General features: G+C 64.0%; 60 protein-coding genes and 6 pseudogenes (1 of these 66 running past the window's edge). 33 read left to right on the forward strand and 33 right to left on the reverse strand.

What is annotated here, in order from left to right:
• Positions 1–69: 69 nt before the first annotated feature.
• Complete coding sequence (locus ADT71_RS28205) at positions 70–426, forward strand: group II truncated hemoglobin (protein WP_054442262.1); 357 nt, start codon at positions 70–72, stop codon at positions 424–426.
• A 56-nt stretch (positions 427–482) separates the two neighbouring features.
• On the opposite strand, the gene ADT71_RS28210 is transcribed toward ADT71_RS28205, so the two are convergent.
• The 5 genes from ADT71_RS28210 to ADT71_RS28230 form a co-directional block, all read right to left on the reverse strand.
• The gene (locus ADT71_RS28210; RefSeq protein WP_054442035.1) at positions 483–764 is read right to left on the reverse strand and encodes a DUF167 domain-containing protein; all 282 of its coding nucleotides are present in this window, start codon (positions 762–764) and stop codon (positions 483–485) included.
• 5 nt (positions 765–769) lie between these two features.
• Entirely contained in the window at positions 770–1,327 is a 558-nt protein-coding gene (locus tag ADT71_RS28215) for a gamma carbonic anhydrase family protein (RefSeq protein WP_054442036.1), read from the reverse strand.
• 25 nt (positions 1,328–1,352) lie between these two features.
• Positions 1,353–1,928, reverse strand: a complete 576-nt coding sequence (locus tag ADT71_RS28220) for a GNAT family N-acetyltransferase (RefSeq protein WP_054442037.1) — start codon at positions 1,926–1,928, stop codon at positions 1,353–1,355.
• Positions 1,929–1,932: 4 nt separating this feature from the next.
• Entirely contained in the window at positions 1,933–2,928 is a 996-nt protein-coding gene (hemB, locus tag ADT71_RS28225; protein WP_054442038.1) for a porphobilinogen synthase, read from the reverse strand.
• A gap of 88 nt (positions 2,929–3,016) precedes the next feature.
• The gene (locus tag ADT71_RS28230; RefSeq protein ID WP_231636288.1) at positions 3,017–4,615 is read right to left on the reverse strand and encodes a M23 family metallopeptidase; all 1,599 of its coding nucleotides are present in this window, start codon (positions 4,613–4,615) and stop codon (positions 3,017–3,019) included.
• A 209-nt stretch (positions 4,616–4,824) separates the two neighbouring features.
• On the opposite strand from ADT71_RS28230, the gene ADT71_RS28235 reads away from it, so the two are divergent.
• The 5 genes from ADT71_RS28235 (at position 4,825) to ADT71_RS28255 (ending at position 9,462) form a co-directional block, all read left to right on the forward strand.
• Positions 4,825–7,434 carry a helicase-related protein gene (locus ADT71_RS28235; RefSeq protein ID WP_054442040.1) on the forward strand — a complete coding sequence of 870 codons (2,610 nt, stop codon included), beginning with the start codon at positions 4,825–4,827 and terminating at the stop codon, positions 7,432–7,434.
• A gap of 21 nt (positions 7,435–7,455) precedes the next feature.
• The gene (locus tag ADT71_RS28240; RefSeq protein WP_054442041.1) at positions 7,456–7,752 is read left to right on the forward strand and encodes an RNA-binding S4 domain-containing protein; all 297 of its coding nucleotides are present in this window, start codon (positions 7,456–7,458) and stop codon (positions 7,750–7,752) included.
• A 15-nt stretch (positions 7,753–7,767) separates the two neighbouring features.
• Positions 7,768–8,106, forward strand: a complete 339-nt coding sequence (gene fdxA, locus ADT71_RS28245) for a ferredoxin FdxA (protein ID WP_054442042.1) — start codon at positions 7,768–7,770, stop codon at positions 8,104–8,106.
• A 343-nt stretch (positions 8,107–8,449) separates the two neighbouring features.
• Positions 8,450–8,983 (forward strand): CarD family transcriptional regulator, encoded by a 534-nt coding sequence (locus ADT71_RS28250; RefSeq protein WP_054442043.1) that lies wholly within the window; start codon positions 8,450–8,452, stop codon positions 8,981–8,983.
• Between the two features lie 152 nt (positions 8,984–9,135).
• Positions 9,136–9,462: a DUF6726 family protein gene (locus ADT71_RS28255; protein WP_054442044.1), complete on the forward strand. Its 327-nt coding sequence runs from the start codon at positions 9,136–9,138 to the stop codon at positions 9,460–9,462.
• Positions 9,463–9,468: 6 nt separating this feature from the next.
• On the opposite strand, the gene ADT71_RS28260 is transcribed toward ADT71_RS28255, so the two are convergent.
• The gene (locus tag ADT71_RS28260; protein WP_054442045.1) at positions 9,469–10,416 is read right to left on the reverse strand and encodes an L-threonylcarbamoyladenylate synthase; all 948 of its coding nucleotides are present in this window, start codon (positions 10,414–10,416) and stop codon (positions 9,469–9,471) included.
• Positions 10,417–10,480: 64 nt separating this feature from the next.
• Here ADT71_RS28260 and ADT71_RS28265 point away from each other — a divergent pair.
• Positions 10,481–12,228: pseudogene (locus ADT71_RS28265) on the forward strand (acyl-CoA dehydrogenase).
• Entirely contained in the window at positions 12,225–13,052 is an 828-nt protein-coding gene (locus tag ADT71_RS28270; RefSeq protein WP_054442046.1) for a DUF815 domain-containing protein, read from the forward strand. The pseudogene ADT71_RS28265 and the gene ADT71_RS28270 overlap by 4 nt, the downstream one beginning before the upstream one ends.
• A gap of 98 nt (positions 13,053–13,150) precedes the next feature.
• Here the strand turns inward: ADT71_RS28270 and ADT71_RS36125 are convergent.
• Positions 13,151–14,637, reverse strand: a pseudogene (locus ADT71_RS36125) (sorbosone dehydrogenase family protein).
• Positions 14,638–14,698: 61 nt separating this feature from the next.
• On the opposite strand from ADT71_RS36125, the gene ADT71_RS28280 reads away from it, so the two are divergent.
• Positions 14,699–15,181 carry a GAF domain-containing protein gene (locus ADT71_RS28280; protein WP_054442047.1) on the forward strand — a complete coding sequence of 161 codons (483 nt, stop codon included), beginning with the start codon at positions 14,699–14,701 and terminating at the stop codon, positions 15,179–15,181.
• Positions 15,182–15,304: 123 nt separating this feature from the next.
• Positions 15,305–15,967 (forward strand): glycine zipper 2TM domain-containing protein, encoded by a 663-nt coding sequence (locus ADT71_RS28285; protein ID WP_054442048.1) that lies wholly within the window; start codon positions 15,305–15,307, stop codon positions 15,965–15,967.
• A gap of 70 nt (positions 15,968–16,037) precedes the next feature.
• Here the strand turns inward: ADT71_RS28285 and ADT71_RS28290 are convergent, their stop codons facing one another.
• The 6 genes from ADT71_RS28290 to ADT71_RS28315 all read right to left on the reverse strand — a co-directional run bounded on the left by ADT71_RS28290 (position 16,038) and on the right by ADT71_RS28315 (position 21,935).
• The gene (locus ADT71_RS28290; RefSeq protein WP_054442049.1) at positions 16,038–17,021 is read right to left on the reverse strand and encodes a ParB/RepB/Spo0J family partition protein; all 984 of its coding nucleotides are present in this window, start codon (positions 17,019–17,021) and stop codon (positions 16,038–16,040) included.
• Entirely contained in the window at positions 17,018–17,794 is a 777-nt protein-coding gene (locus ADT71_RS28295; RefSeq protein ID WP_054442050.1) for a ParA family protein, read from the reverse strand. The genes ADT71_RS28290 and ADT71_RS28295 overlap by 4 nt, the downstream gene beginning before the upstream one ends.
• Positions 17,791–18,429: a 16S rRNA (guanine(527)-N(7))-methyltransferase RsmG gene (rsmG, locus tag ADT71_RS28300; RefSeq protein WP_054442051.1), complete on the reverse strand. Its 639-nt coding sequence runs from the start codon at positions 18,427–18,429 to the stop codon at positions 17,791–17,793. Before rsmG ends, ADT71_RS28295 begins: the two co-directional genes overlap by 4 nt.
• Positions 18,426–20,273 (reverse strand): tRNA uridine-5-carboxymethylaminomethyl(34) synthesis enzyme MnmG, encoded by a 1,848-nt coding sequence (gene mnmG / locus ADT71_RS28305; protein ID WP_054442052.1) that lies wholly within the window; start codon positions 20,271–20,273, stop codon positions 18,426–18,428. The genes rsmG and mnmG overlap by 4 nt, the downstream gene beginning before the upstream one ends.
• Positions 20,274–20,341: 68 nt before the next feature.
• Positions 20,342–21,619, reverse strand: a complete 1,278-nt coding sequence (gene mnmE, locus ADT71_RS28310) for a tRNA uridine-5-carboxymethylaminomethyl(34) synthesis GTPase MnmE (protein WP_054442053.1) — start codon at positions 21,617–21,619, stop codon at positions 20,342–20,344.
• Positions 21,620–21,674: 55 nt separating this feature from the next.
• On the reverse strand, positions 21,675–21,935 hold the full coding sequence (locus ADT71_RS28315) for a DUF6489 family protein (protein WP_054442054.1): 261 nt from the start codon (positions 21,933–21,935) through the stop codon (positions 21,675–21,677).
• A 137-nt stretch (positions 21,936–22,072) separates the two neighbouring features.
• On the opposite strand from ADT71_RS28315, the gene ADT71_RS28320 reads away from it, so the two are divergent.
• Genes ADT71_RS28320 through ADT71_RS28330 form a run of 3 tightly spaced genes read left to right on the forward strand, consistent with a single transcriptional unit; the run spans position 22,073 to position 25,353 of the window.
• Positions 22,073–22,768 carry a dienelactone hydrolase family protein gene (locus ADT71_RS28320; RefSeq protein ID WP_054442055.1) on the forward strand — a complete coding sequence of 232 codons (696 nt, stop codon included), beginning with the start codon at positions 22,073–22,075 and terminating at the stop codon, positions 22,766–22,768.
• A 4-nt stretch (positions 22,769–22,772) separates the two neighbouring features.
• Positions 22,773–24,359 carry an FMN-binding glutamate synthase family protein gene (locus ADT71_RS28325; protein ID WP_054442056.1) on the forward strand — a complete coding sequence of 529 codons (1,587 nt, stop codon included), beginning with the start codon at positions 22,773–22,775 and terminating at the stop codon, positions 24,357–24,359.
• A gap of 25 nt (positions 24,360–24,384) precedes the next feature.
• A complete protein-coding gene (locus ADT71_RS28330; RefSeq protein WP_197283155.1) occupies positions 24,385–25,353 on the forward strand; it encodes a quinone oxidoreductase in 969 nt (322 codons plus the stop codon).
• 87 nt (positions 25,354–25,440) lie between these two features.
• Here ADT71_RS28330 and ADT71_RS28335 read toward each other — a convergent pair whose 3' ends face one another.
• From ADT71_RS28335 to hemE, 4 genes are all read right to left on the reverse strand, one after another.
• A complete protein-coding gene (locus ADT71_RS28335) occupies positions 25,441–26,118 on the reverse strand; it encodes a TerC family protein (protein WP_132468695.1) in 678 nt (225 codons plus the stop codon).
• Positions 26,119–26,169: 51 nt separating this feature from the next.
• On the reverse strand, positions 26,170–27,426 hold the full coding sequence (gene rho, locus ADT71_RS28340) for a transcription termination factor Rho (RefSeq protein WP_054442058.1): 1,257 nt from the start codon (positions 27,424–27,426) through the stop codon (positions 26,170–26,172).
• A gap of 237 nt (positions 27,427–27,663) precedes the next feature.
• Positions 27,664–28,089: a CopD family protein gene (locus tag ADT71_RS28345; RefSeq protein ID WP_369818361.1), complete on the reverse strand. Its 426-nt coding sequence runs from the start codon at positions 28,087–28,089 to the stop codon at positions 27,664–27,666.
• 128 nt (positions 28,090–28,217) lie between these two features.
• Positions 28,218–29,243, reverse strand: coding sequence for a uroporphyrinogen decarboxylase (gene hemE / locus ADT71_RS28350; RefSeq protein ID WP_054442060.1), 1,026 nt, complete (start codon positions 29,241–29,243; stop codon positions 28,218–28,220).
• A gap of 357 nt (positions 29,244–29,600) precedes the next feature.
• Here hemE and ADT71_RS28355 point away from each other — a divergent pair, with 357 nt between their 5' ends.
• From ADT71_RS28355 to ADT71_RS28400, 10 genes and pseudogenes are all read left to right on the forward strand, one after another.
• Positions 29,601–30,446: a pyruvate, water dikinase regulatory protein gene (locus ADT71_RS28355; protein ID WP_054442061.1), complete on the forward strand. Its 846-nt coding sequence runs from the start codon at positions 29,601–29,603 to the stop codon at positions 30,444–30,446.
• Positions 30,447–30,479: 33 nt separating this feature from the next.
• Positions 30,480–31,063: pseudogene (locus ADT71_RS28360) on the forward strand (Maf family protein).
• Complete coding sequence (locus tag ADT71_RS28365; RefSeq protein WP_054442062.1) at positions 31,060–31,917, forward strand: shikimate dehydrogenase; 858 nt, start codon at positions 31,060–31,062, stop codon at positions 31,915–31,917. The pseudogene ADT71_RS28360 and the gene ADT71_RS28365 overlap by 4 nt, the downstream one beginning before the upstream one ends.
• Positions 31,914–32,507, forward strand: coding sequence for a dephospho-CoA kinase (gene coaE / locus ADT71_RS28370; RefSeq protein WP_054442063.1), 594 nt, complete (start codon positions 31,914–31,916; stop codon positions 32,505–32,507). The genes ADT71_RS28365 and coaE overlap by 4 nt, the downstream gene beginning before the upstream one ends.
• 50 nt (positions 32,508–32,557) lie before the next feature.
• On the forward strand, positions 32,558–33,241 hold the full coding sequence (gene dnaQ / locus ADT71_RS28375; RefSeq protein ID WP_054442064.1) for a DNA polymerase III subunit epsilon: 684 nt from the start codon (positions 32,558–32,560) through the stop codon (positions 33,239–33,241).
• A 25-nt stretch (positions 33,242–33,266) separates the two neighbouring features.
• Complete coding sequence (gene hpf / locus ADT71_RS28380) at positions 33,267–33,836, forward strand: ribosome hibernation-promoting factor, HPF/YfiA family (RefSeq protein WP_054442065.1); 570 nt, start codon at positions 33,267–33,269, stop codon at positions 33,834–33,836.
• Between the two features lie 128 nt (positions 33,837–33,964).
• Positions 33,965–34,426, forward strand: coding sequence for a PTS sugar transporter subunit IIA (locus ADT71_RS28385; RefSeq protein WP_054442066.1), 462 nt, complete (start codon positions 33,965–33,967; stop codon positions 34,424–34,426).
• Complete coding sequence (locus ADT71_RS28390) at positions 34,416–34,901, forward strand: PaaI family thioesterase (protein WP_054442067.1); 486 nt, start codon at positions 34,416–34,418, stop codon at positions 34,899–34,901. Before ADT71_RS28385 ends, ADT71_RS28390 begins: the two co-directional genes overlap by 11 nt.
• Before the next feature lie 3 nt (positions 34,902–34,904).
• On the forward strand, positions 34,905–35,237 hold the full coding sequence (locus ADT71_RS28395; protein WP_054442068.1) for a DUF1491 family protein: 333 nt from the start codon (positions 34,905–34,907) through the stop codon (positions 35,235–35,237).
• Between the two features lie 285 nt (positions 35,238–35,522).
• Positions 35,523–36,086: a cell wall hydrolase gene (locus ADT71_RS28400; protein WP_369818362.1), complete on the forward strand. Its 564-nt coding sequence runs from the start codon at positions 35,523–35,525 to the stop codon at positions 36,084–36,086.
• 122 nt (positions 36,087–36,208) lie between these two features.
• On the opposite strand, the gene xth is transcribed toward ADT71_RS28400, so the two are convergent.
• The 3 genes and pseudogenes from xth to ADT71_RS28415 form a co-directional block, all read right to left on the reverse strand.
• Positions 36,209–36,985, reverse strand: a complete 777-nt coding sequence (gene xth / locus ADT71_RS28405; RefSeq protein ID WP_185998345.1) for an exodeoxyribonuclease III — start codon at positions 36,983–36,985, stop codon at positions 36,209–36,211.
• The gene (gene erpA, locus ADT71_RS28410) at positions 36,982–37,314 is read right to left on the reverse strand and encodes an iron-sulfur cluster insertion protein ErpA (RefSeq protein ID WP_054442071.1); all 333 of its coding nucleotides are present in this window, start codon (positions 37,312–37,314) and stop codon (positions 36,982–36,984) included. The genes xth and erpA overlap by 4 nt, the downstream gene beginning before the upstream one ends.
• 82 nt (positions 37,315–37,396) lie before the next feature.
• A pseudogene (locus tag ADT71_RS28415) lies at positions 37,397–37,821 on the reverse strand (CBS domain-containing protein).
• A 183-nt stretch (positions 37,822–38,004) separates the two neighbouring features.
• Here ADT71_RS28415 and ADT71_RS28420 point away from each other — a divergent pair.
• A complete protein-coding gene (locus tag ADT71_RS28420; RefSeq protein WP_054442264.1) occupies positions 38,005–38,298 on the forward strand; it encodes a hypothetical protein in 294 nt (97 codons plus the stop codon).
• Between the two features lie 9 nt (positions 38,299–38,307).
• Here ADT71_RS28420 and ADT71_RS28425 read toward each other — a convergent pair whose 3' ends face one another.
• The 5 genes and pseudogenes from ADT71_RS28425 to ADT71_RS28445 all read right to left on the reverse strand — a co-directional run bounded on the left by ADT71_RS28425 (position 38,308) and on the right by ADT71_RS28445 (position 41,730).
• Complete coding sequence (locus ADT71_RS28425) at positions 38,308–38,682, reverse strand: ferredoxin (protein WP_132468626.1); 375 nt, start codon at positions 38,680–38,682, stop codon at positions 38,308–38,310.
• Positions 38,621–39,109 carry a thioesterase family protein gene (locus ADT71_RS28430; protein WP_082370616.1) on the reverse strand — a complete coding sequence of 163 codons (489 nt, stop codon included), beginning with the start codon at positions 39,107–39,109 and terminating at the stop codon, positions 38,621–38,623. Before ADT71_RS28430 ends, ADT71_RS28425 begins: the two co-directional genes overlap by 62 nt.
• A 46-nt stretch (positions 39,110–39,155) precedes the next feature.
• Complete coding sequence (locus ADT71_RS28435; RefSeq protein ID WP_054442073.1) at positions 39,156–39,608, reverse strand: DUF2497 domain-containing protein; 453 nt, start codon at positions 39,606–39,608, stop codon at positions 39,156–39,158.
• Positions 39,609–39,680: 72 nt separating this feature from the next.
• Positions 39,681–41,134: pseudogene (locus ADT71_RS28440) on the reverse strand (TolC family outer membrane protein).
• A 2-nt stretch (positions 41,135–41,136) separates the two neighbouring features.
• The gene (locus ADT71_RS28445) at positions 41,137–41,730 is read right to left on the reverse strand and encodes a protein-L-isoaspartate O-methyltransferase (RefSeq protein ID WP_054442074.1); all 594 of its coding nucleotides are present in this window, start codon (positions 41,728–41,730) and stop codon (positions 41,137–41,139) included.
• A 286-nt stretch (positions 41,731–42,016) separates the two neighbouring features.
• Between ADT71_RS28445 and ADT71_RS28450 the strand changes: the two genes are divergently transcribed.
• The 3 genes from ADT71_RS28450 to ADT71_RS28460 all read left to right on the forward strand — a co-directional run bounded on the left by ADT71_RS28450 (position 42,017) and on the right by ADT71_RS28460 (position 45,707).
• Complete coding sequence (locus tag ADT71_RS28450; protein WP_054442075.1) at positions 42,017–43,540, forward strand: fumarate hydratase; 1,524 nt, start codon at positions 42,017–42,019, stop codon at positions 43,538–43,540.
• A 126-nt stretch (positions 43,541–43,666) separates the two neighbouring features.
• Complete coding sequence (locus ADT71_RS28455) at positions 43,667–44,959, forward strand: sensor histidine kinase (protein WP_054442076.1); 1,293 nt, start codon at positions 43,667–43,669, stop codon at positions 44,957–44,959.
• Positions 44,952–45,707 carry a LytTR family DNA-binding domain-containing protein gene (locus ADT71_RS28460; RefSeq protein ID WP_054442077.1) on the forward strand — a complete coding sequence of 252 codons (756 nt, stop codon included), beginning with the start codon at positions 44,952–44,954 and terminating at the stop codon, positions 45,705–45,707. The genes ADT71_RS28455 and ADT71_RS28460 overlap by 8 nt, the downstream gene beginning before the upstream one ends.
• Before the next feature lie 60 nt (positions 45,708–45,767).
• Here ADT71_RS28460 and ADT71_RS28465 read toward each other — a convergent pair whose 3' ends face one another.
• Entirely contained in the window at positions 45,768–46,097 is a 330-nt protein-coding gene (locus ADT71_RS28465; protein ID WP_165913177.1) for a UrcA family protein, read from the reverse strand.
• A 154-nt stretch (positions 46,098–46,251) separates the two neighbouring features.
• On the opposite strand from ADT71_RS28465, the gene ADT71_RS28470 reads away from it, so the two are divergent.
• The 3 genes from ADT71_RS28470 to ADT71_RS28480 are packed head-to-tail and all read left to right on the forward strand — an operon-like array spanning position 46,252 to position 48,422.
• Positions 46,252–46,647, forward strand: a complete 396-nt coding sequence (locus tag ADT71_RS28470) for a hypothetical protein (RefSeq protein ID WP_347812920.1) — start codon at positions 46,252–46,254, stop codon at positions 46,645–46,647.
• A gap of 37 nt (positions 46,648–46,684) precedes the next feature.
• Entirely contained in the window at positions 46,685–47,554 is an 870-nt protein-coding gene (locus tag ADT71_RS28475; RefSeq protein WP_054442080.1) for a diacylglycerol kinase family protein, read from the forward strand.
• The gene (locus tag ADT71_RS28480; protein WP_054442081.1) at positions 47,544–48,422 is read left to right on the forward strand and encodes a metallophosphoesterase; all 879 of its coding nucleotides are present in this window, start codon (positions 47,544–47,546) and stop codon (positions 48,420–48,422) included. The genes ADT71_RS28475 and ADT71_RS28480 overlap by 11 nt, the downstream gene beginning before the upstream one ends.
• Before the next feature lie 115 nt (positions 48,423–48,537).
• Here ADT71_RS28480 and ADT71_RS36130 read toward each other — a convergent pair.
• The 7 genes and pseudogenes from ADT71_RS36130 to ADT71_RS28515 all read right to left on the reverse strand — a co-directional run bounded on the left by ADT71_RS36130 (position 48,538) and on the right by ADT71_RS28515 (position 53,038).
• Positions 48,538–49,250, reverse strand: a pseudogene (locus ADT71_RS36130) (GIN domain-containing protein).
• 26 nt (positions 49,251–49,276) lie between these two features.
• Complete coding sequence (locus tag ADT71_RS28490; RefSeq protein WP_054442082.1) at positions 49,277–49,843, reverse strand: DUF1700 domain-containing protein; 567 nt, start codon at positions 49,841–49,843, stop codon at positions 49,277–49,279.
• Positions 49,833–50,192, reverse strand: coding sequence for a PadR family transcriptional regulator (locus ADT71_RS28495; RefSeq protein WP_054442083.1), 360 nt, complete (start codon positions 50,190–50,192; stop codon positions 49,833–49,835). Before ADT71_RS28495 ends, ADT71_RS28490 begins: the two co-directional genes overlap by 11 nt.
• A gap of 276 nt (positions 50,193–50,468) precedes the next feature.
• Positions 50,469–50,990 carry a 30S ribosomal protein S9 gene (gene rpsI, locus ADT71_RS28500; protein ID WP_054442084.1) on the reverse strand — a complete coding sequence of 174 codons (522 nt, stop codon included), beginning with the start codon at positions 50,988–50,990 and terminating at the stop codon, positions 50,469–50,471.
• Complete coding sequence (gene rplM, locus ADT71_RS28505) at positions 50,990–51,469, reverse strand: 50S ribosomal protein L13 (protein WP_054442085.1); 480 nt, start codon at positions 51,467–51,469, stop codon at positions 50,990–50,992. The genes rpsI and rplM overlap by 1 nt, the downstream gene beginning before the upstream one ends.
• A gap of 145 nt (positions 51,470–51,614) precedes the next feature.
• Positions 51,615–51,953 (reverse strand): divalent-cation tolerance protein CutA, encoded by a 339-nt coding sequence (gene cutA, locus ADT71_RS28510; protein ID WP_054442086.1) that lies wholly within the window; start codon positions 51,951–51,953, stop codon positions 51,615–51,617.
• Positions 51,950–53,038: a COX15/CtaA family protein gene (locus ADT71_RS28515; RefSeq protein ID WP_054442087.1), complete on the reverse strand. Its 1,089-nt coding sequence runs from the start codon at positions 53,036–53,038 to the stop codon at positions 51,950–51,952. The genes cutA and ADT71_RS28515 overlap by 4 nt, the downstream gene beginning before the upstream one ends.
• 112 nt (positions 53,039–53,150) lie before the next feature.
• Between ADT71_RS28515 and ADT71_RS28520 the strand changes: the two genes are divergently transcribed.
• The 3 genes in view from ADT71_RS28520 to ADT71_RS28530 are tightly spaced (at most 60 nt apart) and all read left to right on the forward strand, a layout consistent with a single transcriptional unit that may run on beyond the window.
• Complete coding sequence (locus tag ADT71_RS28520; protein WP_054442088.1) at positions 53,151–53,522, forward strand: MerC domain-containing protein; 372 nt, start codon at positions 53,151–53,153, stop codon at positions 53,520–53,522.
• Between the two features lie 60 nt (positions 53,523–53,582).
• Positions 53,583–53,795 (forward strand): sulfur carrier protein ThiS, encoded by a 213-nt coding sequence (gene thiS / locus ADT71_RS28525; RefSeq protein ID WP_054442089.1) that lies wholly within the window; start codon positions 53,583–53,585, stop codon positions 53,793–53,795.
• A 50-nt stretch (positions 53,796–53,845) separates the two neighbouring features.
• Positions 53,846–54,305 carry the 5' portion of a bifunctional sulfur carrier protein/thiazole synthase protein gene (locus ADT71_RS28530; RefSeq protein ID WP_054442090.1) on the forward strand. It continues 338 nt past the right edge of the window, so only the first 460 of its 798 coding nucleotides appear in the window; its start codon is at positions 53,846–53,848; its stop codon lies beyond the right edge, outside the window.

Below are 54,305 nucleotides of genomic sequence, written 5' to 3' on the forward strand. Positions count from 1 at the left end.
GCTCTCCTTTCCGCGCCCGGAGTTTTGCCCGTGACGACCCAGACCGAAGCCCCCGCTACCCCGCACGACATGATCGGCGGCGCGCCTGTTTTCGACGCGATTGCCAATCGTTTCTACGACCTGATGGAGCAGGACCCGGCCTATGCCGAACTTCGAGCGATGCATGCCGAAGACCTCGAACCGATGCGCCGCTCACTGCCCCGTTTCCTCGCCGGTTGGGCGGGCGGCCCGCGTGACTGGTTCGAGGCCAATCCCGGCAAATGCATGATGAGCCTGCACAAGGACTTTCCCATCGATCGCATGACGGCCGAACAATGGGCGGAAGCGATGGCCCGCGCCATTGCCGAGGTCGCACCCGAACCTGCGAACATCGCGCAGGCCATGACCGATGTGCTGACCCGGATGGCCCGGGGAATGGCGCGATAGACTGCCCGGCTTTGCCGCGCGTTACCGCGATCGGCAGGACCGCCGCCCTGCCTCCGTCAACGTTCCACGTGGAACTGCTTCTCGCGCGAAGTTGCGCCGCGCAACAATTCCAGCCGTGACGGCGCGAGATCCAGGGCAGCGGCCAGCAGTGCGCGCACCGCCTCGTTAGCCTTGCCGTCTTCCGGCTTGGCCCGCACTTTCACCAGAACGCGGCCGTCGACGATCTCCAGCGTTTCCACTTTCGCGCCGGGCGTGACGCGCACGGCCAGCCTTTGTTCGGAATCGATCAGGGCGCGCACGGCCTCTGCCGGCGGCAACATGGCCTTCGGCTTGGCCATCAGCCTTACAGACCCAGCGCCTCGGCATGAAGGCGGCCATTCACGACATAGCCTTTCACACCGGCCTGATTGGCCGCGATGGCATCGTCATCGAGGTCGCGCAGATACTTCGCCGGTCGCCCCATCCAGAGCTGTCTTGCACCGATGCGCTTACCGGTAAGCTGCGCACCGGCCGCCAGCATGCCATCGGATTCGATATGGCTGCCGTCCATCACGATCGCGCCGAGGCCGACGAAGGCGCGGTCTTCCAGCGTCGAACCGTGAATCATCGCCATGTGCCCGATCAGCACGTCTTCCCCGATGAGCGTCGCATAGCCTTCCGGCCGGGTGGGCTTGGGGCTGTCGCAATGAATCACGGTGCCGTCCTGCACATTCGTCCGCGCGCCGATCACGACGCGATTGACGTCGGCGCGGATCACGCAGTTGTACCAGATGCTGACGTCCGGCCCGATCTCGACATCGCCGATGATACGGCAGCCGGGGGCGATGAACGCGCTCGAATGAATCCGCGGCGCCTTGCCGTGGATGGCGGCCACGGTGATATCGGTTCGGTTTTGAATCATCCTGCCCTCTTCCCGCCGCGCCGGTTCAGCGCGGCTGCGCGGCCCATTCCTCGCGCGTGATCGAATAAACGATGGTGTGCCGCAGCGGTGGCTCGAAGCGCAAGTCGTCGTAATCGAGTTCCTGGCGCCTACGCATGCCCAGGCGGCGCATGAGCCCCCAGCTCGGCTCGTTCTCGATCACGGTGATGGCGAAGATTTCCTCCGCGCCGAACTGCCCGAAGCCGGCATCGAGCGAGGCGGCGGCGGCTTCCTTCGCATAGCCCTTGCCGTGCGAGTCACTGCGCAGCCGCCAGCCGATCTCGAACGCGCCGAGGAACGAAGCCCCCGGCGCGTCGATCTTCTTGAGACCGCAAAAGCCGAGCATCTCCCCGGACAGGTCACCGCCATCGGCCTTCCGCTCGGCGATCCAGAACGTGTGCCCCCAGCTTTCATGGAAGCCGAGCATCCGGGCTTCAGAAGCCGCCAGCCGCTCCGCATCCATCACCCCGCCCAGCCAGCGCATGACCTGCGGGGTATTGGTGACTTCGGCGAAGCGCGCGATGTCGCCCGGTTGCCAGTTTCGCAGCACCAGACGGTCCGTCTCCAGTCGGAACGCCGTCATGACGTCACTTCTGCAGGAGGCGTGCGGCGTGGACGGCGTGATATGTCAGCACGCCCGAAGCACCCGCCCGCTTGAAGGCCAGAAGGGTTTCCAGCACCATCGCATCGCGGTCCGCCGCGCCGGCCGCTACCGCCGCCTCGATCATCGCGTACTCGCCCGAAACCTGATAGGCGAAAACGGGAACCTCGAAGGTTTCCTTCACCCGGCGCAGAATATCGAGATAGGGCAGGCCCGGCTTGACCATGACGCTGTCGGCGCCTTCATCGAGATCCATCTCGACCTCGCGCAGCGCTTCCTCGGCATTGGCCGGGTCTATCTGATAGGTCTTCTTGTCACCCTTGAGCAGGCCGCGCGTGTTCACCGCGTCGCGGAACGGACCGTAGAACGCCGAGGCATATTTCGCGGCGTAGCTCATGATCTGGACGTTGACGAAGCCCTCGTCCTCCAGTGCATCGCGAATGGCGCCGATGCGGCCGTCCATCATGTCGGAGGGGGCGATGATGTCGGCCCCTGCCCGCGCCTGATTCAGCGACTGGCCGACCAGCACTTCGACCGTCTCGTCATTGAGCACGTAGCCGTCGTCGTCCACGAGCCCGTCCTGCCCGTGGGTGGTATAGGGATCGAGCGCGACATCGGTCAGCAGGCCGATCCGGTCGCCAAGTTCATCGCGGATGGCGCGCAGCGCGCGGCACATGAGGTTGTCGGGGTTGAGCGCTTCGGCGCCGTTATCGCTGCGCCGGTCGGGCTGGGTGTCGGGGAACAGCGCAAGGCAGGGAATGCCGAGATCCGCCGCTTCTTTGGCACGCTGGACCATCAGGTCCACCGACCAGCGCGACACGCCCGGCAGCGAGGCGATGGGCTGTTCGACGCCCGAACCCTCGGTCACGAAGACTGGCCAGATCAGGTCGGCAGGGGTCAGCACCGTCTCACGGTGCATGGCGCGGCTCCAGGCCGTGGCGCGCGCGCGGCGCAGGCGGGTATGGGGATATGCTCCGGTCATGACAGGGTGATTGCCGGAAAAGCGCAGGCGGTTCAATGAGACGGACTGTCCAAGGCATCAACCCAGGTTGTGCGAAACGGCAGCGCCCTTATTCGGCCGGTTTGGGGGCCAGCCGGTCGATCTCGCGCTGCGCTTCGGTCGGGCCGTCGGCAGGGGCGGCGATATCGCCAAGCGCCTCGCCGGGCTGGACGCCGAGCAGCGCGTTCATTCGCGCCTTGAAGGCATCCTTCTCCTTGCCGTCGATCTGCGGTCGCGAAATGAAACGCAGACCCGACGGATTGATCGTCTGCCCCCCGCGATAGGCTTCGAAGTGAAGATGCGGCCCGGTGGAAAGGCCCGTCGAGCCGACATAGCCGATCACCTGCCCGGCCTTGACCCGCGCGCCTCGGGCCACGGCGATACGGCTCATGTGGCCATAGCCGGTATCGAGGCCGCCTCCGTGGCTCAGGCGCACATAATTGCCGTGCCCGCCATGCCGTCCCGCAAAGTTCACCACGCCGTCGGCCACGGCATAGATCGGCGAGCCATAGGCCGCGCCATAGTCGATCCCGGCGTGCATGCGAACGTAGCCGAGAATCGGATGACGGCGCTTGCCGTAAGGCGAGGTCATGTGCCCGGCGACCGGCATTCCTCCCGGCGCCCCTCGTGCCTGGGTAAGCGCGGATGCGGCGAACATTTCGCCGTCCTTGCCCCAGCGCAGCAATTGCACGCGCGGTTTCCCGCCGTGATCGAGCCCGGCATAGAGCAGTTCTCCCACCTCGCGCTCGCCCTTGGCGGAGCGCTTGTAGGCAACGACGATGTCGAACTGGTCCTGCGCGGCGATGTCGCTTTCCAGGCTCAGATACTTGTCGATGGCGCGCAGGTAGGACTGGATCGCCCCCACCGGCGCGCCTGCATTGCGGGCGGAACGGTAAAGGCTTGAACCCACCGTGCCGCGAATGCGCAGCGGCGTCTCGTCCACGCGGATCGGATGGCGCACCAGCGCAAGGTTGCCGCCGGGGCCGCGCTCCACCGAAACATCGAGATCGAAGCGGGCGCGGAAATCCATCGAGTCCATCGCCCGAGGAGCGTTCGGTGCCGGGCGGCGGCCCATGGTAATGTCGAAACGCGTGCCGGAGGAAAGATCGCCCAACGGCACCGCCTGACTCACGAGCCCCGCAATCTGCGAGACGTCCGTCGCCCCCACGCCAACCCGCTCCAGCATGCGGGCGAAACTGTCCCCCTGCGCCAGCGTCGAGACGATCTGGATCGAGGGACGCTCCGGCACCCCGGCCAGCGGACGCACCAGCGGGCTCGCACCCATGTGGCGGCCGCTGTCGGCACCCAGCGCCAGCGGTGAAATGGTCTGGCTGCGAAACTCGTCGCGGCTGCGATCGGCGATCGGCATCGCGGTGGCCGCTTCCACCGCGGCGAAATCGGGCCACATGGCAATGGCCGCGGCACTGAGGCCCAGCAGCGTGGCAAGCCCCCGGAACCAGCGGCGACTGCCGATGTCGCAGGCCAGGTCCGGCGCGATCTCGGCATCATGGCACCAGCGTTCGATACCCTGCTTCCAGCGGGTCAGGATCGGTGGTTTTCCGGGAATCGAAACGCCGGATGCCGGCGCATGATCGTGCAGCACCTGGTCGTGCGAGAGCGCCGCGACATGCGCCGCGACATCGCCACCCTGATCCTGTGCCCTGAACAAATTGCCACTTCCCGCGTTCACGCCCGAACTTGCGGCGCGTGCTGCAAACGACCTGTCGGCCCCGGCCTGATCCCGCGAACCGGCGGCTCATGGGGCGGCCTTCTGCCCCCTCAAGGTTAATCTCCAGCTAACACTGTGGATTTCCACCCCGGTTTTCGATGAGCCGAGACTTGCGGGGGGCTGGAGGCAGTGCCACATTCGGCCTCGCAATGGTTCACGGCCGGCATGTCTCGTCGCGAAACGACGCCCCCAGCGGGGTGAAGGCCGTGCTCGGTCCCACGAATACCGGCAAGACCCACCTCGCCATAGAGCGTCTCTGCGCCCATTCCAGCGGAGCCATCGGCTTCCCGCTCAGATTGCTTGCGCGTGAGGTCTACGACCGGGTCTGCAAGATCAAGGGCGAGCGGAACGTCGCCCTGATCACCGGCGAGGAACGCATCGAACCCAAGGATGCGCGCTACCTGCTCTGCACGGTGGAAGCGATGCCGGTGACGGAGCGCAGCCTCGCCTTCGTGGCCATCGACGAAGCCCAGCTCGGCGCCGACCGCGAGCGCGGCCATGTCTTCACCGACCGCCTGCTTCACGCGCGCGGCCGGGAGGAGACCATGATTCTCGGTTCCTCCACGCTTGAACCGATGGTCAAAGCGCTGGTGCCCGGTGTCGAGGTGATAACCCGGCCGCGTTTCTCAACGCTTTCCCATGCGGGGGCCAGAAAGCTCTCCCGCATCCCGCCGCGCAGCGCCATCGTCGCCTTCTCGGCAGAGCAGGTCTACGCGATTGCGGAAATGCTGCGGCGCTTCCGTGGCGGCGCCGCGGTCGTCATGGGCGCGCTGAGCCCCCAGACGCGCAATGCCCAGGTCGAGCTGTACCAGTCCGGCGAGGTCGATTATCTCGTCGCCACCGACGCTATCGGCATGGGGCTCAACCTCGATGTCGAACATGTCGCCTTTGCCGGACTCTCTAAGTTCGACGGCCAGCGCCACCGGCGGCTCACCACTTCGGAAATGGCCCAGATCGCCGGACGCGCGGGCCGCCACCAGAAGGACGGCACCTTCGGCACGCTCACCGGCTCCGGCGGGCATGATTCGGAATTCGAACCGGACGAAGTCTACGCGATCGAAGAGCACCGCTTCCCTCCGTTGACCAAGCTGTTCTGGCGCGAGCCGGACCCCCGGTTCGACAGCGTGGCAACCCTGATCGCCGACCTCGAAACGCCGCCCCACCGCGATGGGCTCGTCCTCGCGCCCGAAGCGATTGACCTCGCCGTGCTCAAGCGCCTTGCCGACGAAAATCAGGTTGCAGACAGTGTGCGCGGTCACGCCATGGTGCGCCGCTTCTGGGAAGTCTGCCGCCTGCCCGATTTTCGCCAGCAGGGCGTGGAAACCCATTCCCGATTCGTTGCGCGGCTCTGGCAGGACCTGCGCCACGGCGAACTCGGGGCTGACTATATGGCCCAGCAGATCGCCCGGCTCGACATTACCGGCGGCGACATCGACACCCTGCAGGGCCGCATCGCCGCGATCCGCTCCTGGGCCTATATCGCCCAGCGCCCGGACTGGGTTCTCGCCCGTGAGGAAATGGCCGCCCGCGCCCGTGCGGTAGAGGCTCGCCTTTCCGATGCCCTCCATGGCAAACTTACCGAACGATTCATCAACCGCAGGACCGCTGTGCTCATGAAGAAACTCGGCCCCGATGCCGGACTGCTTTCAGTCCGCCTCGAAGACGAGGAAGTCCTGGTCGAAGGCGAGCACATCGGCTCGCTGCACGGCTTTGCCTTCCAGGTCGATCCCGCCGCCCGCCTTTCCGATCGCAAGCTGCTGCTCGCGGCCGCCGAACGGCACCTGCCGGCCCTGCTCCAGTCCCGCGCCGCCGCACTTACCGCCGCGATTCACGAGGGCGTGGCTCCGCTCACCCTCGAAAACGGCAAACTGAGCTGGGAAGGCGAAAAGATCGCCACGCTTTCGGCGGGCCGTTCGCTGCTAGCCCCCCTGCTGGTTCCCGACCGCGTGCTCGACACGATCCCCGCCCCCGCCCGCAAGGAACTGGTGGCCGCGCTGGAAGCCTGGCTGGAAGCGGCACTCGAACCGCTCGCCCCCTTGCGAAAGCTGGATGAGGCAAGCCGGGCCGAGGATGCCGGGCCGGAACTGCGCGCGCTGCTCATCACATTGGTCGATCGCGGCGGCATGATTCCCCGCGAGGGATCAGGCGTAGACCGGGTCGACAAGGCGCGGCGCACGATGCTGGCAAAGCTCGGCGTGCGCGTCGGCGCGCTGGACCTGTTCGTTCCCGCCATGCTGCGCCCCGGACCGATCGCGCTATGGCGCCAGCTCGCAGGGGTCGCCGGAATCAGCCGTGCCGGGAATCCGCCCGATCCGGCAATGCCGCCCGCCATGGATTCGGCGAAGCGTCACAACACTCCGGGATACCGGGACCTCGGCAAGCAACTCGTACGCCTCGACATGGCCGAGAAACTGCTGCGCGAGGCACACGAGGCACGGAGCGGCGCGAGCGGCAACGCCAACAACAACAACAACAACAACGGCAACAGGGGCCCTTCCCGTTCGTTCTCCCTGGATCCGGCACGTGCGGTGTCGATGGGCCTGACGACCGCCAGTTACGCCCGCCTGCTGCGGATCGGCGGATTTCAGGCGCTGGTGCCGCGTCCGCTGGCGGAAGGCGCTTATGGCCCGCCGGCACCGGTGCGCTGGCGCTGGCGTCCGCCGCGGCGTGAAGCCGAGGAAATCCGGCCGGCGCCCCAGCGCAGCGATGGCGCCTTTGCGGCACTTGGCGAGCTTCTTGGTGCGGGCCGGGGCCGATAGCGATAGGGAGGCAGGGCAAGAATGAGGATCGACAAGCTTCTCTGGTTCCTGCGCCTCACCAAAACGCGCCCCCTTGCCCAGGCGATGGCGGAAGACGGCCATATCCGGCTCAACGGCCGCCGCGTCGAACGGGCCCATCAGAAGGTCGGGCCGGGCGATGTGCTCACCGTTCCGACAGCTGGAGGCGTCCGGGTGATAGAAATCCTTTCCCTTCCGGAGCGCCGCGGCCCTGCCCCCGAGGTGCAAGCCTGCTACAGAGTGCTTGACGCGGGGGCCGATGTTCCCATAGCAGCGGCCAACCGAAACGAGGCCTTCTAAGAGGAATACGCAGCCATGACCTATGTCGTCACCGACAATTGCATCCGGTGCAAGTACATGGATTGCGTCGAAGTCTGTCCGGTGGACTGCTTCTACGAAGGCGAGAACATGCTGGTCATCAATCCCAGCGAATGCATCGACTGCGGCGTCTGCGAGCCTGAGTGCCCCGCCGAAGCGATCCTGCCCGATACCGAGAGCGGGCTTGAGCAGTGGCTCGAACTGAACGCCAAGTATTCGGCGGAATGGCCCAACCTCACCACCAAGAAGGACGCGCCGGAAGACGCGGACGAAATGCGCGGCGAGGAAGGAAAGCTCGAAAAATATTTCTCGCCCGAGCCCGGCGAAGGCGACTGATCTTCGACACGGAACCTTGCGCCAGGGAACCGGTTTCCCTAGCGTATTAGGCACTTGGCGGGCCCTCCTGACCCGCATCGGCACACCCTGGGGCGGGCAACGGCTAACCGTTAGCTCGCCTCTGGTAATTTTATCACATCGATGCTATATAATACCCCAACTGCCCGGGCCTTCTGCCCGTTTGGCAGGCATTTTCATTGCGAGGCAGGGTTCGAAAAGCAAACGGCTGGGAGAGTAATCTGACCGGGCGGCGAAGGCGCTTTTGCGTTTTCACAGTCGCATCCACCCGGGTTTCTCTCACCGTAGGTATGGCAACGAACCTCTGCAGGTGAAAGGACGATACATGGCAACCAGGGCCGATGCCTTCGATGTTGGAGATTACGTCGTTTATCCCAAGCACGGCGTAGGCCGTGTGATCGAGTTGCAGAAGCAGGAAATTGCCGGGATGCAGCTCGACCTCTACGTGCTGCGTTTCGAAAAAGAGCGCATGACCCTGCGCGTTCCTGTGAACAAGGTCGAATCGATCGGCATGCGCAAGCTGTCGTCGGACAAGACCCTGCGCGAAGCTCTCGACACGCTCAAGGGCAAGCCCAAGGTAAAGCGTACCATGTGGTCGCGCCGCGCCCAGGAGTATGAAGCCAAGATCAACTCGGGCGATCTCGTTTCGATCGCCGAAGTGACCCGCGACCTGTTCCGTGCCGACGATCAGCCGGAACAGAGCTATTCCGAACGTCAGATCTTCGAAGCGGCTTCGTCGCGTCTGGCCCGCGAACTCGCGGCCATGGAAAAGACCGATGAACCGGCAGCTCTGAAGAAGATCCTCGCGATCCTCAACGAGTATGCGCCGAAGTACTACGAGAGCGCTGAAGCAGTCTGAACAGACGCAGGGCTACTCGCACGCAAAGGGGCCGCTTCCTTCCCGGAAGCGGCCCCTTTCGTTTGCGCTTTGTAGGCATGACGGCCCGCCCGCAATGATGGAGATATCGATGTTCATTGCCGCGACAGTCTTGTCATGAGAGCCTGTCCGCGATGAACCCACGCGCCCTGCCCTTTTTGGCTCCCGCCGCCGCCCTCCTGCTATCGGGTTGCCTCAGCACTGCAGGCAAGATCGTGACTGCCCCCGTCCGCGTTGCAGGCTCGGCGGTCGACGCCGTGACAACGAGCCAGTCGGAAGCGGATGAGAAACGCGGCCGCCGGATGCGGGAGCAGGAGGAGAAGCTGGGGAAGATGCAGCGGCAGTACCAGAAGCACTTGCGCCAGTGCGATCGGGGAGACCGCCAGGCCTGCAACAAGGCCCGCGATGACTATGCCGAAATGCAGTACCTCATGCCTGGCGCGGTACAGCAGAGGCGCTGAGCCCGATCAGGCGGCTGCCCGGCTCAACCTGTCATTGATTGCTGCCCCGACACCCTCACCGGGAATCGGCGCCACCGCGATCCGGGGCTGATCCGCCGCCGCACCTTCATGGAGGAGCGCATAGAGCCGCGAAGCCGCTTCGATGAGGTCTCCCGAAGGCGACAGACTTACATCGCCCGCCACGTTGCCGAAGCCGATATGGAATTCGTCCTGCTCCGCCATATCGGCATTCAGCCTGACCGGCTTGCCCGGGGCATAGTGGCTCGCGAGCTGTCCCGGAGCCTCGATGGCCTGTGACGTCACGGCGTCGCTATCGACACCCAGAATCTCACGGATATGCGCTTCGGGAATCGGTCCCGGCCGAAGCACTTGCCAACGTCCCTCTTCACGCAGCGCCACGATCGTGGATTCCACGCCCGCTTCGCAAGCACCGCCATCGACAACCGCGTCGACATTCCCGCCTAGCGAGGCCACCACATGCTCCGCACATGTCGGACTCACCCCACCGCTCCGGTTCGCCGACGGGCCGGCAAGCGCCTGGCCCGATTCCGCAATCACCGCCCGCATCACCGGGTGGGCCGGACAGCGCAAGGCAACGGTCGGCAAGCCCGCGGTGACTGCGGCCGCAACCGGCGCGCCTTCACGCAGCGGCAGTACCATGGTCAGCGCACCCGGCCAGAACGCCCGCGCCAGGCGCAGTGCCCGCTCGTCGAAATCCGCAAGCGCCTGCGCCGATGCAAGGTCGGCGATGTGCACGATCAGGGGATTGAAGCTGGGACGGCCCTTGGCGCGGTAAATCGCTGCCACCGATTCATCCCGGTCCGCGCGCGCGGTGAGCCCGTAGACAGTCTCCGTCGGCACTGCCACCAGCCTGCCTTCGCGCAGCAGATGCGCGGCACGCTCTACACCAGCTTGATCTGCCGCCAGCAGTTCGGGTCCGAGGTTGCGCTCCATAGTTCGCCGCTATAGCGCACGACCCGGAAAGCCAAGAAAAACCGCGCAGAGGATGATTGACCAGATGACCTACACGCCCCCCAGCACCGACCAGATCCTGGCGCTGCGCGTCAATGCCGGAATGGAGGAGCTTGCCGCCGCCGAACGCTTCGCCGATGCCAGCCCCGACGTCGTGCAGGCCGTGGTGGAAGGCGCCGGCGTCTTCGCGGCAGGCGAATGGGCTCCGCTCAACCGCAAGGGCGATACGGAGGGCGCTCGGATCGTCGAAGGCAAGGTCGTGCTGCCTGAAGGCTTCGCGCAGGCCTATCGCGATTTCGTGGATGCTGGCTGGAATGCGGTTTCGGCGCCCGAAGAGTTCGGCGGACAGGGCCTCCCCCTCTCGCTTGCGGTTGCAGCGCTGGAATGCCTCGGTAGCGCCAACATGGGCTTCTCGCTGCTGCCGATGCTCACGGTAGGCGCGATCGAAGCGCTGATTCACCATGGCAGCGAAGAGCAGCAGCGGCTCTATCTGCCGCGCGTCGTCAGCGGCGAGTGGTCGGGCACGATGAATCTCACGGAACCGCAGGCGGGTTCCGATGTCGGTGCACTGCGCACCACCGCCACGCCGATCGACGATGGCCCCCATGCCGGGAAGTACCGCATCGTCGGCCAGAAGATCTTCATCACCTGGGGCGAACACGAACTGGCCGAGAACATCGTCCATCTCGTTCTTGCCCGCACCCCCGGCGCCCCGGCCGGCTCGCGCGGAATATCGCTGTTCATCGTCCCGAAGTTCCACGTGGAACATGACGGCGCTCTTGGCGCCCGCAACGATCTCAAGGTCGTGAGTCTCGAACACAAGCTGGGCATCCATGCATCGCCCACTTGCGTCATGAGCTATGGCGACAATGGCGAATGCATCGGCGAACTCATCGGTGCGGAGAACGAAGGCCTGCGCTGCATGTTCACGATGATGAACAACGCCCGTATCAATGTCGGCGCGCAAGGCGTCCAGATCGCCGAACGCGCCATGCAGCAGGCCATGGCCTATGCCGGTGAACGGGTGCAGTCCGCCCGCGCCGGTTCGGCAGACAAGACCCCGGTTCCCATTGCCGAGCACCCCGACGTGCGCCGGATGCTCCTGCGCATGCGCGCGCTCACCGAAGGCGGCCGCGCCCTGCTCTATTACGCAACCGGCCAGCTCGACAAGGCAAGCCTCGGCAGTGATCAAGCGCGCTGCGTGCCGAATTGCTGGTGCCGCTGGTGAAGGCATGGTGCACCGATATGGGGGTCGAAGTGGCCGGGATCGGCATACAGGTCCATGGCGGCATGGGCTTCATCGAGGAGACCGGCGCCGCCCAGCATTACCGCGATGCCCGCATCGCCCCGATCTATGAAGGTACCAACGGCATTCAGGCCGCCGATCTGGTTACCCGCAAGCTCGGCATGGAGCGCGGCGGTGTGTTCTTCGCGCTGATGGACGATATCAACGCCTATGCCACGGAGCACGGCGTGCTGGCACTGCAGGAACTCGCCGAGTCTTGCCGTCAGACTGCCGAACACCTGATCGATCCCGGCAGCCTGGACGATCGACTCGCCGCCAGCGTCCCTTTCCTCAACGCCTGCGCCATTGCCGTTGCAGGATGGCAGCTTCGCCGACAGGCCGATGCCCTCCCCTCCGCAGACGTACCCCTTGCTTTCGCAAAGCGGAAAAAGGTGGTCGCCCGGTACTTTATCGAGCATCTGGTGCCCGAAGCCATGGGTGACCTCGCCCAGGCCCAGAAGGGTGCGAGCCTTCTCTACGAACTGACGAGCGAAGAATTGACAGCATGACCGACCAGATCGAAGTTCTCAGCCGCATCGCCCAGGCCCTCGAACGACTGGCGCCGCCCCCTGCCGCGCCAGTGGATTGGCTCGCCCATCCCGCCTACGTCTGGACCGGCGCCGAAGCTCGCGGCGTGGCCGAACTTCTCGCGCCGCCGCTGGACCTGCTGCGCGGCATCGATTCCCAGAAAGAACGCGTGGTCGGCAATGTCGAGCGTCTGGCCGCCGGCTATGCCGCTCACGACATGTTGCTCTGGGGCTCGCGCGGGATGGGCAAGTCCGCTGTGATGCGCGCGTCGATCCGGGCGGCCCAGGCCGCTCATCCGGGCCGCATCGCGCTGGTGCAAGTGGCCCAGGAAGCCCTTCACGGCGTGACCACCCTCTTCGCCCTGCTTGGCAAGGTGGATCGCCAGTTCCTCGTCTTCATCGACGATCTCGGATTCGAGGAGAACGACGGCGCCGGACCGCGCCTGCTGCGTTCGTGGCTGGAGGGCGGCGTCGAGGCTCGGCCGAACAACGTGCGCCTTGCCGTTACGGCCAACCGCCGGGCCATCGTCTCCCGCTCGATGTCCGAGCAGGACGATCCGATCAACACCCGCGACGTGGTGGACGACCGGCTTGCCCTTGCCGATCGGTTCGGACTCTCCATCGGCTTCCACAATTGCGACCAGCCTTCCTACCTCGCGATCATCGAAGGCTATACCCGCCAGTTCGGCCTGGCCTTCGACGAGCATGACGCGCTGGAATGGTCGCGCCGCCGGGGCGCTCGTTCGGGCCGCGTGGCCTGGCAGTATGTTACGGAAGTGGCCGGCCGTGCCGGAAAGGTGATCTGACGGAGCGCTTCGCCGAAGCGCCCGCTTTCTCCTCTATTCATTCTTGCAAAAAGGGGGCCTTTCGGCCCCCTTTTCTTGTTCGCGATCTCGAGGCCCGGTCAGGGCAGCAGCTTGTCGGGCTCCTTCTTGAACCCCGCTTCCAGCCCGCCGACGGCGCCCGGAACCGTGGGGTCCTTGATTTCCTCCAACGGCTTGAGGTGCTCGGTCTCCACAAGCTTGATCGCTTCGGAGGGCTTTGCACCGGGCGACTGCACGCGCCAGATCGTGCCTGCCGTATCGTCGCTCACGAGCAGGCTTCCGGTCTTGTCCCATGCCAGCCAGGTCGGGCGACCATGCGTATGCGAATCGTCCTTGAGGAAGCCGGTAAGCACCGGAACCGGCTTCACGTCCTGCGGATTGCCGTTGGCGTCGAACGGCACGAAGACCACGTCGTAGCCCACGGCAGGGCGGCGATTCCAGGAACCGTGGCGAGCGATGAAGGCCCCGTTCGCGAACCTGGTGCCCATGAGGTTGCCGCCATTGGCAAAGACCATGCCGAGCACGCTGGCATGAGCGCCCATCGCATATTCGGGCTTGCGGGTATATTCGAGCATGTAGGTCTGCATCGGCCACTGGACACGCTCATCGAACGTCGTCTTCCAGTAGACCCAGGGCCAACCATACTGCGCGCCCACCGGGACATTGGTGAAATAGTCAGGCACGAGATCCGGGCCGAGCATGTCGCGCTCCTGCACCGTGGCCCACATCTCTCCCGTCGAAGGGTTCCAGCCCAGTCCATTGGGATTGCGCATCCCGGCCGCGAACTGGCGCCGACGGCCGGTATCGATATCGATCTCCCAGATTGCGGCGCGCCCGGTTTCGGCTTCCATCCCGTCATCGGCGATATTGGTTGCGGAACCGACGGTGACATAGAGCTGCTTGCCGTCCTGGCTCAGAAGCAGGTTGCGCATCCAGTGGTTGCCGCCTGCAGGCAGGTCCATCAGCTTGCGAAGGGGCTTTCCGTCGAGCCTGGTGGCGCCGGGCTGGAAGGCGAATTCAAGAACCTGGTCGTGATTGGCGATGTAGAGCCGGCCGTTCTGATAGGCCATCCCGGAAGGCGAATGCATGTCCTGGCTGCGGAAGTCGAAGCGCTGCTCCGCCTTCCCGTCGCCATCGGCATCGCGCAGCAGGACGATCTTGTCAGGCGAAGCCTCACCGGCGCGACCTTGTTGAACATCCAGCCCATCACCATGCCGGTCAACCCCTTGGGCTTGTTGCCGGCAGGCGCATTGGTTTCCGTGACCAGCACGTCGCCATTGGGCAGAGTCAGCATGGTGCGGGGGTGATCGAGCCCTTCGGCGAAGCGTGCCACGGCCAGGCCCTGCCCTGCCTTGGGTGCCTCATTGGCAGCCCAGCCCACGGTTTCGACCAGCTTCACGCTGGGAATCCATTGCGGATCAGGCTCTACCAGCTTGGGGTCCTTGCCCACCGTGTCACTGAACGGCAGGTCGGACGTGTTGGAGTACTGGGCCCAGGCGATCACCCCGACAATGGCGAGGATGACGACAACGAGGGCTAGGGCGACTTTCGTGAGGATCGAGCGCATGAAGCTGAAATAAGCCGGTGGCGCCTAGGCGGCAACAAGGACTTGGAGTAACGGATGCGTCATGTACGACTTTGCTCCCCGGGGCGACCAGCCCAAGCCCGAACTCTACGCCGATCTCGCCGCCGCCGCCCGCGCGCTTGTCGAAGGCGAGCCTGACGGCATCGCCAACATGGCGAACCTCGCCGCGCTGATCTGGCAGTTTGTGCCCGATCTCAATTGGGCCGGATTCTATCGCAACCTGCAGGACGAACTGGTTCTTGGGCCTTTCGTGGGCAAGCCCGCCTGCATTCGCATTCCGTTTGGCCAAGGCGTCTGCGGCGCAGCTGCCGCAAGCGGCGAGACTCAGGTCGTGCCGGACGTCCACGCCTTCCCCGGCCACATCGCCTGTGACGCCGACAGCCGCTCCGAACTCGTGGTGCCGGTGATCCGCGAAGGACGCGTGATAGCGGTTATCGATCTGGACAGCCCGACCGCCGGCCGCTTCGATGAAGCCGATGCGGCGGGGATGCAGACACTCGCCGGGATCGTCGCCAACGCCATCTGATCATTGCCCTGCCCCGAAACGGGACAGGGAAGACCGATACTTGGTTTTTCGCGCATCGCGATGCTAAATTTTGCGTTAACGAATGGACTTTGATCCTCCGTCGTTCGCGAAAGGGTGCATCCGATGCGTAACACTTTCTGCGCCGCCACCATCGCGGCGCTCAGCCTGCTTGCCTCGCCCGTCTCCGCGCGCGATGCATCCCAGGATCTTCCCCGCTATGTCCCGGTGCCCGCACCTTATGGCAGCGCGCAAGCGCAGCCGGGCTTCGACCCGGCGGCACGGGACGCCTGGCTCGCGGATTGCCGCCAGCGCGTGGGATCGCGCGATTCGGGTGTTGGCGGCGCAATGATTGGCGGCGCCATCGGCGGATTGGCCGGTAATCGCATCGCCGGACGGGGCAATCGCGCTGTGGGAACGATCGCCGGAGCCGCAGTGGGGGCCGTGGCCGGTGCCGCGATCGACAAGTCGGAAGATCGTGGCCGTGCCCGCGACGAATGCGAAGCCTATCTCGACGATTATTACGCGCGCTATACACAGAGCGCGGGCACCTATGGCGGCTACGGTGCCGGCTATGCCTATCCCGCGAATGCACCCTCCTATGGCTACGCCGCGCAGGGATGCTGCATGATCCAACCGGTCGCGATGGTTCCCGTCGCGCAGCCGCAATGCACCGAAACCGTTGAATACGTCTACGAGGACGTCCCCGTGCGTCCTGCCCGTCGCACGATCCCTCGCCGCGCCAAAGCAGTGCCTGACAAGCGGGTGAAGATCACGCCGACGAGTTAAGAGAAAGGCGCTGTGCGGGCCTACCCCGCACAGCGCCTTGATACGTTCATGCCTGAAGCGGCAGCGTCGCTCAGATAGCGCCGCCGGTGAGGCGCTGGCAGATGAGATCGAGCTGATCCAGCGTGGCGTAACGAATCGTCACCGTGCCGGACTTCGGATCGGCATCGGCATTGATCTTCACCGGCAGCCCCAGGAACTCCTCAAGATGCCCCTGAACAGCTGCGATATCCGCGTCGTCATGTGAACTGCGCGCGGCGCGTGCACGACGCGGCGCAACATCTCCGCGTGCCTTCTTCCGAACCAGCTTCTCGATCTCGCGCACGGACATCTGCTTGGCGATGGCCGATTCGGCGATTTCCTCTGCATCGTCGCAGCCGATCAGCGCGCGGGCATGGCCCATCGACAGGTTGCCCTTCTCGACCATCGAGATGACACCGTCCGGCAACGCAAGCAGGCGCTGGAAGTTCGCAACGTGGCTGCGGCTCTTGTCGACCATGCGGGCGATCTCGGCCTGAGTCATACCCTCGAATTCGGCAAGGCGATTGTACGCCCGCGCTTCTTCGATGGGATTGAGATCCTCTCGCTGAAGGTTCTCGATCAGGGCCAGGGCCATGACCTCGCGCTCGGTCAGTTCGCGGACGAGCGCCGGAATCTCGTGAAGCTGCGCCTTCTGGGCGGCACGCCAGCGGCGTTCGCCTGCGACGAGCTGGTACCGGCCGTTGTCCATCGGACGCACGATGATGGGCTGGATAACCCCGCGATGCGCGATCGATGCGGCCAGTTCTTCCAGCGCCTCTTCGTCGAAGATGCGGCGCGGCTGATCGGGGTGCGGCGTGATGTCGGCAATGGCCAGCACGGCAAGGTCCCCTGCCCGTGGCAACGGCGGCCGGCCATCGGCGCTCGGAGAGCCAAGCGGCTCTTCACGGCGCGTTTCACCCAGGAGCGCACCGAGACCGCGTCCCAACCCCTTGGGCTTCTGCTTTGGAGCGGCTGCGGCAGCCACCGGATTCTGGGCGGGGGGTACGCTGATGCGCACGATGGAATCGTCGTTCATGCCGCTTTCCTCTTTTCGGGCAGTCGGGTGATAAGTTCGCGCGCCAGGGCCATGTAGGCTCGGCTACCGGCACAGGCATGATCGTAGATCAATGCCGGAACACCGTGGCTGGGCGCTTCGGAAAGGCGCACGTTACGCGGGATGGTGGTTTCGAAGACAAGCTGCCCAAGGCACGAGCGCACATCCTCCGAAACCTGATCTGTCAGGCGGTTACGGCGATCGAACATGGTCAGCGCAATGCCGATAATACCCAGATCCGGGTTGAAACGCTGCTGAACCCGCTCCACCGTCTGGAGAAGCTGACTGAGCCCTTCAAGAGCAAAGAACTCGCACTGGAGCGGTACCAGCAGGGTATCGGCTGCGGTAAGCGCGTTGAGAGTGAGCAGGCCCAGCGACGGCGGGCAATCGATCAGACAGACATCGTAGCCAAGGTCGCCTCGCAAGGCGTTCCGCAGGCGATTGGCACGGTCGTCCGCGTTCACCAGTTCGACTTCGGCGCCAGAGAGATCGACCGTGGCTGCCAGAAGATCGAGGCCCGGAATCTTGGTCGGCATCACGCAATCCGCCACCCGCACCCGGTCAACCAGAACGTCATAGGAAGTTCGGTCGCGCTCGGAAGCCGATACACCAATCCCGGTAGAGGCATTGCCCTGCGGATCGAGGTCGATCAGCAGGGTATTCCAACCGGTTGCAGCCAGCGCGGTCGCGACGTTGATCGCGGTCGTGGTCTTCCCGACTCCGCCCTTCTGGTTGGCGATGGCGATACGGATCACTTGGTCATACCCTTCCTGTCAGCCAGGGTGCCGACAATGATGCCTGCCTGCGGGTCCGTCAGGGACTGTTCCACGTGGAACATGTGCCGCCACTTGCGAAGGTCGTCCAATTCTTGCTTTGCCGACCGCCCCTTCGGCAACAGCCAAACAGTGTCGCTTGTGGAAAAACGAGCGGATAATGTCAGAAGCTTTTCCAATGGCGCAAATGCGCGTGCGGAAATGACGCCCACGGGAACGGATTCGACAAGTTCGAGTCGCTGGCCGACTACACGTGCCTTTTCCAGCCCCATCGCGATTCGAGCCCGGTCGAGCCATTCGATTCGCCGATTGCGCGATTCAACCATGACCACTTCGCATTCGGGCCGAAGTGCCGCGATTACCAGTCCGGGGAAGCCTGCACCGGTGCCAAGATCCAGCCAAGGCGATGTTCCACGTGGAACATGTGGCAGCAACTGGGCACTGTCCACGATATGGCGCAGCCAGACCTGATCGAGGCTGGCAGCCGATACGAGGTTCTGCTGGCGGTTCTCCTCCACCAGCATTGCGACCAGCGTTTCCAGACGCACCCATGCATCGTCATCACATTCGGGAAGGGCGCGGAGCCAGTCCCTTGCTTCGTCTTCGGTAGTTATCACGCCGCCTCCCTGCGGGCATGGACCAGCAACGCTGCCAGCGCTGCCGGAGTGATTCCGGGTATCCGTCCGGCCGCTGCCAGAGTTGCGGGACGCGCCTTGGTCAGCCGTTCGACCATCTCGCGCGAAAGTCCGGCGATCTCGGCGTAAGGGAAATTCTCGGGCAAAGGTAGAGACTCGCTGGCGCGAAGTTCGCGCAACTCACGCTCCTGCCGCTCGAGATAGGGCGCGTAAGCCGCATCCTCGACCATCTCCTCGACCAGAGTCTCATCACCCAGCAAGCCCTCGTCGATCCAGGGAGACAGGCCGTCAAGGTCCACACCGCCGAAGCGCAGCCATTCACGGATCGGCAAGCGGCCGATATCGACGCGGACCGGCAATCCCGCGTTGGCGAGATCGTTGGCGGAAACCGTCGCATCAAAAGCCTCGTCGATGCGCGCTCTCGCTTCGAGCCTCGCATCGAACCACGCCTGACGCTCGGCCCCGGCAGCTCCGATCTCGATCGCGAGAGGAGTAAGACGCGTCGTGGCATTGTTGGCGCGCAGACGAAGCCGATACTCGGCGCGCGCTGTCAGCATACGATAGGGTTCGCTCACGCCTTGCAGGGTGAGGTCGTCGATCATCACCGCCATGTAGCTGTTCGCACGGTCCAACGCGGGACCATCGCGGCCGAGCACGACCGAAGCGGCGTGCATGCCTGCAACCAGCCCCTGCGCCGCCGCCTCTTCGTAGCCGGTGGTGCCATTGATCTGCCCGGCACAGTAGACTCCGGGGATGTCGCGAATTTCCAGGCTCGTCCGCAAGGCGCGCGGATCGATATGGTCATACTCCACCGCATACCCCGGCACGACCATCTCGACCCGTTCCAGTCCTTCCATCGTGCGCAGCATCTGAAGCTGCACATCGGCAGGCAGCGAGGTGCTTACGCCATTGGGATAGACGAGCGGGTTATCGAGCCCTTCCGGCTCAAGAAAGATCTGATGGCCATCCCGATCGGCGAACCGGTGAATCTTGTCCTCGATCGATGGACAATACCGCGGCCCCTGCGCGCCGATGGCACCGGTGAAGAGCGGCGAGCGATGAAGGTTTTCGCGGATGACGTCATGCGTGCGCGGGTTGGTCCGGGTGATCGCGCAGAAAACCTGCGGGACGGTGCGCCCCCGCCCCATCGCCGACATCGTCCAGTCTTCGCCATCGGACGGCTGCTCATCGAGACGAGCCCAGTCGATGGTTCGCCCGTCAAGACGCGGCGGGGTACCCGTCTTCAGACGCGCCATCGGCAGCGCCGCATCCCTGAGCTGCGCCGCCAGCCTCTGCGCGGAGGCCTCTCCTATACGTCCGCCCGTAAGCCGTTCCTCTCCCCGGAAAAGGGTTCCGCCGAGGAACGTGCCGGTGCAAACAACCACGGCCCGCGCGTCAAGCCGGGTGCCGTCGGCAAGATCGATGCCGACTGCCCTGCCCTGCTCAAGGACCAGCGCGGACGCTTCGCCGGCAACAAGAGTCAGGTCACCCTGCTCCTTCAGAAGCCGGTGAATCGCCGCCCGGAACAGTTTGCGGTCGGCCTGGACGCGCGGCCCTTGAACCGCACTCCCCTTCGAGCGATTGAGCATCCGGTAATGGATCGCGGCGGCATCGGCAGCGCGCGCAATCAACCCGTCGAAGGCATCGACCTCCCGCACGAGATGGCCCTTGCCCAGTCCGCCAATGGCCGGATTGCAGCTCATGGCCCCAACCGCGTCGAGATCGAAGCTCACCAGTGCGACACGCGCACCCATGCGCGCGGCGACAGCAGCCGCCTCGCAGCCGGCATGACCGCCGCCGATCACGATTACGTCGAAAGAATGCATGGCCCACGCGCTTACCCGAAGCGATGACTCCCGTCAAAGCGCCTCGAATGTTTCACGTGGAACATGCCTCATTTGCCGATACAGAAACGTCCGAACAAGGCATCCAGCATGTCCTCCGTCGTCGCCCGGCCGATCAACGCGTCAAAGCTCAATCGGGCCAGCCGTAGTGCCTCGGCCACCAGCAGTGGATCGCTCTCCTGCGCGGCTGCTCCGATTGCCCGTTCGGCTTCAGCCACAAGCGCATACTGCCGCCGGTTGAGTGCGGCTTCACCGGGACGAGGCATCGCCTTCGAGGCCGTTTCGATGAGATCGCGGCGGAGGTCGTCGACCCCCTCCCCCGTGACCGCCGAAACGCGGTGACGGGGTGCCCGCTTCTGTTCCACGTGAAACACGTCAGCACGGGCGGCGATCTCCCAGCAGCCGTCCGGACCTTCCTGTTCCGGCCCAAGCCAGAGCACGAGGTCCGCCCGGTCCAGTTCGGCCCGCGCCCGCGAAATACCGATCGCTTCGATCTCGTCTCCGGTCTCATCGCGAAGGCCCGCCGTATCGCCGAAGACGAAAGGAACGCCGCCGAGCGAGACAACCCGGGTCAATACGTCCCGCGTCGTGCCGGCGTGGGGAGAGGTGATCGCTGCGTCATCCTCGACCAGCGCATTGAACAGGGTGCTCTTCCCGGCATTCGGCGGCCCGGCAAGAACGACCCGAAAACCTTCCCGCAGCACTTCTGCACGCGGCCGCGAAAGCCAGCCCGCCAGTTCGCCGCGCAGCATGGCGAGACCGGCGAGAAAGTCCTGCGGAAGATCGGAAACGTCGTCTTCGTCACCAAAGTCGAGCACGGCTTCCACCGAAGCAGACGCGCGCAACACACGCTCACGCCAGGCTTCTACCTCAAGCGAAAATGCCCCTCCCGCCATCGCAAGCGCGCTGCGACGCTGAAGCTCGGTTTCCGCCGAAAGCAGATCGGCCAGACCCTCCGCCTCGGCCAGATCGATGCGCCCATTGGCAAAGGCACGGCGCGTAAACTCGCCCGGAACCGCTCGCCGCAAGCCGGGCACGTCGGATAGCGCGGCTTCGACCGCTGCCACCACGGCCCTGCCGCCATGCAGATGAAGTTCGGCAAGGTCTTCGCCGGTAGCCGTGGCCGATCCGGGAAACCACAGTATCAGGGCCTGGTCGAGTATGGTGCCATCGGCACCGCGCAGCCGCCGATAGCTGGCGCGGCGCGGATCGGGCAGCGAGCCAGCCAAAGCGACAAGCGCCGCCCCCGCGTCAGGTCCGCTGATGCGGACTACGCCGATGGCGGCAGGAGGAGAACCGCTGGAAAGCGCGAAAATCGTGTCGGGCATAAAGCCCGCTACCGCAGAGCCGTCCCGAGGTGAACCCCCGGACGACGCCCAGGCTCTAGCTATCCTTCTTCGGCTTGCTGCCGCTCATCGCCATGGCAGCACCGCTTTCAAGGAATTGCTGGAACAGCTTGAGCCCGAACTGTCCCATAGGCGCAACCTGCTTGGTCAGTTCCTGGAGCTGGTCGAAATTGCCCACGCCCTGCATGGCCTTGGCCAGCGCGTCCACATAGACCTCGTTGGCCTTGGTGACGTCGGGTAGACCGAGGAACCGCCGGGCCTCTTCAGGCGAGCATTCGACCTCGACATTGACCTTCATCCCGGCCTCCCTTTTGGAATTTCTGTACCTTGCGTGACACATGGCGATGGCAAAGTCCATCGCTCGTGCCTACCCTCGACCTAAACGCATATCGGGGCCAAAAGGCTTCGAGAGTGCATTTCCCAGGAGAGTCTCCCATGACCAATACAGACATCCCGACGCTCGACGGCGACGGCATGATCCCCGCCTATATCGCTCGCCCCGAAGGCACGCCGCGCGGTGCGATCATCGTCCAGCAGGAAATCTTCGGCGTCGATGCCGGCATCCGCCAGAAGGCGGATAGCTGGGCCGCCAAGGGCTACCTCACCGTCGCGCCGGACACCTTCTGGCGCCAGAAGCCCGGCATCGAACTGAGCCCCTATGTCGAGGAGGAATTCAACCAGGCCATCGGCCACATGATGGCCCATGACTTCGATCTCGGAATCCGCGACCTTGAGGCGGTGATCCACTGGATCCGCCGCGAGGAAGGCGTGCCGAAGATCGGGCTTGTCGGTTTCTGCATGGGTGGCCGCATTGCCTACATGGTTGCCGCCCGTACCGACATCGATGCCTCGGTCGGCTACTATGGCGTGATGATCGACCAGATGCTGAACGAGAAGCATGCGATCGCCCGTCCGCTCATGCTGCACATCCCCACCGCCGATCACTTCGTGGACGCCGCCGCGCAGAAGGCGATCCACGAAGGGCTGGACGATCATCCGCGCGTCACCCTGTGGGACTACGAAGGCCTGGACCACGGCTTCGCCGCCGAAATCGGCGCCCGCCGCGACGAAGCCGGCGCAGCGCTCGCCGATGGACGAACCGAGGCCTTCTTCGCGGAGCATATCGGTTAAGCCGATGACGGTGGCCCCGCGCTATGCCGTGCCGCTTGCAGTCGTGACTCTCACGGCCCTGAGCTGGCTCGTTCCGTCATGGCGCTGGGCGCTGGTGCTGATGGTGCCGGTCCTGATGCTGACCCTCTGGGACTTCGTTCAGGACCGCCACGCACTCCGGCGAAACTATCCGCTGATTGCGCGCGTGCGCTGGCTGTTCGAGGACTTGCGGCCCTATCTGCGCGCCTATGTCGTCGAGGGAGACCGCGAAGGCCGCCCCTTCACCATCGAGGAGCGCAGCCTTGTCTATGCGCGTGCCAAGGGTGACATATCCTCGCACCCGATGGGCACTGAGCTCGATGTCTATTCCGACGAATACGAATGGCTCGGCCATTCGATCGCACCGAACGAAAAAGCGCCTGAATCATGGCGCGTGAAGATCGGGGGCGACCAGTGCGCGAAGCCTTACGAGAGCGCGCTGCTCAATATTTCGGCCATGAGCTTCGGCTCGCTTTCGGCCAATGCCATCGAAGCGCTCAACAAGGGTGCCGCGCTGGGCGGCTTCGCGCATGACACCGGCGAAGGATCGATCAGCCGCTACCACCGCACTTATGGCGGCGATCTGATCTGGGAACTGGGCAGCGGCTACTTCGGATGCCGTCACAAGGATGGCAGCTTCGATCCGGATCTCTTCGCAGAGCAGGCGCAGAGCGATCAGGTCAAGATGGTCGAGATCAAGCTGAGCCAGGGCGCCAAGCCCGGCCACGGCGGCGTACTGCCCGGCCCCAAGGTCACGCCCGAGATCGCCGAGGCCCGCAAGGTCGAAGTCGGCGAGGATTGCCTGTCGCCCGCGGCCCATTCCGCATTTTCAACGCCCATCGAACTGCTCCAGTGGCTCGAACAGCTGCGCAAACTTTCGGGTGGCAAACCTGCAGGCATGAAGCTCTGTGTCGGCCAACCGCATGAAGTCATGGCGCTGGTCAAGGCCATGCTGGAAACCGGAATCACACCGGACTTCATAGTTGTGGACGGTGCCGAGGGCGGGACCGGCGCCGCGCCGCAGGAACTTACCGACAATGTCGGCATGCCGCTGCGGGAAGGGCTGACGCTGATGCGCAATGCCCTTGTGGGTGCCAACCTGAAGGACAGGATCCGCCTCGGCGCTTCGGGCAAGGTCCATTCCGGTGCCGGCATGGCCCGTGCCTTCGCGCTGGGGGCGGACTGGTGCAATGCCGCCCGCGCCTTCATGTTCTCGCTCGGCTGCGTGCAATCGATGAAATGCCACACCGGCGAATGTCCAACCGGCGTTGCCACCCAGGTCGCCTGGCGCCAGCGCGGACTCGTGGTCGAGGATAAGGCGGAACGCGTTGCCCGGTTCCAGAAGGAAACATTGAAATCCCTCCGCGAGATTGTCGTCGCCATGGGCTATGACAGTCCCTGGGGCCTCAACCAGCACGACATGTACCAGCGGATAGACAGCGCCAAGGCCGGACCACTGGACGAAGTGTACCGTTTCCTGAAACCCGGCGAACTGCTCGCCGACCCCGAATCCACCCCCTACGCTCGCGCCTGGAACGTCGCCCGGGCGGACACGTTCAGACGCGTGTTCTGAACGCAAATTCCAAGGACTTGCCGACATGACCACCGGATACAGGATGATCGCCCGAAGCCATGGCGGCCCCGAAGTGATCGAGCGGGAGGATTTCGACGTCCCCTGCCCCGGTCCCGGCGAATTGCTGATCGAGACCGAAGCGGTCGGACTCAACTTCATCGACACTTACTACCGCAAGGGACTCTATGCCGACCCGTTGCCGATCAAGCTCGGATCGGAAAGCGTCGGAAGGATCATCGCGCTTGGCGCCGACGTGGCCGGCTTTTCGCCGGGTGAGCGTGTCGGCACGACTTATGCCGGCGGGGCCTATGCCACGCACCGCATTGTGAAGGCGGCGAAGGCCATGCCCATCCCCGACACGATCGCTCCGGAGATTGCGGCAGCCGTCATGCTCAAGGGACTCACCGCCTGCTATCTCGCGGAAGAGACATATGCCGCCGGAAAGGGCGATGTCGCACTGGTGCATTCGGCGGCCGGGGGAGTCGGTTCGCTACTGGTGCCATGGCTGCTGGATAAAGGCGCAACCGTGATCGCCCACTCGGGCAGCGCCGAAAAGGCGGCGCAGGTTCCAGGCGAGCACTCCCTCCATTGCGATTTCAGCGAATTGCCCGAAGCCATCCGCGAGATCACCAGGGGCGAGATGTGCCATGTGGTCTATGACGGCGTCGGCGCGGCATCCTGGTCCGCATCGCTCGCTTCGCTCCGCAAGCGCGGATTCATGGTGACTTACGGAAATGCCTCGGGACCGGTTCCCGCGATTGCGCCGCTGGACCTGATGAAAGCGGGATCGATCTACCTCACCCGCCCTACCCTTGCCGACTACATTGCCACGCCGGAGCAGCTCGCCGTCAGCGCAGGGAAACTGTTCGACCGGATCGCCGCCGGGATTCTCAGGCCCCATATCGGCCAGACCTACCGCTTGGAGGATGCAGCCGAGGCCCACCGCGCGCTGGAGAGCCGGGCTACCACAGGGTCCACAGTACTGGTGCCTTGAACGAATTGGAGAGCCTGTGAGACGCAATCGTCTCCGGAACATCGATCAAAGAGAAAAGGGCCCGGATTTCCGGGCCCTTTTCATTCGTCAGATCAGCGTGATGATCCCAAGCTGCGGGTCTACCCACCCCTCATAGATCATCTTTGCCGCCACATAGAGGATCACCGCAAGGCCGATCCAGGCTATCCAGCGATAGCGTTCGATGTAGCGCGCAATGAAGTTCGCGGCGACGCCCATGAGGGCCACTGCGAAGACCAGGCCCACGATCAGGATGCCGGGATGATCGCGCGCCGCGCCGGCTACGCCGAGCACATTGTCGATCGACATCGAGATGTCCGCCACCGCAACCGAGATTGCCGCTCCGGCAAAGCTCTTGGCAGGCTTGAGGCCGGAACTCTCGTCACCCTCGATTTCCGGTGAGCCGGGGGAATGTTCACCGCCGTGAAGCTCGCGGTACATCTTCCACGCGACCCAGAGCAGCAGCAATCCGCCAGCGAAGATGAGCCCGACAAGGCCGAGCAGCCAGGTCACGACAAGCGCGAAACCGATGCGCAGCACCAACGCTGCGATCACGCCGATGGCGATGACCTTCTTGCGCTGGTCGGCAGGAAGCCCCGCTGCCAGTGCGCCGACGACGATGGCATTGTCGCCCGCCAATACCACGTCGATCATAAGCACCTGAAGGAACGCCGACATGGCTGCCGGCGTCCCAAGGTTCGAGAAATCGTTGACGATATGCTGCCAGATCTCCGCCGGACCTCCCATCGAGGAGGTAGCGACAAGTGTCTGCAGGATGCTCAAGCCGGGACTCCCCGCTTACTGGTTCATCGTCGAGAAGAAGTCCTCGTTGGTCTTCGAGTCCTTCATCTTGTCGAGCAGGAACTCCATCGCATCGACGGTGCCCATCTGCATGAGAATACGGCGAAGGACCCACATCTTGGTGAGCTGGTCCTTGGGAACCAGCAGCTCTTCCTTGCGGGTGCCCGACTTGCCGACATCGAGCGCCGGGAAGATGCGCTTGTCCGCCACCTTGCGATCAAGGACGATTTCCGAGTTACCGGTGCCCTTGAACTCTTCGAAGATGACTTCGTCCATGCGGCTGCCGGTGTCGATCAGGGCCGTAGCGATGATCGAGAGCGAACCGCCCTCCTCGATGTTGCGCGCGGCGCCGAAGAAGCGCTTGGGGCGCTGCAGGGCGTTGGCGTCGACACCACCGGTCAGCACCTTGCCCGAGCTGGGCACCACGGTGTTGTAGGCGCGGCCGAGACGGGTGATCGAGTCCAGCAGGATCACGACGTCGCGCTTGTGCTCGACGAGGCGCTTGGCCTTCTCGATCACCATTTCGGCGACCTGGACGTGGCGCTGGGCGGGTTCGTCGAAGGTGGAGGAGATGACCTCGCCCTTCACCGAGCGCTGCATGTCGGTGACTTCTTCAGGGCGCTCGTCGACGAGCAGCACGAGAAGGAAGACTTCCGGATGGTTGTCGGTGATGGCCTTGGCCATGTTCTGCAGCAGCACGGTCTTGCCGGTGCGCGGCGGCGCCACAATCAGGGCGCGCTGGCCCTTGCCCTGCGGCGAAATGAGATCGATCACGCGGGCCGACTTGTCCTTGACCGTGGGGTCGAGGCTGTCGAGCTTCAGGCGCTGATCGGGATAGAGCGGCGTCAGGTTGTCGAAGTTGACGCGGTGGCGCACCACGTCGGGATCGTCGAAGTTGACGCTGATGAGTTTGGTGATGGCGAAGTAACGCTCGCCGTCGCGGGGAGCACGGATCTCGCCTTCGACGGTATCGCCGGTGCGCAGGCCCCATTTACGGACCTGGTTGGGCGAGACGTAGATATCGTCGGGACCGGCAAGATAGTTCGCCTCGGGGCTGCGCAGGAAGCCGAAGCCATCGGTGAGAACCTCTATGGTGCCCTGCCCGATGATTTCCTCACCGTCTTCAGCCACTTCCTTGAGGATGGCGAACATGAGGTCCTGTCGGCGCAGCGTCGACGCGCCTTCCACGCCGAGTTCCTCGGCCATTTCGACCAGATCGGCCGACGTTTTCTTCTTGAGTTCTTTAAGGTGCATCTTGTCTGGATTCCGGATGGAAAATGGGTGTCGGCCGGCGGGATCGTTGGGCTTGGGGAAAGCGGATCCGGGCAAGCGAAAGGGCTCGCCGCCCTGTGCCGGAACAAGGCTCAGATAAGCTCTGGGCAGCTTTGGGTCAACGAGTCATCTGCGGGACGGCGTGTGGCCGGGCTGAATCGAGATTCCCGCAGTGCCCGAGCGGCAAGTGATGCTTTCGGACGACGAATCGCCCGATCGTCAGAACGGCTTCACGACCACCAGAATGACGATCACTACTGCTGCAAGTCCGGGAATTTCATTGAGCAGGCGCAGTTTCCGGCCAGTCAGCGGCCGTTCGCCCTTTGCCAGCTTCTTGCCGTAACCGACCAGCCACCCATGGTAGCCCGACAGGCCCAGTACGAAGAGCAGCTTGGCATGAAGCCAGCCTTCGCTCCATGCCCCCATCGCCGAGGCGGTGGCGATGCCGAGCACCCATACCAGGACCAGCGACGGGGTGAGGATGATCTTGCGAAGCTTGGATTCGCGATCGATCCAGCGCGCTTCTTCGGCCGAGCCGGGCTCTGATTCCTGATGGTAGACGAAATAGCGCGGCAGCATGAACAGGCCGGCCATCCAGAAGATCACGAAAATGACGTGTCCGGCCTTGAGCCAGAGATAAAGCATGGAAAGCACTTCCTGCATGGGCAGCACGAGTCTCGATGAATCCGGAAGGCGACCTCCTGCACGCTCGCCCGGATTCGGGCAAGCCGATTCCGGGGCGAGTCAGGCGGTTGGTCGTTTTGGCGAGGATTCTACCGCGACCAGGCGCGCACGATGCCGAGCAGCCGCTCGACATTTTCGATCGGCGTGAACTGGCCGATGCCGTGTCCGAGATTGAAGACATGCGGCCGGTCGGCGAAAGCATCGAGCACGCGGCGAGTCTGAATCTCGAGATCGTTCCCACCCGAAAGCAGGAGAAGCGGATCGAGATTCCCTTGCACTGGAAGCCCGGCGGGAAGCTGTCTCGCCGCCCAGACCGGGTCTATCGTTTCATCGATTCCGACCGCGTCGACTCCGGTTTCACGGGCGTATGCCGGTAATTTTTCGCCGGCCCCCTTTGGGAATCCGATGACCGGAGTCTCGGGATGGCGCGCTTTCATCTCGGATACGATCTTCGCATTGGGGGCAATGACCCAACGTTCGAATTGGGCGGGAGAGAGCGATCCGGCCCATGAATCGAAGAGCTGGACGGCTTCCGCTCCGGCTTCGATCTGGCCGCTGAGATATTCGACAGTCACCCCCACGATAGCCTGGATGATAGCCTCGAACGCCTCAGGGTCGCGATAGGCCATTGCCCGCGTCTCATGCTGATCGCGGCTGCCTTCGCCTGCGCACATGTAGGTTGCGACAGTCCACGGACTTCCGGCGAAGCCGAGCATGGTCTTGTCGGATTCGAGTCCGGCGCGGACCTTGCGTACGGTTTCGTAGATGGGAGTCAGGCGCTCGGGAACCGCGGTGAGATTCACCAGCGCGTGATCGACCAGGCGTGGAGTGAGCTTTGGGCCTTCACCGGCAAGGAACTGCAGATCCTGCCCCATCGCGTAAGGGACGATGAGGATGTCCGAGAAGAGGATCGCGCCGTCGAATCCGAAGCGGCGGATGGGCTGGAGCGTAATTTCGGCCGCAGCGTCGGTATCATAGACGAGCGCGAGGAATCCGCCCTTTTCGGCGCGAAGGGCGCGGTATTCGGGAAGGTATCTTCCGGCCTGGCGCATCAGCCAGATCGGGCGCTTGCTCGTGTTCGTTCCGCGCAGGTTTTCGAGAAGGAGGCCAGGCATCGAGATTCAGGTCCGATCAAAAAAATAAAGATTCTTAGAAGGATGATGGAGTCTGTTGGTCCTGTGGATATCGGGGACGATTGAATCTTGCCCGAATTATTCCACGGTGAACAGGTTCAAATCTGCGGAGCGACTCTCGATGGAGTCTGAGTCAAAGACTCTTTATCCCTGTTACCCACAGGGTGTGATTTGGATTTGAATCATGTTCGCAAGTCTGCCCGTTGAATCGGTTCAATGGGGAGGAAACCCGGGATCCGAGTTGTCACCAGACCAGTCCCGTGGTTTATGCCCGGACGTATCCACAGGCCCCGGCGCCCTGCCGGCCGCCTTCCGCGAAAGACCCTGGAAAAGCCTCGCATGGCGCGATTTCACCTTCATTTGCTCTCGGATTCCACCGGCGAAACGCTCGAGATGATCGCGAAGGCGGCCCTCGCCCAGTTCGACGATTCAGACGTCCTGCGACATTTCTGGCCGATGGTCCGTTCACAGCAGCACCTAGACAGGATCATGGGCGAGATCGCCGCCAATCCTGGACTCGTCTTCTTCACCCTGGTGAACGAGGAAACGCGGGGAAGGCTGGAAGAACGCTGTCAGATTCTCGGCCTGCCGGCGATTGCCGTGCTGGATGGCGTGACGGATGCGCTGGAAGCCCTGCTCGGCCAGGAAGCCAAGGGGCGGCCCGGCCGCCAGCATCGGCTGGACGATGCCTATTTCGCGCGTGTCGATGCGATTCAGTTCACCATCGCCCATGACGACGGGATCGCCTGGGAGGAATGGGAAGAAGCGGATATCCTGCTGGCGGGCGTATCGCGCACCAGCAAGACGCCCACTTCGATCTATCTTGCCAATCGCGGATACAAGGTCGCCAATATCCCGATCGTGGTCGAAAGTCCGCCGCCTGCGGCCCTGTTCGGGCTCAAGCGGCCGATGGTCGTCGGGCTTACCACCGCGCCCGACCGGCTGATTCAAATCCGTCGCAACCGCCTGCTCTCGCTCAGCCAGTCTCCCGATACCGACTACGTGAAGACCGATAGGGTCGAGGATGAGCTGAAATATGCGCGGCGCATGTTCGCCGACAATTCCTGGCCGGTGATCGACGTGACCCGCCGTTCCATCGAGGAAACGGCGGCGGCGATCATCAATCTCTATAACGAGCGCAGGGCTTCGGGCCTGCAAGGCCCGCTTGGCCCCAAGCCCATCTGAATCCGCCGAATCTGAATCTCAGGAAAACCGTCGATGATCGTCCTCGCGTCCCAGAGCGCCTCGCGGCGCGCCATGCTTGAAGCCGCCGCCATTCCTTTCCGCGCGCAACCCGCCCACGTCGACGAGCGGGCACTGGAAGCGGAGCTGTCCGGCGCGGCGCCGGCCGAGATTGCGCTCGCCCTTGCCAAGGCCAAGGCGCTCGCGGTTTCGGCGGCGCGCCCGGCCAGCTTGTGCTCGGCAGTGATTCCCTCGTCGAATGTGGCGGCCGCCGGTTCGACAAGCCGGAAAGTCGCGAATATGCGGCGGAGCACCTGCGCTACTTTTCGGGCAAGATCATGAATCTCCACAGTGCGGCCGCACTCGCGCGCGACGGCGAAGTGATCTGGGCGGAGGATGCGGTTGCTTCGCTGCATGTGGTCGAGATGTCGGCGCCCTTCATCGCCGAATATCTCGATGCGGAATGGCCCGAAGTTGCCGGCTGTGTCGGCGTATTCCGCATCGAGGCGCGCGGCGTGCAGCTTTTCGAAGCGGTCGAGGGGGACTATTTCACCATTCTCGGCATGCCGCTGCTCAAGGTGCAGGCGGCGCTGCGCCGCCTCGGAGAAATCGCGAAATGAGCCTGCCTTATGCCGAAGTGATCGGCGACCCCATTGTCCAGTCGAAGTCGCCGATGATTCACGGATTCTGGCTCGAAAAGCTGGGAATCGAAGGACGCTACGATCGTCATCGCGTGCCCGCCGACGGGCTCGCCGCCTATCTGGCCGAGCGTCGTCTCGATGCCGACTGGCGCGGCTGCAACGTCACCATGCCGCACAAGCTGGAGATTCTGCCGCTGCTGGACCGGCTCGATCCCCTTGCCGCGAAGATCGGCGCGGTGAACACCGTCGTGCGGGAGCAGGACGGGACTCTGACCGGTTACAACACCGATGCTCCGGGCTTCCTCGAGCCCCTGCGGGAGCGTCTCGAAGAAACGCACCTGTTCCGCATGGCGCGGATTCTCGGCACGGGCGGTGCCTCGCGCGCGATCGTCGCGGCGCTGGCGGAAAAGGGATTCGTGATCGTGCTCGCCGGCCGCGATCCGGCCAAGGCGCAGACGATGCTCGACGAACTCACCACGCAGAGCGATCATCACGCCATCGATCTCTCCCACTTCGCCGAAGCCACCGATTTTGCCTTCGATGATCGCGAACGGTGTTTCGACGTGATCGTCAACGCCAGCCCGCTGGGCATGACCGGACAGCCGCCGCTCGCCTTCGACCTGTCGCATGCTCCGCCGCGCAGCGTTGCCTACGATATCGTCACCAGCCCCCTCGATACGCCGTTCCTGAAAGCCGCGCGCGAAGCTGGCTTCGACACGGTGGACGGTCTGGCGATGTTGATCGGCCAGGCCGATATCGCCTTCACCCATTTCTTCGGTGAGACACCGCCGCGCGAGCATGATTCCGAATTGCGCGAGCGCCTGCTGACATGACTCGGATGGTCCTAGGGCTCACCGGGTCGATCGGCATGGGAAAGTCCACGGTGGCGACCATGTTTCGTGAACTGGGAGTGCCGGTCTTCGATGCCGATGCCGCCGTTCACGAGCTTCAGGGACCGGACGGCGCGCTCCTGCCCGCGATCGAGGCGGCGTTTCCGGGAACGACCGGCCCCGGCGGGGTGGAGCGGCAGAAGCTGGGCGCTGCCGTTTTCGGAAACAAGGATGCTCTTTCCCGGCTGGAAGGCATCGTCCACCCTGCCGTTGCGGCGATGCGCGAGCAGTTCCTGAGCGATTACGGCGCGAGTCCGCTGATCGTCTTCGACATTCCGCTGCTCTATGAAAAAGGCGGCCATCGGGGCCTTGGCGCGGTGGCGGTCGTGTCGGCCCCGGCGGAGACTCAACGCGAGCGCGTGCTGGCACGGCCGGGCATGACGGAAGACAGGTTCGAGCAGATTCTCGGCCTTCAGGTTCCCGATGCCGAGAAGCGGGCGCGCGCCGACTTTATCATCGATACCGGCACGTCGCTGGCGGAAACCCGCGATCAGGTGGAGCGCATCGTACATGCGTTGACCGAGTCAGAATAATCGCCTTCAGGGCCTTGCGAAGTGGGTCCGGCAGGCAGATATGGAGAGGGATGAGAGAGATCATCTTCGATACCGAAACCACAGGTTTCGACCCCAAGAGCGGGGACCGGATGGTGGAGATCGGCTGCATCGAGATGGTCAACCGGGTGCCTACCGGTCAAAGCTATCACGCCTATTTCAATCCAGAACGCGGCATGCCTGCAGAGGCCGAAGCCGTTCATGGCCTGTCGGACGCTTTCCTGTCCGACAAGCCGCTTTTCGCTCAGTGCGCAGAGGAATTCCTCGCTTTCATCGAGGACAGCCCGATGATCGCGCACAATGCCGCGTTCGACTTCAACTTCATCAACGCCGAACTGGCGCTCTGCGGGCATCCCGAGGTGAGCCGCGCGCGCATGGTGGATACCGTGGCCCTGGCCAAAGTCCGCCATCCGGGCGCTAAGCTGTCGCTCGATGCGCTTTGCACGCGCTACGGAATTGATCGAAGTCATCGTACCAAGCACGGCGCCTTGCTAGACGCCGAGCTGCTCGCGCAGGTCTATGTCGAGCTTCGTGGCGGTCGCCAGATCGGTCTCGAACTCGTCGCGGAAACCGCCGATATCGTGTCGGAAGCAAGGATTCTTGTTCGCAAGGACCGACCCTTCCGTCAACCGCGGCCCCACGCGGCGACCGAGGAGGAACTCAGCATCCACGCCGAATTCCTGAAGTCGGTCGATGCCCCGCTCTGGGGCGCCTGAATTCACAGCAGAGGAGTAATCGCCCATGGACATCCGCGTTTCCGGCCATCAGGTCGACACCGGTGAAGCCCTGCAGATCCACACCGAGGAGCGATTGACCGCCATCATCGACAAGTATTTCAATCGCGCCTTGTCATCGCAGGTCACTTTCGGTCGAGCACCTGCCGGATCGTTCCGCTGCGATATCATCATGCATGTGATGCAGAATCTCGTACTCAAGGGCACCGGCCTTGCGCAGGATGCCCACCTCTCCTTCGATCAGGCGGCGGAGAAGATCGACAAGCAGCTTCGTCGCTACAAGCGTCGTCTCAAGGATCGGCACGAGCAGATCGCGCACGCCGTGGCGATCGAGGAAGCGGCCTACACCATCTTCGAAGAGCCTACCGTTGAAGTCGAAGATGATTTCGACGCGGACGCACCCGTGGTGATCGCCGAAACCCGCGTGGACGTTCCCGAAGCTACCGTTTCGGATGCGGTGATGATGCTGGACTTGCGCAATACGACCGCGCTTCTGTTCAAAAACGCTGGCACCGGACGCCATAATATGGTTTACCGCCGCGGCGACGGTTCGATTGGCTGGGTCGAACCGCACTGACGCCGACCGCCACACCGATCCGGCGTCTATACTTCTTATTGAAGAAGAAGGAAGTAACCCCCGGTTTTCCGGGGGTTATGGACGTTTAAGTATTGGCAACCGATTTTGGGCCAGAATCAGAAACGCAGATGAGCAGTCTTTTTACCCTGTTGCCTGACGCAGTCGTCACTTCCAGCGCAGACAGCAAGCAAGTCATTCTCGGCGCGCTCGCCGATCTTTTCGCCGAGGTCTATCACCTCGATCGCGAAACCGTTCTTGCGCGAATCATCGAGCGTGAGGAACTGGGCAGCACCGGCTTCGGTCGTCGTGTCGCCATTCCTCATGCCCGTATTTCGGGCCTCGGCCGTCCCGTTGCCGTGGTGATGCGGCTCGGCGCGCCGGTGGAATTCGATTCCGCCAATGGTGTGCCGGTCGATCTCGTCTTCGGCCTGCTCTCGCCCGAGAATGCCGGTGCCACGCACCTTCATGCCCTCGCCGCGATCTCGCGCATGATGCGTGACGAACGCATGCACGAGGCGCTTATCGACGCACCGGGACCGGAAGCGCTCTACAGCCTGCTCAGCAACGTCATCGACCGCGATGCCGCCTGAGGAATTGGATGCCGGCGCCTCGGACGTGTCCGGCGCCGGTCTTCACTGGCGGGCGCTGGAAGGTCTCTACGCTTCGGCGCCGATCAACAGCATGTTCCGGTCACGTCTGGACGTTCCCGGAGAGGGCCTTGCCCGCATCACGTTTCACGTGGAACCGGACTGCTTCCATGCAGCCGGGGCAGCGCATGGAACGATCTACTTCAAGATGCTGGACGATGCGGCCTTCTACGCCGCCAACACCCTGGTCACGGATCGCTTCCTGCTGACAACGTCCTTCAATCTGCTGCTCAGCAAGCCCATCAAGGGCGGTACCATCGTGGCGGAGGGACGCTGGGTCAGCGGCCGTCGCCGGGTACTGGTGGCGGAATCGCGATTGATCGATGAAGAAGGCGACGAGGTTGGCCGGGGAACCGGTACCTTCATGCGCTCGCGGATCGCGCTTTCGGGGTTGCCCGGCTATTCGGGAACGGCCTGAGCGATGGACGCCCGCCTTCCCGCCCATCTCGAAGTATCGGGCCTCATCCGCAGCGTGGAGGCTGCGGGCGGCTTTGGCATGGTCCTGAGCAAGGGTGAGCGCGACGCCGGGACGATCATGCTCGTCCTGCTCGAGAATGGACGGGACGCGCGGGCTTATGAACGCTTGCCGCAACTGGACGGAACCCGCGCCTGGCACTGCACGCGCCGGGAGGATCCCGCCGAAAGACTCGCATTTTCGGAGTATGTCGCGCGCCGCGGAGAACAGGACCCCGATCTTTGGGTCGTTGAACTGGACGTCGCGAAGCCCGAACGCTTCATCGGGCATGGTGAATAAACTGTGTTGACTTGCAGGCCATGCAAGCTAATTGCCCTTTCGCACACGCGGAAGCGGCTCGGGCAGCATTTCGGCCAGCCCGGCTAGCACGCAGACGGGGAATCGTCGGCAGGTTCGTCTGGAAGTGAACGCCTCTTGAGGCATTCGGTTCCCGCCTGCGTCGGACTGGTTCACCGCCTTTGACTAGATTTGATGCGAAGCAAAGTTCAGTGGGCTAGCGCGGTTGCGCTGGCCGCTACGGTTTTGACAACCCTATTCGGCGCGCAGGGTTCGGGCGCCGCGGCCTTGGCACCGGTTCTGGTCCAGGCTCAATCGAACCTCGACCCGATCTTCGTATCGCAGCCGGTCGTCCAGCCCCTCCCCTCCGCGGAAGGCGCCGATGCCGAAACGGCAAGCGTTGCCGACGAAGACGACACCCAGGATTCGCCCGTCGACGCCGAAACGCTTGCGCAGCTCGTTGCGCAGCAGTCGGTGCCCGGTACGCTGAGCCGCGAGATGCGCTGCCTTGCAAGCGCGATCTATTTCGAAGCGCGCGGTGAAACGCTCGAAGGCCAGCTTGCGGTTGGCCGCGTGATCATCGATCGCTCTGAGTCCGGCCGTTTTCCCGCCAGCTACTGCGGCGTGGTCTATCAGCCTTCGCAGTTCTCCTTCGTGCAGGGCAAGAAGATGCCCAAGGTTCGCGAGAAGTCCTCGGGCTGGCGTGAAGCGGTGGCAGTGGCCAAGATCGCTGTCGAGAAGAGCTGGAAGAGCCCGGTCAGCGGCGCGCTGTTCTTCCACGCGGCCCGTGTCGAGCCGAACTGGCGCCTCACCAAGCTGGCGCGCGTGGACAATCACATCTTCTATCGTTGATCGACCGGCACGAGGCTCCAGGGCCTCGCAGGCCCTATCGCTGAAATGACGAGGGGAGCGAAACCGGTGCAACAGGCACCGCTTTCGCTCCCCTCCTCGTATCTGGCGGGCTGGCGGGAAGCCTAGTCCCTGAGCTGTACCCATACCGGCGTGTGGTCGCTGGCCTTCTCCCGGCCGCGATAGGCCTTGTCGACACCGCAGGAGACGAGGCGGTCCGCCAGTTCGGGCGAAAGCAGCGCATGGTCGATGCGGAAGCCATGGTCTCGCTGCCAGGCGCCGGCCTGATAGTCCCAGAAGGTCCAGACCCCGCCGCGCGGGTTATGGGTGGCAATGGCATCGGTCCAGCCATCGCCGAGCAGGCGGAAATAGGCATCGCGCGATTCCGGCTGCATCAGGGCATCGGCTGCCATGGCCGGCGGAGACCAGACATCCTGGTCCGTGGGAATTACGTTAAAGTCGCCGGTTACGATTGCCGGGACTTCCTCGGCGCGGATCGCGTCCATGCGGCGGCGCAGGCGCTCCATCCAGCGCAGCTTGTAGTCGAACTTGGGACCGGGCACCGGATTGCCGTTGGGAAGGTAGATGCACACCACCCTGAGGCCGAACACGTCCGCTTCCAGGTAGCGCGAATGCTCGTCCTCGGGCTCTCCCGCCAGGCCGCGCTGCACTTCGACCGGCATTTCGCCATCGGCAAGAATGGCGACGCCGTTGAAACCCTTCTGGCCGTGCCAGATGCCCTTGTAGCCGATCTTCTCGAACTCGGCGATCGGGAAGCCTTCGTCCTGGCTCTTGATCTCCTGAAGGCAGGCGACCGCTGGCCGGGTTTCCTCCAGCCATTCGAGCAGACGAGGCAGGCGCGCCTTGACGCCGTTGATGTTGAACGTGGCGATCTTCTTCATACGGAGAAGCTTGATCCGCATCCGCAGCCTGCGGCGGCATTGGGGTTTTCGACCCGGAATGCCGCGCCGCCAAGCGATTCGACGTAGTCCACCACGCAGCCGCTGACGAGATCCAGACTAACCGAATCCACCAGCAGGCGCACGCCATCGGTCTCGGCCACGGTGTCGTCGGCTTCGGGGGCTTCGGCGAGGCCGAACTTGTATTGGAACCCCGAGCAGCCGCCGCCTTCTACCGAGAGGCGAAGAATCGCCGGCTTGCCTTGCTTTTCGGCAATCGTGGCGACGCGCGAGGCCGCCGAAGCGCTGAGTGTGACGGTTTGCTGATCCATGGCCCGGATGTAGGCCTCCCCGCCCTGCCCGGCAAGGTTCGCGGTACGCCGCGTGAAGGAATCCGGCCTGGCCCGTCAGGGGCTATGCCATCTGGATATAGTCGCGCATGGCCGCGGCTTCGGATTCCACCTTGTCTATCCTGTACTTCACGATGTCGCCGATCGAAACGAAGCCGACCATGCGATCGCCTTCCATCACCGGCAGATGGCGGATGCGGCGCCGGGTCATGAGGGCGAGAGCGGCGAGAGCCGAGCCGGAAGGTTCCACGGTCAAGGGCGGCGTGGTCATGACATCGCCGACCGTCATTTTCAGCATGCGCGGTCCGAATTCCCGCAGGCGGTAGATCACGTCGCGTTCGGAAAAGATGCCGACGAGCTTCTCGCCGTCGAGATCGGTAGCGCACCTATCCGGCGATCGGCGAGTATTCCCGCCGCCTCGCTGACGGTGCATGTCACTTGGCAGGTTAGAACGGTTTCACGGCCTTCGATGATATGCCCGATCGTCATCGTCGCAATCTCCCTTCGTGAATCTGGCCCCTGTTAAGGCGTGAAGCCTCGTTCGGACGAGGTCTTCGCAGGCAGAGTAACACAGGCCTTGGCGCTCTGCCACTTCGGCCATGCCCGGGCGGATTCCCGAAAGGGTGCAGACAGGCTCTTGCCCGGTGCGGCCGGAAGCCTCACATGGAGCCGATGATACCCCGCTCGCCTCTCGATGACCCGGAAAAGGCCGCTCATGCCTGGGCGCGCTATCTTCGCATCATGCGCTACATGATGACGGTCACGCTGGCCCTCGTGATCGCCTCGGTCGTCCTGCTCTATCGTTCGAACGGGATGGTTTCGGTCCACTTCTACATCGCCGCCGCGCTCGGCATCGGATTCACGATGCTGCTGGCCTCCGCCTTGATGGGACTGGTTTTCCTGTCGAGCGGGACCGGCCACGACGAGTCTGTCGTCGATCCGCTGGAAGACGAACACACGCCCTGACGGAAAGGGTCAGTCCTGCGGGGGGTGCAGGCGATAGTCTTCCACCGGCCGGCCGCCGATCAGATGCTCCTGGATGATCCGCTCCAGCACCTCTTCCGTGCAGGAGTGATACCAGACTCCGTCGGGCCAGACGACCGACACCGGCCCGGCGAAGCAGATGCGCAGGCAGTCCGCCTTGGTTCGCGCCACCCCTCCCCGCCCGTCGAGACCGAGTTGCTTGAGCCGCTTCTTGAGGTATTTCCAGGCCGCCGCGCCTTTTTCCGGCGAACAGCATTCGCCTTTCTGGGGTTCGGCGCAGATGAAGATGTGGCGCTGGATATCGTTACCGCCCGCCTTGGCGAGGGCTTCGGATGCCTTGGCGATGTCCCCGGCGGAAGTACTCACGCCCGGAACATCCACGTCCGGCATTTTCCAGATATCCGTCCGTAAGCGGAGCCGGACCTTCCAGGCCGACCATCACGATCACCGTGCGGGCGAAGACGACGGGGCTATCCCCCTGCATCACCACTTGCACGACCTGCTGGCTGGTGCGGCCAAGCCTTTCGATCGCACCGTGGACGGTCACGGCATCGGGATAGTGAGTCTCGCCCAGATAATCGATCGAGATGCTGGCCACCATCGTAGAGAGGCCCGCGAGGTGCTTGTGACCGCCCGCCTCCCGGAAGAACCGCACGCGCGCATCCTCCAGCATGCCGGCCATGGCCACATTGTTGATGTGCATGTTGAGATCGAGGTCGCCGAAGCGCGGTTCGATCCGACAGGAGAATGGGTAACGCGCGGGATCGAGCAGCGCGGGATCGGGTTTTGCCATGGAGCGGAAGGTAGGAAGCCGCGGGCCGATGGTCCAGCCCGAACGCTCAGCCCTTCTTGCCGACGATCCGCGCGATTTCGGCGGCGACGAGGCGTTCGACCATCGGCGGCAGGTTCTTGTCCAGCCATTCGGCCAATGCCGGGCGCAGCAGTTCGCGCGTGAGCGATTCCAGCGAAGTCTCTCCCGAACGGACGATTTGCGGGGGTACGCCCGGTTCGGACAGCATGGCAAGCGCGGCCAGCGATTCCCGCATGGAGTTGCGGGCCTGGTCCGGCAGCAGGCCGGGTTCATCCTCGATGCCGGGGGCATCTGCCGCGAGCTGCGCGGTTTCGCCCAGTTCCAGCACATCGTCATCCTCGTCATCGATCATGACGGCAGTGACGCCTTCGTTCGAACGGCGCTGCCGTTCGACTTTGGCGGCCGTGCGATTGTCGCGCGCGATCACCTGCTTGATCGACTGGAGAATCTCCTCGACCGAAGGTTCACCGCTCTGACGCATGACTCTAGCCCCTGTTGATCGCGCGCCCATCGGACGCGGCGAAACCCCGCCTCGATTCGAGGCGGGACATCACTATTCCTGAATGTTCCCATCCTGCACCGGCGTGTCAACGGTGCGGGTGGCCTTTGCGACGGGTGCCGGATCGTTGCTCCAATCGAGGAACTTGCCCTTCACCCGGTCATAGTTGAGCTGCGGATCGTAGAGAATCCCGCCATCGAGATTGAGATCGCGGGCCTCGGCCTTACCCATGGCGGCCAGCAGCGTGAAGCCGGCGACATAGGCATTGCGCCGCGCGGTCACGAGCGTGACCTGTGCGTTCAGGAGCTCCTGCTCGGCATTGAGAATGTCGAGAATCGTACGGTTGCCCACCGAGTTCTCGGCCCGAACGCCCTCGAGGCTGAGCGCGGCCGCATCCACTGCCACTTGCGAGGATCGGATCAGGTCGTTCGACGCGTTCCACGAGGTATAGGCCGAACGGACCTGCGCGATGACGTCACGCTCGGTGGCGATCTCCTGTTCCAGCGTCGCCGAGGCGGTTGCCTGGGCCTGGCGGCGCTGGGCGGCGGGAAGGCCGCCCTGGAAGATCGGGATCGACAGCTGCGCCCCGGCCTGCGCGGATGAATCGCTCTGCGAAATGTTCGCGTTCACAGCGCCGCGCGCCAGCGTGTTGAAGTAATTGTTGTAGGTGCCCTGGCCAAACAGTCGCAAGGTGGGCAGGCGGCTGGCCCCGGCGACGTCAATATCCTTGTCCGCCGCCTTGGTGCGCTCGCGCGCGCCGATCAGGTCGGGGTTGGAATCGAGTGCGATCGCGGCGGCATCGTCGGCCGTGGTGGGCAGGTTGGGCAGCGGCGGCGGGGCTTCCAGCGTTTCGGGTGCCCTGCCGACGAAGCGGATATAAGTCTCCCGCGCGCGGCCAGGTTCGCCTCGGCGGTGAGCAAGTCGCTCTGGGCGACGGCCAGGCGTGATTGCGACTGGGCAACGTCGGTGCGGGTGAGATCGCCGATCTGGAAGCGATCGCTGGTGGCTTGGAGGTTGGTTTCCAGCACGCTGACGTTCTTGCGGTTGAGACCGACGATCGCCTCGGTGCGGATCACGTCCATGTAGGCGGCGACCACTTGCGAGAAGATCGAGGCTTCCGTAGCGCGCAAGTCCGCCTGTCCGGCCTCGACGCGGATCTTCGCGGCCTTGATGCGGTTCTTCACCGCGCCGCCCGAATAGATCGGCACGCCAAGCTGCCCATCCGCGGTGAATATCTTCGACGGCGCAGTCAGCGAATTTTCGCTCTGCTTCACGTTCCTGACGAACGTTTCCGTCGTGCTGACGCTGGGCAGGCCTGCTGCCCGTGCGATCGGCACGCCCTCGTCGGTCGCGCGCTGCTGGGCGCGCGCCGATTCAAGCGTGGGGTTTGTCTGGTATGCGGCAATGAGCGCGTCGCGCAGGGTGTCGGCCAGCGCAGGCGCGCCCGGCATCGCCAGTATCAGACATCCCCCCACGAGCAGCCCGGCGCGCCTTGCGAACCGGGCCACGTTCAGAAGCTCCAGGGTTTGGGAGCGGCAAACTCCGGCAGGGCCGGGATACCCATTTCGATCAGCGGCAGGAGCGAGACGGCTCCCGCGGTCTTGAGACCGGTGGCGAGGCGAGCGACGCCGCGCACGATGATCCCGGTGACCACGCGGCCGCCTTCGGCAACCTGGGCCACAACGGCAGCAGGCAGTTCCTCGACGGCACCGTCGATCACCACGAGCGAATAGCCGCCCTCACCCGCCAGACCGGCGACCTCGGCGGGATCGACGACTTCGAGCGAGCCGACCAGCGGGCGCAGCAAAGCGGCGAGATAGCCGTTCACTTCGCCCACCAGCAGGACTTTGTCCTCCTTGGTCGGAGCGGCTTCGGCCAGCATCTTGCCGTGCACGAGCGGAGCGGCCAGGAAGCGGCCGTTCCCGAGCGGGATCGCACGGTCGATATAGGCGGCATCGCGCATGGTGGCGGGAACGAAGTCCTCGCGGGCGATACCGGCCATTGCGTTCAGCACCCAATGTTCGTTGACGCCGCTGGTACGCAGCTGGCTGACGATCATCGCGTGACGTGCTTCGGTGGCGGACCGATCCTCGGTCAAGGTCATTGCGGCCTATTCCTCATGCTGTCGCGGGAAAGGACGGCAGACGCCTGTACCCCCGCAAATACGGACTTTATGCCCGGCCTTCTAGGCGAAGCGGCGATTGAGGCCAAGCGGTTTGAAATACCTTGGTCGATCAATCGTGACGCTTTGACGATACCGTTCCCCGAGACGCAACCACTGGCGCGTGGAACACAAGAATCGACGCGTGAAATGCGCTTTTGCGCAAAATCCAATCCGGGTCTAAGGAGCCGGCAAAATCACGCGATCCGAAAAACGGGAGCATTTTTCCATGACGCAGATGGTGACGATCCGCGAAGACGACCTGATCGACAGTGTCGCCGACGCCCTCCAGTATATCAGCTACTTCCACCCGATGGACTATATCCGCGCGCTGGGCGATGCCTACGAGGCGGAGCAGGGCCCGGCGGCCAAGGACGCCATCGCGCAGATCCTGACCAACAGCCGCATGTGCGCGGAAGGGCATCGCCCGATCTGCCAGGACACCGGAATCGTCAACGTCTTCATCGAATGGGGCCAGAACTGCCGCCTCGAATCCGAGAAGTCGCTGCAGGAAGTGGTCGATGAAGGCGTGCGCCGCGCCTACAACAATGCCGAGAACAAGCTGCGCGCCTCGGTGCTGGCGGACCCCGCCTTCACCCGCCGCAACACCAAGGACAATACGCCTTCGGTGCTCTCGGTCAGCATGGTGCCGGGCTCCAAGGTTTCGGTGGACGTCGCGGCCAAGGGCGGCGGCAGCGAGAACAAGTCGAAGTTCAAGATGATGAATCCCAGCGATTCCATCGTCGACTGGGTGATCGAGATGCTGCCCCAGATGGGCGCGGGCTGGTGCCCGCCGGGTATGCTGGGCATCGGCATCGGCGGCACCGCCGAACACTGCGTCAAGCTTGCCAAGCAGAGCCTGATGGAGCCGATCGACATGGCCCAACTCAAGCAGCGCGGCCCCCAGAACGATATCGAGGCGCTGCGCATCGAGATCTTCGACAAGGTGAACGCCCTTGGCATCGGCGCGCAGGGCCTTGGCGGCCTGGCCACCATCCTTGACGTCAAGATCATGGACTGGCCGTGCCATGCCGCCGGCAAGCCGGTCGCCATGATCCCTAACTGCGCCGCCACCCGTCACGCGCACTTCACGCTGGACGGTTCGGGCCCGACTTTCCTCGAAACGCCCAACCTCGATGAATGGCCGCAGGTGGAATGGGCCCCCGATGCCGGCGCCAAGCGCGTCGACCTCGACACCCTCACCCCCGAGATCGTCCAGAGCTGGAAGCAGGGCGACCGCCTGCTGCTCAACGGCAAGATGCTCACCGGCCGCGATGCCGCGCACAAGCGCATCGCCGACATGCTCGCCAAGGGCGAGGAGCTTCCGGTCGATTTCAAGGGCCGCGTGATCTACTACGTCGGCCCGGTCGATCCGGTGCGCGAGGAAGTCGTCGGCCCCGCCGGCCCGACCACCGCCACCCGCATGGACAAGTTCTCGGACACCATGCTCGACCTTGGTCTGCTGGCCAGCATCGGCAAGTCGGAACGCGGCCCTGCCGCTACCGAGTCCATCGCCAAGCACAAGTCGGCCTATCTGATGGCCGTTGGCGGCGCCGCCTACCTCGTCGCCCGCGCGATCAAGGAAGCCAAGGTCGTCGGCTTTGCGGACCTTGGCATGGAGGCGATCTACGAATTCACCGTCAAGGACATGCCGGTGACCGTGGCGGTCGATTCCGAAGGCAAGAACGTCCACCAGCTCGCCCCGCTGGTGTGGAAGGAAAAGATCGCCAGGGAGCATCTGCTTCCGGCGTAAGTTCAGGTCATTCCGGCGGAGCGCTTCGCCGGATCGATCGTTCCGGTCGGGCCGGTTCGACGAACGTCGGTTCCGCTTCGATCAGGGAACTGGCGCGGACGGGATATTTCGCGCTATCCCTCCGGGATGACGACTGTCGCCAATCAGCCGCGCGTGCCAGCGCGGCTCGTCCTGCTATCGCTTGCCGCCCTCTGGGCCTGTTTCTTCCTCGTCGCCACCCTGCGGGGGGCGGTGGTCGGATACGAACTGGTCTGGCCGATCATCTCCCGGCGCCTGACGATCTGTATCCTCTCCATGCTGCTCATGGCGGCGGTCTGGCCGCTGTTGCAATTGCTGGACCGCAAGTCGGCGGGGATGCGACTGGTCGTGGTGCTGGTGGGGGCTTTGCCGCTGTCGCTGGCGCTGACGCTCATCAACGATGCGATCTTCTCCGACATCGTGACGACCCAGGCTTACGGCAACGAGGAAGAAGCCGCGGCCGTGGCTGCGGGCAAGGTGCGGATCAGCCGCGACGAAGCCGGTAACATCCTTGTCGACCTGCCCAAGTCGGTCATGCCGGACGGCAGCGCGAGCGAGGCCGCGCCTTCGGACGATCCAAGCGGAAACGCCTCGGCGACCACGGACACGCAGACGTCCGATTCCGCGATCACCATTCACACCAACAAGGTGTTCGGGGAAAGCTATGCGCACTGGGCGGCTTTCGCGGATATCACGTTCGGTCGCTATTTCCTCGTCCTCGCCTGGGCAGCGCTCTATTTTGCGCTCGTGAAGGCGGAGGAGGCCCGCGCCGCCGAATGGCGCGAGGGCGAATATCGCCGCGCCGCCGCCGCCGCGGAGCTGCGGTCGCTGCGCTACCAGGTGAACCCGCACTTCCTGTTCAACACGCTCAACTCGCTCTCCGCGCTGGTCATGATCGGCCGGCAGGACGATGCCGAGAAGATGATCCAGAACCTTTCGACGTTCTACCGCCGAACCTTGTCCGACGATCCGACCAACGACCTCGCGCTGATCGACGAAATCGAGATGCAGAAGCTCTATTTTGAAATAGAAGCCGTGCGCTTCCCGAATCGCCTGGTCACGACGATTGATGTTGACGATGCCGTTCTCGGTGCGATGGTGCCGGGCATGATCCTCCAGCCGATTGTAGAGAACTCGGTGAAGTACGCCGTTGCTGCTACCCAGCGGCCGGTGACGATCGCCATTCATGCAAGGCGGGATGGCGACATGCTGGAAATCGCCGTCAGTGATGACGGTCCGGGCTGCCCGGACAACAGCGGCGGTTTCGGGATCGGCCTCGGCAATGTGCGGGACCGCCTGCGCGCCCGTTATGGCGAGGCTGCCACCATCGAATCCGGCAAGCGCCCAGAGGGCGGCTTCGCCACGACGCTACGCTTGCCCCTGGAGCGCGGTTTTGCCTGAAAACAGTCCTGAAGTTTCAAGCGCCGCGCCGCTGCGCGCGCTGATCGTCGACGATGAACCGCTCGCAGTTGAGCGCATGCAGGTCATCTGCTCCCGGATAGAGGGGGTGTCGGTGATCGGCACGGCGAGCGACGGTCAGGCGGCGCTACGCCTGATCGAGGCACTGACGCCCGATCTCGTCCTGCTGGACCTGACCATGCCAGAGACTGACGGCCTTACCGTCGCGCGTCGGCTTTCCGGCAAGCAAGATGCGCCGGCGGTGATCTTCGTCACCGCGCATGACGAATTCGCGGTGGAGGCGTTCGATCTCGACGCGATCGACTATGTGCTGAAGCCGGTCGCGCCCGATCGGCTGGAGCGCGCCGTCGGGCGCGTCATGTCCAGGCGCGGAACGCAGCGGACCGAGCCGGCCAGCCAGTGGCTCGATGAATTCTGGGTGCCGCATCGCTCGGAACTCGTGCGTGTTCCGGCCGCCGACGTCGAGCGGATCGACGCCGAGCGCGACTACGTGCGCCTTCATGTGCGCGGACAGAGCTACCTGCTGCTCCAGACCATCACCAGCCTTGAGGAGCGGCTCGATCCGGAACACTTCATCCGCATCCATCGCAGCTGCATCCTGCGCCGCGATCATGTGACCGGGCTGCGCCACGAGGGTCTCGGCGTCTGGTCGGTCGAAACGGCGGGCGGCGATGCCCTGCGGATCGGCCGAACCTATTTGCCGACTGTCAAAAAGATGGCGGGCCGCTAGGGCCCGCCAGGTAGCATCCAGATTATTTTTTAGGGACTTCGTGACGCTCTTCGCGCGGTCTTACTGACTGATCGCGAAGTGCTGGGCGGAATTCGATCTGGTGACGGCGCTGGCGACCTGTTCACGCACATTGGCGCGGGCCTGGACGTAGCACTCGGTCGCTTCGGCGCTGCGGATGCGCGTCCCGGTGGCGGTGCGGTTGTAGTCGCAGACTTCGCGAGCGGCGATCTCGATGCGGTGGTCCAGCTTGCGCTGACCTTCCGGGCTGGAGAGATTCAGGTCGCTGTAGTAGACCTTGGTGGTCTTGGCAGCAGCGGGAGTTGCGGTGGCGGCAGCTGCACCCAGAGCCAGGCCAATTGCAGCGGCGGCGATCATGTTGGTCTTGAACATCGTCTCTTCCTCCAAAGGTGAGCCGTATGTTGCGGTTGATCGCTTCCGGCTCTGTGAGTTCCTTGTGCCGCCGAATCGGCACGGCATCACGCGAGGGTCGACTGCTGGCTGTTCAACTTCGACGAAGGGGTGGATCGGGGGATGAACGACGTCCGTGGCCGACGAACGACTTGCCGCTGATTGCCATTCGGCAAACGACAACTGCGAATCACGCAGCCGATTAGATGACTATTCTGGAGCACTGGTCGCAGCAGTGCTTTCGATGTACGATTTGTATGTACTTATGGGACTGGTCGTCGTCTTCCTTCTTGGAATTTTCAACTTCGCCGCTCACAAGGCGGTGCTCGAAAGCGGGCACCCGATGCTTTCTCAGATCCCGTGGTTTTTCCGGCCGCTCGGCGGGCGATTGAGCCTGCTGGTGGAATTCGCGATGCTGCTCGGCGCGATGGTCATGGTGGCGGCGGGATCGTCGGGCTGGGCGTGGATCTACCTGCTCTATAGCGGCCTCAACGGCATTTCTGCCTGGCTAGTCGCCAACCGCCGACTTTAGGCGGGAACCCGTTTCGGCGGCGCCGGTTTCTGGCGACATGGCAAACAGAGATATTTCCGAACCCCGCAAGACCTGGCTGGTGTGCAATGCGGCCAGCGGCAGCAATGACGACGCCTCGGTCGCCGAACTGAAAGAGGCATTGGAGCAGGCCGGTTTTCACGTGGAACGCACGATCCGGTTTCCCGACGAGGATGCCCCGGCTCCTGAAGCGCTAGATGAAGCGGGAGTCACCTTGCTGGTCACTTTCGGCGGAGACGGAACCACCCATTCGGTGGTGGCGCGGGCCGAGGGCTGGAGCGGACCGGTGCTCGTGCTGCCGGGGGGAACCATGAATCTCCTGGCGAAGCGCATGCATGGCGATGTTCCGGTGGCGGATATCGTTGGCCGCCTCGAAGGCGCGGATTTGCGTACCCGGCGGCCGACCGTGATCCGCAGCCGTCACGGCATCGGGCTGACGGGGGTACTGGCCGGGCCCGGCACCGTGTGGAACGAAGTGCGCGAAGCCATGCGCGCGGTGAATATCCTCGAATTCGTGGCGACGACGCGAGAGGCGATCTCGCAATCGGCCAATGGCCCGAGAGTGTTCTGTGCCCAGGCCGATTGCGGGCGCGAGGACGGCTACGCCGCGATCACCGTCAATCCGCGCGACGACGGTCTTGAAGCGAACGGCTTCTATGCCGAATCGCTGGCCGACTATGCCGGACAGGGAATCGCGCTCCTCAACCGCAATTTCCGCGACGGTCCGCACGATCCGCTCGGAAAGCACGAACGGCTGAAGCTGGTCTGCCCCGAGGGCGAGCCGATGGGGCTGCTGATCGACGGCGAACCCTTCGATGGCGGCACGGAGGAGGAGTTTTACCTCGCGACTTGCGAAGTCGATCTGGTAACGACGCTCGATGCTTCCTGACGATTCACCCCGCGATCCGATCCGCCTCTTCCACCTGAGCGACATTCACTTCGGCCTGGAGGACCAGCGGGCCATAGATTGGGCGAAAGCTTGCATCGCGCGCGAAAATCCGCATGCCGTCGCGATTACCGGCGACCTGACAATGCGCGCGCGCCATCCCGAATTCGAGGCGGCCACGAACTGGATCAAGGGACTGAACGTGCCGGTCACGGTGGAAGTCGGCAATCACGATCTGCCCTATTTCAATCTCTTCGAACGGTTCTTCACGCCTTACAAGCGGTTCCACGCGATTGAGCGGATGGTCGAGGCGCAGCTCGATCTGCCGAATCTGGCGATCGTTCCGCTCAAGACGACGACGCGGGCGCAATGGCAGCGATTTCCGTGGTCCAACGGCTGCGTCACCGAAAAGGCGCTGGCCGAAACGGTGGCCGCGATCGACGCTCTTCCCGCCGGAACCCGCGTATTGGTAGCGGCGCATCATCCGCTGCCGGAACGGCGCGCCGATGGGAAGCTGCTGACGATCAACGGAACGCATGCGATGGAAGTGCTTGCGGGGCGCAAGGTCATGGCGATCTTGTCCGGCCACATCCATGACGCCTTCGACCTGACCGCAGAGACTCCGGCAGGCCCACTGCGCATGATCGGGGCGGGAACGCTGTCGAAGCGCATCCGCTCGACCCCGCCCAGCTTCAACGAAATCACCATCGACGGGAACGAGATTCGCGTGGTTGCCCGCAACCTTGAGCAAGTGCCCACCCCGGCGATGCAGATCGACGAAGTGCCTGAGAACGCCCTGCCCCCGCGCACTCCGGGTGAGCCGGTGGCGCCGGTCGGGGCCGTTCCGCCCGTCGATCCGCCGGTCCACTGATTCAGGTCGAGACAGCCGGAAACGAGAAACGGCCGCACCGTCGAAACGGTGCGGCCATTTTTTCGTTCAGCCGTCGCGAAAGGGTTCGCGGCGGTCTGGTTCCTGTAGGGAATTCCTACTTGTAGTCGTGATCGACGTTGCCGATGCCGTTGATCCGGGTCTTGAGATTAACCGGCTTGCGAACGAGGCTGACGTTGCCGATGCCGTTAATCTCGACGTCGACATTGCCGGTTGCGCCGATCGTCACGTTTCCGGCGCCGTTCAAGCGGATGGTGGCGTCCCTGGCTTCGACCTTGCCGAAATCGAGGTTGCCGGCGCGTCCGTGGTGACGGCGAGCTTGCCGACCTTGCCCGAAGCTTCGAGGCTGAGTGCGCCATTGCCGTTCAGGATCAGGCTGTCCTGATCGAGGCCGGTAAGCGTGACGTCACCCGGCGCGTCGAAATCGAGGCCTTCGATCTCGGGTGCCGTGATCTCCACGCGGAGGCTCTTGCGGCCATGCCAGCTGCCCTTGACGCCCAGGCGGCCATTTTCCCAGGTCAGGCGGTCAACCAGCTTCTGCGGGCCGCTGACGACCATTCCGGCCTTGTCGCCGCGCGTGAAGACAAGTTGCACGGGAACGTCCATGGTCAGGCGTGCGCCGGGCTCGATCTGGAAGTTGCGGGTGGTGCGGGGGCTTTCGTCGTCCTCATCATCGCTGAAGGACCAGTTCACGTCGCCCTTGTTGATGTCTTCGCGGAGCTTTTCGCCGCCGACGAGCCATGCCGCGCTGAATGCGACGATCGTAAGGATCAGGCCGCTGGCGAATACGATGAGCAGTTTCCTGAACATCACTGGGTTCCTTTCGTTCGAACTTTTCAGTTTTCGGGATGGATGGCGGGTTCGATCACGCGATAATGCAGGCGGCCGAACCACATGAGGGCATTGATGATCCAGATGCTGACCAGTGTCAGCAGCGCGGCCATCGCCACGGCGGCGCTCATGGTGCCGAGCCCTGCGAGGATCGCGACCAGGATGCCGCCGGGGAACCCGCTGAACGGCCCGGCGATCAAGATGAAGCCACCGGCGATGAAGATCGCGATGGCGGCCACGAACAGCCCGAACATCACGCCCAGCACGGGCAGGACGATCGGCAGCAGGATCAGGATGTCGATCGTGGCAAGGCCCATGAAGGCAAGGATCGCCCCCCAGGCCGAGGACGGCGAGCGGCCGCTTTCCCAGTTCCGGAAGCCGGCCTCGAAGCGCAGTTCGCGGGCGAGGCGCGCCGGATTGCCAAGAGCCTCGGCGACTTCCTCCTCGCTGCGGCCTTCGGCGACGCCGGCTTCGAAGTGGGCTTCGTAGTCGGCCACGATCTCGGCGATGTCGTCCTGCGGCATGCCCTTGAGGCCGGCCTTCAGGCGCTTGATGAACTCGTTACGCTTCATGGCTCGGTCCTCCTGCTTCCTGGGCCGGTGCGATGTCCTGGATCAGTCCATCGACGGCGACGGTGAAGCCGCGCCATTCCTCGACCTGATCGGCAAGGCGGCTGCGGCCGGTATCGGTGATGCGGTAGTACTTGCGCGGCGGACCCGAGGGCGATTCCTCAAGGTAGGTCGCGACGAGGCCGTCCGACTGCATGCGGCGCATGAGCGGGTAGATCGTGCCTTCCCCCATGTCGACCGCGTCAGCCATGCGGCTGGCGATCTCGTAGGCGTAACTGTCGCCCCGGGAAAGCAGGGCGAGCACGCACAGGCCGAGCACTCCCTTCTTCAACTGGATTTCGATTTCGGACATCGAATCATCTCCTGCGGATAACCAGTGTATATCGCAAGCTATTGTGTAACGCAAGGTACCTTGTTGTAGTTGATATAACGCAGGGCAGGGTACCTACCCAATGACAGGTACCTTGCTATCTGCTGACGGTTTGGAGAAGTCCGGCAGCCGCGATTTCGGGCGCCGGGAAGCACCCGGCCGAGATGCCTCCTGGCAAACTGGCCGCCTGCCGAAGGCAACAAAAAAGGGCCGCGGTTTCCCGCGACCCTTTTTCGTAAGCCGAAGCTCTCGAGAAGCTTAGCGCTTCGAGAACTGGAAGCTGCGACTCTTGGCACGGCCGTACTTCTTACGCTCGACGACGCGCGGGTCGCGGGTAAGGAAGCCGGCAGCCTTGACGGAGGCGCGCAGGGCGGGCTCGTACTTGGAGAGAGCCTGGGCGATACCGTGCTTCACGGCGCCGGCCTGACCCGAGAGACCGCCGCCCTTGACGGTGGCGATCACGTCGTATGCGCCGTCGCGGCCAGCAACCTGGAAGGGCTGGTTGATGACGAGACGCAGGGTCGGACGTGCAAAGTACACTTCCTGGTCGCGGCCGTTGATGATGACCTTGCCGGTGCCGGGCTTCACCCACACGCGGGCCACGGCATCCTTGCGGCGGCCGGTGGCGTAGGCGCGGCCGTATGCGTCGAGCTGCTGCTCGCGCAGGGGAGCGTTCGACACGACGGGCGTGAAGGTCTCTTCCGACGTTTCAACGGCGGTTGCGACTTCGCCGAGGTCCTTGAGGTCGGACAGGCTCTGAACGGTTTCGGTATCGGACATTACGCGCCCACCTTGTTCTTGCGGTTCATGGAAGCGACGTCGAGCGCTTCGGGCTGGGTACCACCGTGCGGGTGCTCGGTGCCTGCGTAGAGGTGCAGGGCGCGCATCTGGTCGCGGCCGAGCGGACCACGGGGGATCATGCGCTCAACGGCCTTTTCCAGGACACGCTCGGGGAAACGACCGGCGAGAACCTTGTCCGCGGTCACTTCCTTGATGCCGCCGGCATAGCCGGTGTGCTTGTAATAGGTCTTGTCGCCCAGCTTCTTGCCGGTGAACTTCACCTTCTCGGCGTTGATCACGACGACGTGGTCGCCGCAATCGACGTGCGGGGTGAAGCTCGGCTTGTGCTTGCCGCGCAGGAGGTCGGCGATGACGACCGCGAGACGGCCAACCACCAGACCCTCGGCATCGATCAGATGCCACTTCTTTTCCACCTCGGCCGGCTTGATCGACCGGGTGACCTTCGTAAGCGCCTTCATGGCTGGTCTATCCCTAATGTTCAGTTCGCGAGGCCGAATCTTTCGCTTTCACGAATCTCGGGCACCGCGGGAAGGCGGCCAAATCGTCGAAAAGGGCGCGCAAGTCAAGCAGAGCGCGGTTTTCCATAGAGGTAAAATGATACCTCTATGTTTGATGGAGCCCTGTTGCGGCCAACCAGGCCACGGTTCCGGTCGCCGCTGCATCGCACCGCCAGCCCAGCACGGCAGGTTCATCGTAAGGATGGATATCGGCGAGACGCGCCGTTGCCGCATCGAGCAGGCCCGCGTTGGTCTTCAGCAACAGCCCGTGTTCGCGGGCGCTATCTTTCCTGCCGTTCCAGACGAAGATCGAGGTCATGCCCGGCAGCAGGTTCGCACAAGCGGCGAGTCCCTCGTCGAGCAGGATATTTGCTGACGCGAGGGCGCTTTCCTCGTCCGGGAAGGGGCACCAGATGAGGGCGGGAATCGCGGAATCCCCGCTCACATCCCCAGCCCGACCTGATCACGCCGGCCGAGGCAGTGGGCGCCCCAGACCGTGGCGGCGACGAGAAGCGCGCCGCAGAGCTGGTGCGCTACCGCAAGCCAGAGCGCCACGCCCGACCAGACGGTGAAGATGCCCAGCAGCACTTGCGTGCCGAATGCCGAATGCACCGCGATCGAGGCCAGACGCGCATGCCGGGCCTTGAGGCGGCGGCCCATCACGATCAGCGCGGCCACCACGGCCCAGGCCCACCAGCGGTGAATGAAGTGAGTCAGGAACGGGTCGTTGACGAGCGCATGGAGCGCGCCGCCCGCCCATTCCACGCCCTCGGGGAAGAACGTGCCCTGCATGAGCGGCCAGGCGTCCATGCTGAACCAGCCCATCCCCGCGACGTAACCGGCACGCAGGCCGGCCACCATCGCGCCCATGAACAGCTGGAAGAACAACATGCCCAATGCCAGCGCGCTGAATCGGGTCAGGCGGGCCGGCGCCTGCCCGCGTCGCAACTCGCGAAGGTCGAGCGCGGTCCATACGAGGCCGCCGAGCGTCGTCAACGCCACCAGCAGGTGCGCGGCGAGGCGGAAGTGGCTCACCCGGTCGGCTGCTTCGGCGCTGAGGCCCGAGGAGACCATCCACCAGCCCACCACGCCCTGAAGTCCGCCCAGCGCCAGCAGTGCGACAAGGCGGGTCTTGTAGCCCAGCGGAATCGTCCGCTTGTACCAGAACCATGCCAGCGGCAGCGCGAAGGCCAGCCCGATCACCCGTGCCAGCAGGCGGTGGACCCATTCCCAGAAGTAAATGAACTTGTACTGCGCCAGCGTCATGCCCGCCGGGCCGTTGACGTCGATGTACTGCGGGATCTGCTTGTAGCGGGCGAACTCTGCCTGCCACTGGGCGTCGGTCAGCGGCGGGATCGCGCCGGTGAGCGGTTTCCACTGGGTGATGGAGAGCCCGGACTCGGTCAGCCGGGTAATGCCTCCGACTGCAACGATAAGGACAACCAGCGCGGCTACAAGCAGCAGCCAGCGAACCATGGGGGCGATATCGTCGGCTGTACCGAGGATGGGGCGACCGTCAGAGACTCTCATGGCGCAAATCCCTGCGATCTTGCGACGAAATGCGCAAGAGGCGCGTCGACCGAATGTTGCGCGTCAAGGTCGGGACTTGATGAATGTTACAACGTCACATACATGGTCACGCATGCGCACCGCCTTCAACGCGATTCGAAACCGGCTGGACCGGGCAGGCATCGTCCTTAGTGGACTGTGTGCCCTGCACTGCGTTCTGGGTGTGGTTCTCGTGGGATTCCTGGGGCTTGGCGGCGAGGTTCTGCTTTCTCCGGCAGTTCATCGCGTCGGACTGGCGCTGGCGCTGGTCGTCGGTTTGGTTTCGCTGGGATTTGGCGTCATGCGCCATGGCCGCATTGCCCCGCTGGTGATCGGCGGGTTGGGCCTTGCTTTCATGGCCACGGCGATCGCGGTTGGCCACGGGCTTGCTGAATCGATCCTGACGATCATCGGCGTCGCGCTTGTGGCCTTCGCGCACATCCGGAACCTGCACCGCGCGCACTGAAAGTGCCGGGACCGGACCCTGGGCACTTTCCAAATCCATTCTCCGCGCTATCTGCGGCCCATGGCTGCAGAACTCTCCCTCACCGTGAACGGCGAACCGCGGCGCGCGGCGCCCGGCTCATCGATTGCCGATCTCGTTGCCGGCATCGGCCTCGATCCGAAGAAGGTCGCTGTCGAGCATAACGGCGAGATCGCCCCGCGCTCGACCCTGGCCGATGTGCTGCTCTCCGATGGCGACGTGCTGGAGATCGTGCACTTCGTCGGCGGCGGCTGAGCAAGCGCGGCCCGAATCCTGACATACCGTTCCCCGAAAGGACGAGAACCTTGACCGATACCGTATCTGATTCCTCGACCGCAGATTCCTGGACTGTCGCTGGTCGTACTTTCCGTTCGCGCCTGATCGTGGGCACCGGCAAGTACAAGGATTTCGAACAGAACGCGGCAGCGGTAGAGGCTTCCGGCGCGGAAATCGTTACGGTGGCGGTGCGCCGGGTCAATGTCTCGGACCCCAAGGCGCCGATGCTGACCGACTTCATCGATCCGAAGAAGATCACCTATCTTCCGAACACCGCCGGTTGTTTCACTGCTGACGACGCCATCCGCACCCTGCGCCTGGCGCGCGAGGCGGGCGGCTGGGATCTGGTGAAGCTGGAAGTGCTGGGCGAGGCGCGCACGCTCTACCCCGACATGCGCGAGACGCTGAAGGCTACGGAAATCCTCGCGAAGGAAGGTTTCCTGCCGATGGTCTACTGCGTGGACGATCCGATCGCTGCAAAGCAGCTCG

This window comes from Novosphingobium sp. ST904 (assembly GCF_001298105.1).
In the GTDB taxonomy this organism is placed as follows: domain Bacteria; phylum Pseudomonadota; class Alphaproteobacteria; order Sphingomonadales; family Sphingomonadaceae; genus Novosphingobium.

Coding starts and splice junctions, on each gene's coding strand:
- coaE (WP_054442063.1), top strand. CDS start 31,914: ATGACTCGGATGGTCCTAGGGCTCACCGGGTCGATCGGCATGGGAAAG.
- ADT71_RS28330 (WP_197283155.1), top strand. CDS start 24,385: ATGACCACCGGATACAGGATGATCGCCCGAAGCCATGGCGGCCCCGAA.
- ADT71_RS28355 (WP_054442061.1), top strand. CDS start 29,601: ATGGCGCGATTTCACCTTCATTTGCTCTCGGATTCCACCGGCGAAACG.
- ADT71_RS28255 (WP_054442044.1), top strand. CDS start 9,136: ATGAACCCACGCGCCCTGCCCTTTTTGGCTCCCGCCGCCGCCCTCCTG.
- ADT71_RS28465 (WP_165913177.1), bottom strand. CDS start 46,097: ATGTTCAAGACCAACATGATCGCCGCCGCTGCAATTGGCCTGGCTCTG.
- fdxA (WP_054442042.1), top strand. CDS start 7,768: ATGACCTATGTCGTCACCGACAATTGCATCCGGTGCAAGTACATGGAT.
- mnmG (WP_054442052.1), bottom strand. CDS start 20,273: ATGCATTCTTTCGACGTAATCGTGATCGGCGGCGGTCATGCCGGCTGC.
- ADT71_RS28250 (WP_054442043.1), top strand. CDS start 8,450: ATGGCAACCAGGGCCGATGCCTTCGATGTTGGAGATTACGTCGTTTAT.
- hemB (WP_054442038.1), bottom strand. CDS start 2,928: ATGACCGGAGCATATCCCCATACCCGCCTGCGCCGCGCGCGCGCCACG.
- ADT71_RS28290 (WP_054442049.1), bottom strand. CDS start 17,021: ATGAACGACGATTCCATCGTGCGCATCAGCGTACCCCCCGCCCAGAAT.
- ADT71_RS28335 (WP_132468695.1), bottom strand. CDS start 26,118: ATGGGAGGTCCGGCGGAGATCTGGCAGCATATCGTCAACGATTTCTCG.
- ADT71_RS28345 (WP_369818361.1), bottom strand. CDS start 28,089: ATGCTTTATCTCTGGCTCAAGGCCGGACACGTCATTTTCGTGATCTTC.
- hpf (WP_054442065.1), top strand. CDS start 33,267: ATGGACATCCGCGTTTCCGGCCATCAGGTCGACACCGGTGAAGCCCTG.
- xth (WP_185998345.1), bottom strand. CDS start 36,985: ATGAAGAAGATCGCCACGTTCAACATCAACGGCGTCAAGGCGCGCCTG.
- ADT71_RS28390 (WP_054442067.1), top strand. CDS start 34,416: ATGCCGCCTGAGGAATTGGATGCCGGCGCCTCGGACGTGTCCGGCGCC.
- ADT71_RS28445 (WP_054442074.1), bottom strand. CDS start 41,730: ATGACCTTGACCGAGGATCGGTCCGCCACCGAAGCACGTCACGCGATG.
- ADT71_RS28395 (WP_054442068.1), top strand. CDS start 34,905: ATGGACGCCCGCCTTCCCGCCCATCTCGAAGTATCGGGCCTCATCCGC.
- hemE (WP_054442060.1), bottom strand. CDS start 29,243: ATGCCTGGCCTCCTTCTCGAAAACCTGCGCGGAACGAACACGAGCAAG.
- ADT71_RS28240 (WP_054442041.1), top strand. CDS start 7,456: ATGAGGATCGACAAGCTTCTCTGGTTCCTGCGCCTCACCAAAACGCGC.
- ADT71_RS28435 (WP_054442073.1), bottom strand. CDS start 39,608: ATGCGTCAGAGCGGTGAACCTTCGGTCGAGGAGATTCTCCAGTCGATC.
- ADT71_RS28260 (WP_054442045.1), bottom strand. CDS start 10,416: ATGGAGCGCAACCTCGGACCCGAACTGCTGGCGGCAGATCAAGCTGGT.
- ADT71_RS28205 (WP_054442262.1), top strand. CDS start 70: ATGATCGGCGGCGCGCCTGTTTTCGACGCGATTGCCAATCGTTTCTAC.
- dnaQ (WP_054442064.1), top strand. CDS start 32,558: ATGAGAGAGATCATCTTCGATACCGAAACCACAGGTTTCGACCCCAAG.
- ADT71_RS28235 (WP_054442040.1), top strand. CDS start 4,825: ATGGTTCACGGCCGGCATGTCTCGTCGCGAAACGACGCCCCCAGCGGG.
- rplM (WP_054442085.1), bottom strand. CDS start 51,469: ATGAAGGCGCTTACGAAGGTCACCCGGTCGATCAAGCCGGCCGAGGTG.
- ADT71_RS28285 (WP_054442048.1), top strand. CDS start 15,305: ATGCGTAACACTTTCTGCGCCGCCACCATCGCGGCGCTCAGCCTGCTT.
- ADT71_RS28270 (WP_054442046.1), top strand. CDS start 12,225: ATGACCGACCAGATCGAAGTTCTCAGCCGCATCGCCCAGGCCCTCGAA.
- ADT71_RS28455 (WP_054442076.1), top strand. CDS start 43,667: ATGACGACTGTCGCCAATCAGCCGCGCGTGCCAGCGCGGCTCGTCCTG.
- ADT71_RS28325 (WP_054442056.1), top strand. CDS start 22,773: ATGACGGTGGCCCCGCGCTATGCCGTGCCGCTTGCAGTCGTGACTCTC.
- rho (WP_054442058.1), bottom strand. CDS start 27,426: ATGCACCTTAAAGAACTCAAGAAGAAAACGTCGGCCGATCTGGTCGAA.
- ADT71_RS28495 (WP_054442083.1), bottom strand. CDS start 50,192: ATGTCCGAAATCGAAATCCAGTTGAAGAAGGGAGTGCTCGGCCTGTGC.
- erpA (WP_054442071.1), bottom strand. CDS start 37,314: ATGGATCAGCAAACCGTCACACTCAGCGCTTCGGCGGCCTCGCGCGTC.
- ADT71_RS28450 (WP_054442075.1), top strand. CDS start 42,017: ATGACGCAGATGGTGACGATCCGCGAAGACGACCTGATCGACAGTGTC.
- ADT71_RS28215 (WP_054442036.1), bottom strand. CDS start 1,327: ATGATTCAAAACCGAACCGATATCACCGTGGCCGCCATCCACGGCAAG.
- ADT71_RS28520 (WP_054442088.1), top strand. CDS start 53,151: ATGCGCACCGCCTTCAACGCGATTCGAAACCGGCTGGACCGGGCAGGC.
- ADT71_RS28515 (WP_054442087.1), bottom strand. CDS start 53,038: ATGAGAGTCTCTGACGGTCGCCCCATCCTCGGTACAGCCGACGATATC.
- ADT71_RS28365 (WP_054442062.1), top strand. CDS start 31,060: ATGAGCCTGCCTTATGCCGAAGTGATCGGCGACCCCATTGTCCAGTCG.
- ADT71_RS28480 (WP_054442081.1), top strand. CDS start 47,544: ATGCTTCCTGACGATTCACCCCGCGATCCGATCCGCCTCTTCCACCTG.
- ADT71_RS28210 (WP_054442035.1), bottom strand. CDS start 764: ATGGCCAAGCCGAAGGCCATGTTGCCGCCGGCAGAGGCCGTGCGCGCC.
- ADT71_RS28385 (WP_054442066.1), top strand. CDS start 33,965: ATGAGCAGTCTTTTTACCCTGTTGCCTGACGCAGTCGTCACTTCCAGC.
- ADT71_RS28315 (WP_054442054.1), bottom strand. CDS start 21,935: ATGAAGGTCAATGTCGAGGTCGAATGCTCGCCTGAAGAGGCCCGGCGG.
- mnmE (WP_054442053.1), bottom strand. CDS start 21,619: ATGCCCGACACGATTTTCGCGCTTTCCAGCGGTTCTCCTCCTGCCGCC.
- ADT71_RS28320 (WP_054442055.1), top strand. CDS start 22,073: ATGACCAATACAGACATCCCGACGCTCGACGGCGACGGCATGATCCCC.
- thiS (WP_054442089.1), top strand. CDS start 53,583: ATGGCTGCAGAACTCTCCCTCACCGTGAACGGCGAACCGCGGCGCGCG.
- ADT71_RS28280 (WP_054442047.1), top strand. CDS start 14,699: ATGTACGACTTTGCTCCCCGGGGCGACCAGCCCAAGCCCGAACTCTAC.
- ADT71_RS28420 (WP_054442264.1), top strand. CDS start 38,005: ATGATACCCCGCTCGCCTCTCGATGACCCGGAAAAGGCCGCTCATGCC.
- ADT71_RS28475 (WP_054442080.1), top strand. CDS start 46,685: ATGGCAAACAGAGATATTTCCGAACCCCGCAAGACCTGGCTGGTGTGC.
- ADT71_RS28490 (WP_054442082.1), bottom strand. CDS start 49,843: ATGAAGCGTAACGAGTTCATCAAGCGCCTGAAGGCCGGCCTCAAGGGC.
- ADT71_RS28220 (WP_054442037.1), bottom strand. CDS start 1,928: ATGACGGCGTTCCGACTGGAGACGGACCGTCTGGTGCTGCGAAACTGG.
- rpsI (WP_054442084.1), bottom strand. CDS start 50,990: ATGTCCGATACCGAAACCGTTCAGAGCCTGTCCGACCTCAAGGACCTC.
- ADT71_RS28430 (WP_082370616.1), bottom strand. CDS start 39,109: ATGGCAAAACCCGATCCCGCGCTGCTCGATCCCGCGCGTTACCCATTC.